The organism is Halopseudomonas phragmitis, from assembly GCF_002056295.1.
Taxonomy (GTDB): Bacteria; Pseudomonadota; Gammaproteobacteria; order Pseudomonadales; family Pseudomonadaceae; genus Halopseudomonas; species Halopseudomonas phragmitis.
The window spans coordinates 380001-437671 of record NZ_CP020100.1; the positions used below are offsets into that span (position 1 = coordinate 380001).

At 61.2% G+C, this 57671-nt stretch carries 50 protein-coding genes, 1 rRNA gene and 2 pseudogenes (2 of these 53 cut by a window edge); 27 read left to right on the plus strand and 26 right to left on the minus strand.

The window, feature by feature from the left end:
* The 5 genes from BVH74_RS01735 to BVH74_RS01755 all read right to left on the minus strand — a co-directional run.
* A 16S ribosomal RNA gene (locus tag BVH74_RS01735) occupies nt 1–439 on the minus strand (it extends 1098 nt beyond the left edge of the window).
* A gap of 647 nt (nt 440–1086) precedes the next feature.
* Complete coding sequence (gene pssA, locus BVH74_RS01740; protein ID WP_080048418.1) at nt 1087–1917, minus strand: CDP-diacylglycerol--serine O-phosphatidyltransferase; 831 nt, start codon at nt 1915–1917, stop codon at nt 1087–1089.
* A 127-nt stretch (nt 1918–2044) separates the two neighbouring features.
* Nucleotides 2045–3061, minus strand: a complete 1017-nt coding sequence (ilvC, locus tag BVH74_RS01745; protein ID WP_080048419.1) for a ketol-acid reductoisomerase — start codon at nt 3059–3061, stop codon at nt 2045–2047.
* A 52-nt stretch (nt 3062–3113) separates the two neighbouring features.
* Nucleotides 3114–3605, minus strand: coding sequence for an acetolactate synthase small subunit (ilvN, locus tag BVH74_RS01750; protein WP_080048420.1), 492 nt, complete (start codon nt 3603–3605; stop codon nt 3114–3116).
* Between the two features lies 1 nt (nt 3606).
* Nucleotides 3607–5331 carry an acetolactate synthase 3 large subunit gene (locus BVH74_RS01755; RefSeq protein WP_080048421.1) on the minus strand — a complete coding sequence of 575 codons (1725 nt, stop codon included), beginning with the start codon at nt 5329–5331 and terminating at the stop codon, nt 3607–3609.
* A gap of 425 nt (nt 5332–5756) precedes the next feature.
* Here BVH74_RS01755 and BVH74_RS01760 point away from each other — a divergent pair, with 425 nt between their 5' ends.
* Nucleotides 5757–6188 carry a DUF4124 domain-containing protein gene (locus BVH74_RS01760; RefSeq protein WP_165443831.1) on the plus strand — a complete coding sequence of 144 codons (432 nt, stop codon included), beginning with the start codon at nt 5757–5759 and terminating at the stop codon, nt 6186–6188.
* Between the two features lie 8 nt (nt 6189–6196).
* Here BVH74_RS01760 and BVH74_RS01765 read toward each other — a convergent pair whose 3' ends face one another.
* The 3 genes from BVH74_RS01765 to mrcB are packed head-to-tail and all read right to left on the minus strand — an operon-like array spanning nt 6197 to nt 9540.
* Complete coding sequence (locus BVH74_RS01765; RefSeq protein WP_080048423.1) at nt 6197–6532, minus strand: YqcC family protein; 336 nt, start codon at nt 6530–6532, stop codon at nt 6197–6199.
* Nucleotides 6529–7176 (minus strand): tetratricopeptide repeat protein, encoded by a 648-nt coding sequence (locus BVH74_RS01770; RefSeq protein WP_080051582.1) that lies wholly within the window; start codon nt 7174–7176, stop codon nt 6529–6531. Before BVH74_RS01770 ends, BVH74_RS01765 begins: the two co-directional genes overlap by 4 nt.
* A 36-nt stretch (nt 7177–7212) precedes the next feature.
* On the minus strand, nt 7213–9540 hold the full coding sequence (mrcB, locus tag BVH74_RS01775; RefSeq protein ID WP_080048424.1) for a penicillin-binding protein 1B: 2328 nt from the start codon (nt 9538–9540) through the stop codon (nt 7213–7215).
* 123 nt (nt 9541–9663) lie between these two features.
* Between mrcB and BVH74_RS01780 the strand changes: the two genes are divergently transcribed.
* The 3 genes from BVH74_RS01780 to BVH74_RS01790 all read left to right on the plus strand — a co-directional run bounded on the left by BVH74_RS01780 (nt 9664) and on the right by BVH74_RS01790 (nt 12682).
* Nucleotides 9664–11208: a bifunctional aminoglycoside phosphotransferase/ATP-binding protein gene (locus BVH74_RS01780; protein ID WP_080048425.1), complete on the plus strand. Its 1545-nt coding sequence runs from the start codon at nt 9664–9666 to the stop codon at nt 11206–11208.
* 211 nt (nt 11209–11419) lie between these two features.
* Nucleotides 11420–11683, plus strand: a complete 264-nt coding sequence (locus BVH74_RS01785) for a TfoX/Sxy family DNA transformation protein (protein ID WP_080048426.1) — start codon at nt 11420–11422, stop codon at nt 11681–11683.
* Between the two features lie 201 nt (nt 11684–11884).
* Nucleotides 11885–12682, plus strand: coding sequence for a cyclic nucleotide-binding domain-containing protein (locus tag BVH74_RS01790; RefSeq protein ID WP_080048427.1), 798 nt, complete (start codon nt 11885–11887; stop codon nt 12680–12682).
* A 226-nt stretch (nt 12683–12908) separates the two neighbouring features.
* On the opposite strand, the gene folD is transcribed toward BVH74_RS01790, so the two are convergent.
* Genes folD through glnT form a run of 5 tightly spaced genes read right to left on the minus strand, consistent with a single transcriptional unit; the run spans nt 12909 to nt 18149 of the window.
* Nucleotides 12909–13805 carry a bifunctional methylenetetrahydrofolate dehydrogenase/methenyltetrahydrofolate cyclohydrolase FolD gene (folD, locus tag BVH74_RS01795; protein ID WP_231705556.1) on the minus strand — a complete coding sequence of 299 codons (897 nt, stop codon included), beginning with the start codon at nt 13803–13805 and terminating at the stop codon, nt 12909–12911.
* Between the two features lies 1 nt (nt 13806).
* Nucleotides 13807–15129, minus strand: a complete 1323-nt coding sequence (locus BVH74_RS01800; protein ID WP_080048428.1) for an FMN-binding glutamate synthase family protein — start codon at nt 15127–15129, stop codon at nt 13807–13809.
* Between the two features lie 33 nt (nt 15130–15162).
* Nucleotides 15163–15846 carry a GltB/FmdC/FwdC-like GXGXG domain-containing protein gene (locus BVH74_RS01805; protein ID WP_080048429.1) on the minus strand — a complete coding sequence of 228 codons (684 nt, stop codon included), beginning with the start codon at nt 15844–15846 and terminating at the stop codon, nt 15163–15165.
* A gap of 11 nt (nt 15847–15857) precedes the next feature.
* On the minus strand, nt 15858–16763 hold the full coding sequence (locus BVH74_RS01810) for a class II glutamine amidotransferase (protein ID WP_080048430.1): 906 nt from the start codon (nt 16761–16763) through the stop codon (nt 15858–15860).
* Between the two features lie 51 nt (nt 16764–16814).
* The gene (gene glnT, locus BVH74_RS01815) at nt 16815–18149 is read right to left on the minus strand and encodes a type III glutamate--ammonia ligase (RefSeq protein WP_080048431.1); all 1335 of its coding nucleotides are present in this window, start codon (nt 18147–18149) and stop codon (nt 16815–16817) included.
* A 235-nt stretch (nt 18150–18384) separates the two neighbouring features.
* On the opposite strand from glnT, the gene BVH74_RS01820 reads away from it, so the two are divergent.
* The 10 genes and pseudogenes from BVH74_RS01820 to BVH74_RS01860 all read left to right on the plus strand — a co-directional run bounded on the left by BVH74_RS01820 (nt 18385) and on the right by BVH74_RS01860 (nt 28809).
* Nucleotides 18385–18984, plus strand: coding sequence for a helix-turn-helix domain-containing protein (locus BVH74_RS01820; protein ID WP_080048432.1), 600 nt, complete (start codon nt 18385–18387; stop codon nt 18982–18984).
* A 211-nt stretch (nt 18985–19195) separates the two neighbouring features.
* Nucleotides 19196–19864, plus strand: a complete 669-nt coding sequence (locus tag BVH74_RS01825) for a B3/B4 domain-containing protein (protein WP_080048433.1) — start codon at nt 19196–19198, stop codon at nt 19862–19864.
* 9 nt (nt 19865–19873) lie between these two features.
* Nucleotides 19874–21667 carry a methyl-accepting chemotaxis protein gene (locus tag BVH74_RS01830; RefSeq protein ID WP_080048434.1) on the plus strand — a complete coding sequence of 598 codons (1794 nt, stop codon included), beginning with the start codon at nt 19874–19876 and terminating at the stop codon, nt 21665–21667.
* Between the two features lie 197 nt (nt 21668–21864).
* Complete coding sequence (gene purU, locus BVH74_RS01835) at nt 21865–22731, plus strand: formyltetrahydrofolate deformylase (protein WP_080048435.1); 867 nt, start codon at nt 21865–21867, stop codon at nt 22729–22731.
* A gap of 166 nt (nt 22732–22897) precedes the next feature.
* Nucleotides 22898–24139, plus strand: a complete 1242-nt coding sequence (locus tag BVH74_RS01840) for an FAD-dependent oxidoreductase (protein WP_080048436.1) — start codon at nt 22898–22900, stop codon at nt 24137–24139.
* A gap of 10 nt (nt 24140–24149) precedes the next feature.
* Nucleotides 24150–24461, plus strand: a complete 312-nt coding sequence (locus BVH74_RS01845; RefSeq protein ID WP_080048437.1) for a sarcosine oxidase subunit delta — start codon at nt 24150–24152, stop codon at nt 24459–24461.
* Nucleotides 24458–25847 (plus strand): annotated as a pseudogene (locus BVH74_RS19120) (2Fe-2S iron-sulfur cluster-binding protein); the annotation flags it as partial. The gene BVH74_RS01845 and the pseudogene BVH74_RS19120, both read left to right, overlap by 4 nt.
* 71 nt (nt 25848–25918) lie before the next feature.
* Nucleotides 25919–27364: pseudogene (locus BVH74_RS19125) on the plus strand (glycine cleavage T C-terminal barrel domain-containing protein); the annotation flags it as partial.
* The gene (locus BVH74_RS01855; protein ID WP_373279472.1) at nt 27361–28038 is read left to right on the plus strand and encodes a sarcosine oxidase subunit gamma; all 678 of its coding nucleotides are present in this window, start codon (nt 27361–27363) and stop codon (nt 28036–28038) included. The pseudogene BVH74_RS19125 and the gene BVH74_RS01855, both read left to right, overlap by 4 nt.
* A gap of 12 nt (nt 28039–28050) precedes the next feature.
* On the plus strand, nt 28051–28809 hold the full coding sequence (locus BVH74_RS01860; RefSeq protein ID WP_080051584.1) for an IclR family transcriptional regulator: 759 nt from the start codon (nt 28051–28053) through the stop codon (nt 28807–28809).
* Here the strand turns inward: BVH74_RS01860 and BVH74_RS01865 are convergent.
* Genes BVH74_RS01865 through BVH74_RS01875 form a run of 3 tightly spaced genes read right to left on the minus strand, consistent with a single transcriptional unit; the run spans nt 28806 to nt 34522 of the window.
* A complete protein-coding gene (locus BVH74_RS01865; protein ID WP_080048440.1) occupies nt 28806–30224 on the minus strand; it encodes an efflux transporter outer membrane subunit in 1419 nt (472 codons plus the stop codon). The genes BVH74_RS01860 and BVH74_RS01865 overlap by 4 nt on opposite strands.
* Nucleotides 30221–33364, minus strand: a complete 3144-nt coding sequence (locus BVH74_RS01870) for an efflux RND transporter permease subunit (protein ID WP_080048441.1) — start codon at nt 33362–33364, stop codon at nt 30221–30223. The genes BVH74_RS01865 and BVH74_RS01870 overlap by 4 nt, the downstream gene beginning before the upstream one ends.
* Nucleotides 33365–33379: 15 nt before the next feature.
* Nucleotides 33380–34522, minus strand: coding sequence for an efflux RND transporter periplasmic adaptor subunit (locus BVH74_RS01875; protein WP_155121683.1), 1143 nt, complete (start codon nt 34520–34522; stop codon nt 33380–33382).
* 170 nt (nt 34523–34692) lie between these two features.
* Between BVH74_RS01875 and BVH74_RS01880 the strand changes: the two genes are divergently transcribed.
* Nucleotides 34693–35346, plus strand: a complete 654-nt coding sequence (locus BVH74_RS01880; RefSeq protein WP_080048442.1) for a TetR family transcriptional regulator — start codon at nt 34693–34695, stop codon at nt 35344–35346.
* On the opposite strand, the gene BVH74_RS01885 is transcribed toward BVH74_RS01880, so the two are convergent.
* Genes BVH74_RS01885 through BVH74_RS01920 form a run of 8 tightly spaced genes read right to left on the minus strand, consistent with a single transcriptional unit; the run spans nt 35325 to nt 41714 of the window.
* On the minus strand, nt 35325–36185 hold the full coding sequence (locus BVH74_RS01885) for a ChaN family lipoprotein (protein WP_080048443.1): 861 nt from the start codon (nt 36183–36185) through the stop codon (nt 35325–35327). The two genes, BVH74_RS01880 and BVH74_RS01885, sit on opposite strands and share 22 nt — an antisense overlap.
* 4 nt (nt 36186–36189) lie before the next feature.
* Nucleotides 36190–36951 (minus strand): heme ABC transporter ATP-binding protein, encoded by a 762-nt coding sequence (locus tag BVH74_RS01890; RefSeq protein WP_080048444.1) that lies wholly within the window; start codon nt 36949–36951, stop codon nt 36190–36192.
* Complete coding sequence (locus BVH74_RS01895; RefSeq protein WP_080048445.1) at nt 36951–37997, minus strand: FecCD family ABC transporter permease; 1047 nt, start codon at nt 37995–37997, stop codon at nt 36951–36953. Before BVH74_RS01895 ends, BVH74_RS01890 begins: the two co-directional genes overlap by 1 nt.
* Nucleotides 37998–38006: 9 nt before the next feature.
* Nucleotides 38007–38873: a heme/hemin ABC transporter substrate-binding protein gene (locus BVH74_RS01900; protein WP_080048446.1), complete on the minus strand. Its 867-nt coding sequence runs from the start codon at nt 38871–38873 to the stop codon at nt 38007–38009.
* On the minus strand, nt 38866–39273 hold the full coding sequence (locus BVH74_RS01905; protein ID WP_080048447.1) for an ExbD/TolR family protein: 408 nt from the start codon (nt 39271–39273) through the stop codon (nt 38866–38868). Before BVH74_RS01905 ends, BVH74_RS01900 begins: the two co-directional genes overlap by 8 nt.
* The gene (locus BVH74_RS01910; RefSeq protein WP_080048448.1) at nt 39270–39935 is read right to left on the minus strand and encodes a MotA/TolQ/ExbB proton channel family protein; all 666 of its coding nucleotides are present in this window, start codon (nt 39933–39935) and stop codon (nt 39270–39272) included. The genes BVH74_RS01905 and BVH74_RS01910 overlap by 4 nt, the downstream gene beginning before the upstream one ends.
* A complete protein-coding gene (locus BVH74_RS01915; RefSeq protein ID WP_080051586.1) occupies nt 39922–40995 on the minus strand; it encodes a hemin-degrading factor in 1074 nt (357 codons plus the stop codon). The genes BVH74_RS01910 and BVH74_RS01915 overlap by 14 nt, the downstream gene beginning before the upstream one ends.
* Nucleotides 40996–41030: 35 nt before the next feature.
* Entirely contained in the window at nt 41031–41714 is a 684-nt protein-coding gene (locus BVH74_RS01920; RefSeq protein WP_080048449.1) for an energy transducer TonB, read from the minus strand.
* 106 nt (nt 41715–41820) lie between these two features.
* Here BVH74_RS01920 and BVH74_RS01925 point away from each other — a divergent pair, with 106 nt between their 5' ends.
* Together BVH74_RS01925 and BVH74_RS01930 are read left to right on the plus strand one after the other, a co-directional pair.
* Nucleotides 41821–44031 carry a TonB-dependent hemoglobin/transferrin/lactoferrin family receptor gene (locus BVH74_RS01925; RefSeq protein ID WP_080048450.1) on the plus strand — a complete coding sequence of 737 codons (2211 nt, stop codon included), beginning with the start codon at nt 41821–41823 and terminating at the stop codon, nt 44029–44031.
* Between the two features lie 39 nt (nt 44032–44070).
* Nucleotides 44071–44424 carry a Rieske (2Fe-2S) protein gene (locus BVH74_RS01930; protein WP_080048451.1) on the plus strand — a complete coding sequence of 118 codons (354 nt, stop codon included), beginning with the start codon at nt 44071–44073 and terminating at the stop codon, nt 44422–44424.
* Nucleotides 44425–44428: 4 nt separating this feature from the next.
* On the opposite strand, the gene sfsA is transcribed toward BVH74_RS01930, so the two are convergent.
* Both sfsA and BVH74_RS01940 read right to left on the minus strand, forming a co-directional pair.
* Entirely contained in the window at nt 44429–45130 is a 702-nt protein-coding gene (sfsA, locus tag BVH74_RS01935; RefSeq protein ID WP_080051587.1) for a DNA/RNA nuclease SfsA, read from the minus strand.
* Nucleotides 45130–46308, minus strand: coding sequence for a pyridoxal phosphate-dependent aminotransferase (locus tag BVH74_RS01940; RefSeq protein ID WP_080048452.1), 1179 nt, complete (start codon nt 46306–46308; stop codon nt 45130–45132). Before BVH74_RS01940 ends, sfsA begins: the two co-directional genes overlap by 1 nt.
* Before the next feature lie 199 nt (nt 46309–46507).
* Here BVH74_RS01940 and dksA point away from each other — a divergent pair, with 199 nt between their 5' ends.
* The 10 genes from dksA to acs all read left to right on the plus strand — a co-directional run.
* Nucleotides 46508–46951 carry an RNA polymerase-binding protein DksA gene (dksA, locus tag BVH74_RS01945; RefSeq protein WP_080048453.1) on the plus strand — a complete coding sequence of 148 codons (444 nt, stop codon included), beginning with the start codon at nt 46508–46510 and terminating at the stop codon, nt 46949–46951.
* Between the two features lie 71 nt (nt 46952–47022).
* Nucleotides 47023–47913: a tRNA glutamyl-Q(34) synthetase GluQRS gene (gene gluQRS, locus BVH74_RS01950; protein ID WP_080048454.1), complete on the plus strand. Its 891-nt coding sequence runs from the start codon at nt 47023–47025 to the stop codon at nt 47911–47913.
* A 63-nt stretch (nt 47914–47976) separates the two neighbouring features.
* Entirely contained in the window at nt 47977–48153 is a 177-nt protein-coding gene (locus tag BVH74_RS18745) for a hypothetical protein (RefSeq protein ID WP_090475058.1), read from the plus strand.
* Entirely contained in the window at nt 48137–51088 is a 2952-nt protein-coding gene (locus BVH74_RS01955) for a sensor histidine kinase (protein WP_080048455.1), read from the plus strand. The genes BVH74_RS18745 and BVH74_RS01955 overlap by 17 nt, the downstream gene beginning before the upstream one ends.
* 34 nt (nt 51089–51122) lie before the next feature.
* Nucleotides 51123–52541: a sigma-54-dependent transcriptional regulator gene (locus tag BVH74_RS01960; RefSeq protein ID WP_080048456.1), complete on the plus strand. Its 1419-nt coding sequence runs from the start codon at nt 51123–51125 to the stop codon at nt 52539–52541.
* An 880-nt stretch (nt 52542–53421) separates the two neighbouring features.
* On the plus strand, nt 53422–54786 hold the full coding sequence (locus BVH74_RS01965) for a polynucleotide adenylyltransferase PcnB (protein ID WP_080048457.1): 1365 nt from the start codon (nt 53422–53424) through the stop codon (nt 54784–54786).
* Nucleotides 54783–55283, plus strand: coding sequence for a 2-amino-4-hydroxy-6-hydroxymethyldihydropteridine diphosphokinase (folK, locus tag BVH74_RS01970; protein WP_080048458.1), 501 nt, complete (start codon nt 54783–54785; stop codon nt 55281–55283). The genes BVH74_RS01965 and folK overlap by 4 nt, the downstream gene beginning before the upstream one ends.
* 208 nt (nt 55284–55491) lie before the next feature.
* Nucleotides 55492–56286 (plus strand): 3-methyl-2-oxobutanoate hydroxymethyltransferase, encoded by a 795-nt coding sequence (gene panB / locus BVH74_RS01980; protein WP_080048460.1) that lies wholly within the window; start codon nt 55492–55494, stop codon nt 56284–56286.
* A gap of 4 nt (nt 56287–56290) precedes the next feature.
* Nucleotides 56291–57142 (plus strand): pantoate--beta-alanine ligase, encoded by an 852-nt coding sequence (panC, locus tag BVH74_RS01985; protein WP_080048461.1) that lies wholly within the window; start codon nt 56291–56293, stop codon nt 57140–57142.
* Nucleotides 57143–57302: 160 nt separating this feature from the next.
* Nucleotides 57303–57671, plus strand: partial view of an acetate--CoA ligase gene (gene acs / locus BVH74_RS01990; RefSeq protein WP_080048462.1) — the start only. The gene runs 1572 nt beyond the window's last position; 369 of the gene's 1941 nt are visible here — the first part of the coding sequence; the start codon lies at nt 57303–57305; the stop codon falls past the right edge of the window.

A 57671-nucleotide genomic window follows, 5' to 3' on the forward strand; every position in this document is an offset into this window, starting at 1 on the left:
CAACTTAAAGTGCTTTACAATCCGAAGACCTTCTTCACACACGCGGCATGGCTGGATCAGGCTTGCGCCCATTGTCCAATATTCCCCACTGCTGCCTCCCGTAGGAGTCTGGACCGTGTCTCAGTTCCAGTGTGACTGATCATCCTCTCAGACCAGTTACGGATCGTCGCCTTGGTGAGCCATTACCTCACCAACAAGCTAATCCGACCTAGGCTCATCTGATAGCGCAAGGCCCGAAGGTCCCCTGCTTTCTCCCGTAGGACGTATGCGGTATTAGCGTTCCTTTCGAAACGTTGTCCCCCACTACCAGGCAGATTCCTAGGCATTACTCACCCGTCCGCCGCTGAATCCAGGAGCAAGCTCCCTTCATCCGCTCGACTTGCATGTGTTAGGCCTGCCGCCAGCGTTCAATCTGAGCCATGATCAAACTCTTCAGTTCAAATCAATTTGGGTTTTGAGAAAACCCTAAACTTGGCTCAGCCGTACAAATAAACTCATGAATTCACAGAGTTACTTGCTTAGGCTGATAATCATGCGATCATCAATCCACTCACAAGCACCCACACGAATTACTTGATTCCAATTTTTTAAAGAGCGATTCGGCTTGCGTTTCCGCTTAACCAAGGCCGCGCATTTTACGCTAACCTTCTAATCTGTCAAGCATTTTTTTGAGCTTTCGTTGCGAGCAACACCACCTCAAAAACCGCTTGAGCGACCCGGCCAGTCAGTGACTTTGCCGTGCCAGGGAGGCGCATTCTACAGCACTCAAAACCGCTGTCAACACCTTCCGTCAAACTCGATTCGAAGCACAAATCCAACCCCGAATCAGCACCCGAAAGAACCAATCACTCCGCCCTTCCGAGGCCGGCGCATTCTACGCCGTTTCGCTGACCTGTCAACCGGTTATTTCGCCTCGAGAGACCCGTAACCCATTGATCCTAAAGCACTTTAAACAAAGCACCGCGATCAGCGAGAGGCGCATTATAGGCACTTTCAAAACACCGTCAAGACTTTTTCCAAAACTTTTACTGCACAAATGCAAAGCCCCGCCAGAGGCGGGGCTTTGCATGTAATAGAACTCAGCACTCAGACACTGGCATCGGTCTTCTGGCGCTGACGCCAGCGCCACAGCGCCTGCACCGGACCCGAGGCGCTATAGGCAATAAAGATCAGCCAGAGAATCCGTGACGGGTCGGTAGAGATCACCGCAAACACCAGTACGACCAACAGAATCACGAAGAACGGCACTCGACCACGGAAGTCCAGATCCTTGAAGCTGTAATAACGGATATTGCTGACCATCAGCAGACCACCCAAGGCCGTCAGCACCCCGACCAGCAGAGCGATATCGCCGCCATCGACGCCAAAATCACTCAAGGCCCAGACCATACCGGCAACCAGGCCAGCTGCCGAAGGACTGGCCAGACCAGTAAAGTAACGCTTGTCCTGCGTACCGATATGGGTATTGAACCGCGCCAAACGCAAGGCGGCACCAGCGACGTAGATAAAGGCAAAGACCCAGCCGACCTTGCCCAGATCGTGCAGCGCCCAGCTAAAGGCAACCAGAGCCGGGGCGACGCCGAAGGCCACCATATCCGACAGAGAGTCATATTCGGCACCAAAGGCACTCTGGGTATTGGTCAGACGCGCTACCCGCCCGTCCAGCCCATCCAGCACCATGGCAACGAACACGGCAATGGCCGCATGGGCAAAATTCCCATCCATCGCACTAACGATGGCGTAGAACCCGGAGAACAAGGCCGCCGTCGTGAACAGGTTGGGCAGCAGGTAAATTCCCTTGTGCCGGACCTTTTTGCCATCCGGGCCATGCACTTCCTCGATATGCTCATCGATCGGCAACAGGGGATGGGTGTCATCACTTTCCAGCGGCTGTTCGTGTTCTTGCTTGTCAGTCATCAGCTTACCTTGTTACGGCTGTCTAGCTGCACAGTTTGGCAACTTGCGGCCAACTTAGCCAGTAGCTTGCCCTCGCGCCCACAAAAAACGCGGCCGAAGCCGCGTTTTTTAACAACCGAAGACAGGCTTAGTTCTTGGCCTTGTCGACAATCTTGTTGGCTGCAATCCAGGGCATCATGGCACGCAGCTTCTCGCCTACCACTTCGATACCATGGGCAGCGTTGTTGCGACGGGCCGCAGTCATCGACGGATAGTTGTGGGCACCCTCGGCAATGAACATCTTGGCATATTCACCGGACTGGATGCGCTTAAGCGCATTGCGCATGGCTTCACGCGACTGCTCGTTGATGACTTCCGGACCGGTCACATACTCACCGTACTCGGCATTGTTGGAGATCGAGTAGTTCATGTTGGCGATACCGCCTTCGAACATCAGGTCAACGATCAGCTTGAGTTCATGCAGACACTCGAAGTAGGCCATTTCCGGCGCATAACCGGCTTCAACCAGAGTCTCGAAACCAGCCTTGACCAACTCGACTGCGCCACCACACAGAACCGCCTGCTCACCGAACAGATCGGTTTCAGTCTCGTCCTTGAAGGTAGTTTCGATGATCCCGGTACGACCACCGCCAACACCGCAAGCGTAGGACAGCGCAACATTCTTAGCGTTGCCGGAGGCGTCCTGGAAGATCGCGATCAGGTCAGGAATACCGCCGCCACGCACGAACTCGGAACGCACGGTGTGGCCCGGCGCCTTGGGTGCGATCATGATTACGTCCAGATCCTTGCGCGGCACGATCTGGTTGTAATGAATGGCAAAACCGTGGGCGAACGCCAAGGTAGCGCCCTGCTTCAGGTTCGGCTCGATTTCACCCTTGTACAGCTGGGCCTGGAACTCGTCCGGAGTCAGAATCATGACCAGATCAGCAGCAGCAACGGCAGACGGCACGTCAGAAACTTTCAGGCCATGAGCTTCAGCCTTGGCGACCGAAGCCGAGCCCGGGCGCAGACCAACAGTTACGTCGACACCGGAGTCTTTCAGGTTGCAGGCGTGCGCATGGCCCTGAGAACCGTAACCAATAATGGCAACCTTCTTGCCCTGAACGATGCTCAGATCACAATCTTTATCGTAATAAACTTGCATGGAATTCCCCTTGTTACCTGCGCGGGCCCGCCCGGACCCGCAACCAATTGGATTAAATACTCAGAACCTTCTCGCCACGCGCAATGCCTGACACACCAGTGCGAACCACTTCCAGCACGGAGGTCGGCCCGATCGCTTCGATGAAGCTGTCCAGCTTGTCGGTAGGCCCGGTCAGCTGCACGGTGTACACACTACTGGTCACATCGACGATCTGCCCACGGAAGATGTCGGTAGTCCGCTTGACCTCGGCCCGCTGAGCACCAGTGGCCTTGATCTTGACCAGCATCAGCTCGCGCTCGATGTGGCTACCTTCGGACAGATTGACCAGCTTCACCACCTCAATCAGCTTGTTGAGGTTCTTGGTGATCTGTTCGATGACCTCGTCATGACCAATGGTGGTCAGGGTCAGGCGCGACAGCGTTGGATCCTCAGTCGGCGCCACAGTCAGGGTTTCGATGTTGTAGTTACGCTGGGAGAACAGGCCAACTACTCGGGACAGCGCACCTGGCTCGTTTTCCAGCAGTACGGAAATGATATGTCTCATGTCAGGTACGCTCCGTCTTGCTCAGCCACATGTCACGCATCGAGCCGTCCTTGATTTGCATCGGATAGACGTGCTCGGAGGTATCTACACAGATATCCATGAACACCAACCGGTCGCGCAGAGCAAAGGCCTCTTCCATCGCCGGTTTGAGGTCGGCGAGCGTTTCTACCCGCATACCAACATGCCCGTAGGCTTCGGCCAGCTTGACGAAGTCCGGCAGCGATTCCATATAGGAGTGCGAATAGCGGCTGTTGTACTGCATGTCCTGCCATTGGCGTACCATGCCCAGCGCCTGGTTGTTCAGGTTGATGATCTTGACCGGCAGATCGTACTGCAGGCAGGTCGACATCTCCTGAATGTTCATCTGGATACTGCCCTCGCCGGTTACACAGGCGACATCAGCCTCGGGGAAGTTCATCTTGACCCCCATGGCCGCCGGGAAACCAAACCCCATGGTGCCCAGACCACCGGAGTTGATCCAGCGATTGGGTTTGTCGAACCGATAGTACTGAGCAGCGAACATCTGGTGCTGACCAACGTCCGAGGTAACGAAGGCGTCGCCCTTGGTTACTTCCCACAAGGTTTCAATCACGGTCTGCGGCTTGATGATGGTGCCGTCGCCCTTGTCATAGGGGAACAGGCCGCGACTGCCACGCCATTCTTCGATCTGCTTCCACCAGCTGGCCAGCACGTCCTTGGCCGGACGCAAAGACTCGTCCTTGACGATGCTCAGCATCTCGCTCAACACGCTGTCGACCGGACCAACGATCGGCACATCGGCACGAATGGTCTTGGAAATCGAGGCCGGATCGATATCGACATGCACGACCTTGGCATTCGGGCAGAACTTTGCTGCACCGTTGATTACCCGGTCATCGAACCGCGCCCCAATGGCCACAATCACATCAGCATGATGCATGGCGACGTTGGCGGTGTAGCTGCCGTGCATGCCGAGCATGCCGAGGAACTGGCGATCAGTTCCCGGGTAAGCGCCCAACCCCATCAGGGTGTTGGTTACCGGCACACCGAGTTCCTTGGCCAGCTCGGTCAACTGTTTGGCCGCACCACCCATGATCACGCCACCACCAGCGTAGATGATCGGCCGCTTGGCAGCGGCCACCAGCTCCATGGCCTTGCGGATCTGACCAGTATGCCCACGCAGTGCCGGGTTGTAGGAACGCAGCTTGACCTTCTTCGGATAGCTGTATTCGAACTTGTCGGCCGGATTGGTCATGTCCTTGGGAATATCCACAACGACTGGCCCCGGACGCCCGGTCTGAGCCAGGTAGAAGGCCTTCTTGATAACCTCGGGAATCTCACGCGGATCCTTGATGATGAAGCTGTGCTTCACGATCGGTCGCGAAATACCGACCATGTCGGTTTCCTGGAACGCATCGGTCCCCACCAGGTTGCTCGGCACCTGGCCGGAAATGACCACCATCGGGATCGAGTCCATATAGGCGGTCGCAATCCCGGTCACGGTATTGGTCGCACCCGGACCAGACGTCACCAGCACCACGCCCGGCTTGCCGGTGGCGCGCGCGTAGCCGTCGGCCATATGCGCGGCCGCCTGCTCGTGACGCACCAGAATGTGGGTCACATCGTCCTGGCGAAAAATCGCATCGTAGATATGCAGCAGGGCACCACCCGGATACCCATAGATATATTTAACACCCTCGTCACGCAAAGAGCGGACGACCATCTCAGCGCCGGATAAAAGCTCCACTTTTGATTCACCTCTAGCTTGCCGTCCGCCAAGGGCGGGCAGCCGGATCCTGTTTACTGCTCGGCAGCGCAGTGACAACGGTAGTTGCCATGCATCAGCTTGACTACGTGCATTGGAGGCGGCATGCCATTGGGGTGCCGGTACCGCCTCACCCAGCGCGAGGTAGCGCGTGCGGGTGCCAGGCCAGGAGCTAGCGGGTCTCGCCTCCTGGATTGAGCAACAAAGCGCACCACATTAGTGCTTGTGGGCCCAGAACATGGCGCGCTTTTGAGAACCCCGAATTGTTTACACTCGCGGACGACAAGTCAAGTCAAGTGAGACAAAAGCACGAGGATCGGCACACTAACCGAGCCTTGCGCTGTGCACCGCAAACGGATTGGCTATAGTAGGGCCTTTGAACGCACAATTGAGGGATGGATACCGGCATGCGCAAATCGCTCTTCGCCATTGCCCTGAGCCTGCTCTGCAGCAGCGCCATGGCAACCCAAATGTATCGCTGGACCGACGACCGGGGACAGGTGCAGTTTGGCCAGCAACCGCCAGCCGACCGCGCCTATCAGCGGATCGACATCAAGTCCCCGCCGCCCCCGGGTGGCGAGCTGCGAACGCCAGCGCCCCCCGTCGCCACCGACCCGGAACTGGAACGCCAGCACAACGAGGACCAGCAGGCCGCACGCGCTCGCCAGGCTCAACGCGAACGCGAATGCGCCGAACTCAGAGACAACCTGCAGACCTTGCTGGATAACCCGCGACTGCGCCGCACCGACGCATCGGGAGAACTGGTCAGAGTGACCGAGGAAGAGCGTCAGGCCGCTATCGAGCGGACTCGGAGCGACCTGCGCGAATACTGCAACTGAAACAGAGCTCAGTCTGCCAGGCGGGTCGCCAGCCGGTCGATCCGCGCCAACACCGTCAGCAGCGCCTGCTGACGGCCAGCCAGGTGAATGAAAGCCTCTTCACCCATGGGGGTGACATTGCAGCCTGGCGGCAGCCCCGCCCGCTGCTCCGCGATTACCCGCATGCGCGGAATGAACACCCACTGCAACCACTCTTCGAAAGCCAGGGTATCGACAAAGAACGGCGCTCGACTGTTCATCCGCTGCGGCTGCGGAGCTTGCTCTGACCACAGCGCCAATTCCCGCATGAGCCGCTCCAACTCAGCCAGAGACTCGCTCAGCGCCTGCCAGTCGGCCTGACTCACAGCGTTACTCGGGCTCGCTGACGGGCCTCGGCCGCGCCTGCCGCATCACCCTGACGTTCACGCGCCTCGGCAACCAGCTCCCACAGCCCGGCCTGCAGCGTGGGACGACCGCCCGCATAGGACAGCCCGCGCCGAGCCAACTGCTCGGCCTGGGCGGCATCTCCCTGGGCCAGCCGGACCTGAGCCAAACGGTACAGCACTTGCGGCTCACGAGGCGCGATGCGCATAGCTCGTTCCAGGCTGGCGGAAGCACCATTGAGATCACCTCCACTTTCCTGCTGCCGAGCCGTTGTCAGCAACGCCAGCACCGGACCATCAAGCTGCTCGTCCTGCTGCAACCCACCTGGGGCCGGCTGCTGAGTACCGGTACCGGGCACACTGCCCGACCCGGTCTGCAACGGCGGCTGCACATCCAGTGGGTAGGACTCCACCGCCCGTGAGCCACCCGCATCATCGGGCACCATCACCACCACACCGCTGTCACGCGGGGTCGATGGCTGAACCTGGGGTTGGCGCCCCACACCGGAATGCCGGTCTTCACTGGAAACCTGACGGCCCGAGTCCACAACCGGGATAGACCCACCGGAGCCGGCACAACCAGCCACCAGCAGGGCACACCCCATGATTAGCCACGTTCGTTTCATACCCATGTCAGTCTCCTCCAGATGCGACCGGCAAGCCTACCGCAACCAGCCACGAATCACATCCAGCACTTTATTTCCACCATCCTTGACCACCTCGACATCCAGCAGCGGTCGGCAGCCGGGTCCCGGTAGCGGCTGATAGCCAGCCCGGAATGGAACCTGAACCGTATCCGGACAGCTCGGATCACTGCCCTGCCCGGTTTCACGATCAATCCACGCCATCACCACACCTTCCGGCGGCTGGCTAGACAGGCTGCGCGGATGTGCTTCACGCATGAAGGCACTCCACACCTGCAAGGCTCCGGTAGCCCCGGTCAGACGGGTACGACCGTTGTCGTCACGACCAATCCAGGCGACCGCCACCAGATCATCGGAGAAGCCGGCAAACCAGCTATCGCGCAGATCATTGGTGGTCCCGGTCTTGCCCGCCAGCCGAATACTGGCCGGAACCTGATTATACGCCGATCGGCCAGTGCCTTCAGTCATTACCCGAGTCATAGCCTCCTGCATCAGGTAGATAGTGGCTGAGTCGAAACGCTGTTCCACCTCGAACGGGTAACGATGCAGTGGATCACCCTCCGCGGTCAGAACGTTGCGGATACCCCGCAACGGGGTGTTGAAGCCACCGTTGGCGATGGTCTGATACATGTCAGCCACCTGCACCGGAGTCATCGCCCCCGAGCCCAGCAGCATCGACGGATACGCTGGCCAGCGGTGCGGCACGCCCATCCGCTCAACCGTCTTGAGTACCTGCGGCACCCCCAGATCCACACCCAGGCGGACAGCAGCCTGGTTATAGGAACGGCTCAAGGCATGATGCAGGGTTACCCAGCCATGACTCTGGCGATCATAGTTCTGCGGGCTCCAGGTCTTGCCTGGCTCGGCATCGAGAGTGATCGGCGAATCATCAATCAACGTCACCAGTGAATATTTCTGCGGCTGCTCCAGCGCGGTCAGATAGATTGCCGGTTTGATCAAGGAGCCAACCGGGCGCGACGCATCCAGAGCCCGGTTAAACCCTGAAAACCGCGGATTACGCCCGCCAACCAGGGCCAGCACCTCACCGGTCTGGGCTCCGGTCACGACCATCGAGCCTTCCAGTTCGATCTCACCGTCGGCCGGCCCTAGTCGCTTGAGCGTGGTTTCCACCGCCTTTTCGGCCTTGTTCTGCAACAACGGATCGAAGCTGGTGAAGATCCGCAAACCTTCGCTGGTCAAATCCTCGTCGCGGTAATCTTCGCGCAACTGGCGTCTGACCAGGTCCATGAAGGCCGGGTAGCTGGAGTCAGCCAGGCTGCCGCGGGTGGATGTGTCCAGAGGCTTGGCCCGGGCCTGCTCGGCCAGCTCCGGCGTAATCATGTTCTGCTCGGCCAGCATCTGGATGACCAGGTCGCGCCGGGCTTTGGCCCGCTCCGGCCGGCGGCGCGGGTTGTACAGCGAGGGCCCTTTGACCATCCCCACCAGCAGCGCCACCTGGTGCAACTCCAGTTCGTGCAACGGCTGGGCGAAATAGTACTGACTGGCCAGACCGAAGCCATGCACCGCGCGCCGGCCATCCTGACCGAGGAACACCTCATTGAGGTAGGCCTCGAGGATCTCCTCCTTGGGATAGTGCCGCTCCAGCAGCACCGCCATGATCGCTTCGGTCCCCTTGCGGACCAGGCTGCGATCACTGGTCAGGAAGAAGTTCTTGACCAACTGCTGGGTCAGGGTGCTGCCGCCCTGTACTACGCTACCGGCCGTCAGGTTGACGTACATCGCCCGGGCAATGCCTTTGGGTGACACGCCGAAGTGCTGGAAAAAGTCCCGATCTTCGACCGCAATCAGCGCTTCGATCAGATAGGGCGGTGCCTGGTCCAGGCGAATCAGAATCCGGTCCTCGTTGTGGGCCGGATAGATGCCACCGATCATCAGCGGCTCCAGACGAGCCATGACCACATCATTGCCACCCGACAGACTGGTCACCTGATTGCCAGAGAAACCCACACTCAGACGCTGGGCAGGCTCAATGCCTTCAAAGAACTGAAACCCCCGGGTATAGACATCCACCCGACTGCCCGATACCGCCATCTGCCCCGGCTGGCGCGCCGCACTGACGGTGCGGTAGCCCAGCGCGCCCAGCTCAGTCACGAAGTCATCGCGACTGAGCTGTTGCCCGGCATACAGTTCCAATGGCCGGGCAAACACCTGGGCAGGCACGGCCCAGCGCTTGCCGGAGAACTTCTCCTGAACCACTGCATCCAGATAAATGACCAGTCCGGCGAACAGCACCAGCCCCACCAGACCCAGTTTTATGGTCCAGCCCAGAATGCGGCGTCCCAGCCCCGGCTTGCCCTTCGACTTCGCTTTGCGCTTTTTAGCCATAATCCCCTTGAATAACCCCGTCACTGACTACCACTACGTGCCCGCTGGCACGGCAACCAAGGTTGGCCTTGGCCCGGCCAACCCGCATAATGCCCGTATCATTCGCCCACGCAAGGATCCATCGTGAGCCTGACACTACTCAATGCCCTGAAAAATCCAGCGCTGTATGACCATCCGGTTCAGGACTTTACCCTGATTGAGACCCATATTTCCTGGGTTTTACTGACCGGAGAGTACGTTTACAAGATAAAAAAACCGGTCAACTTTGGATTTCTCGACTACTCCACACTCGAGCGTCGGGCTCATTTTTGTGCCGAAGAAGTCCGTCTCAACCGACGCCTGGCACCACAACTCTATCTGGACGTCGTTGCCGTACGTGGCAGTGAAGACGACCCACGCCTGGACGGTGATGGCCCGGTTATCGAATACCTGGTCAAAACCCGCCAGTTCCGTCAACAGGATCTGCTCAGCAACCTGCAAAAAGCCGGCGACCTGCAGCCCTGGCATATCGACCAGTTGGCGCTTAGCCTGGCCAGTTTTCACGAGCGGATCGAGCACGCCCCGCTGGACAGTGCCTGGGGCGAGCCCGAGCAGGTCCATGCCCCGGTGGCGCAAAACTTCGAGCAGATCCGTCCACTGCTCAGCGCATCAGCCCAGTTGCATCAGCTCGAGCAACTTGAACAGTGGGCACATACTACCTTCCAACGCCTCCAGCCCCAACTAGCGCAACGCAAAGCTGAAGGTTTCGTGCGTGAATGCCATGGCGACATTTACCTGGACAACGTCACCCTGGTCGACGGACAAGTGACCCTGTTCGACTGCATTGAGTTCAATGACGCCTTCCGCTGGACCGACGTCATGAGCGATGTGGCCTTCATGTCCATGGATCTGGAGGACCGGGGCCTGTACGCGCTGTCACACCGTTTCGTCAACGCCTACCTGGAACAGACCGGCGACTACGCTGGCCTGGCCCTGCTCAACTACTACAAGGCCTACCGGGCCATGGTCCGAGCCAAGGTCGCACTGCTGCGCCTGACCCAACCAGTCGAAGACGCCGAACGCCAGGAAGTACTGGCCCGGTATCAGAGCTACGCCGATCTGGCCGAGTCCTACACACTGATTCCGCAACGCTTCGGCCTGCTCACCCATGGTGTCTCGGGCTCGGGCAAAAGCACCGTGGCCATGGCTGCACTCGAAGCCCTGGGCGGCATCCGCATACGCTCGGACATCGAACGCAAGCGTTTGTTCGGCAAGCAACAGACCGGGCGTCTGAATGACGGTCTGTACGCTCCCGAGCTCAGCGAACAGACCTATGCCCGACTGGCCAACCTGGCCAGTCAGATCCTGGCGGCCGGGTATTCGGTGATCGTCGACGCCACCCACCTCAAACAGCAGCAACGCGAACTGATCAGCCAAGCCATCGAACAGCAATGCGCCCCATGCCTGCTGATCCACTGTCACGCCCCGCTTGAGCAGATAGCCGACTGGCTAGAACAGCGTCAACAACAGGCTATTGACCCCTCCGACGCCGATCTGGCTGTGGTTCAGCACCAGCTTGAACAGCTCGAGCCACTCAGCGCTGATGAGCTACAGCATTGTCTGGCCGTCGACACCAGCCAACCCCAGGCTCTGGAGAAACTGCTGACGCAACTGCGCCAACGGCTCTGAGCATGCCATGGTCCTAGGGTCTCCGCGCCGGCGCCTGGCTGTACGTATCATCCAGGGCCATCTACACTGCGTGTGGGACCCAATAACAAGAAGCCCGGACACATGCAGACAAGACAGATCGAAAAGCTGGTTTTGCAGCCAGTCAGCCACGCCTTGGGGGGCATCCCAGTAGTAAGGCTTATTCATAGCCTGATGACACAGCGGGGTGACCATGAGCAATGATGAACTCCTTGGCCTACGCAATCTCGGCAAAACCTCGGTGCAATGGCTCCACGCCACGGGCATCCATAGCCTGGCGGAACTGCGCAAGCGTGGCCCGGTGGATGCGTATTGCGCGGTAAGGGCACGCGGATTCAGAGCCTCCAAGGCCCTGTTGTTCGCCCTGGCTGGCGCCCTTGAGGATGTCCACTGGAATCAACTGGACCCGGAGTACAAAGCCCGCCTGCTAAAACAGTTGGAGCGTCAGCAGCTCTGAGGGCCAACTGTCTCTTCCGGCATAAAAGCGAAATAGCTCACACTGCCGAGGGATAGCGGTTGCCAGTGCCAGTAACCGGCTTTTATGTTGGATGGACATGGGACCGCCAAGCGCGCAACCAAATGCAGTAGCCACGCCGACTTGCCTGGCAGCAGGCCCGCGGGTTTTGGTTAATCAGGACCGATAAGAAGGAATGCAGCCATGTACCTCATAGGTGACCAGCCCCCCTACGCTGAAAAGCTGATCAGCACCCTGCAGAGCATCCCTGAGCAGTTGCTGGAAGGCCTGGAACCCTGCGCCGACCCTATCGCCCTGGACGCGGTCAAGGATCTTTACCAGTCGATCGGCAACAACCGCCTGTACCTGCTCAAAAGCGGCCTGCTACATGCCCTGATCGACAACAAGCCACTGTTCTATCTGCAGGAAGGTGACTTGCTGGGCCTGCGCCAAGGGCTGAATACCGCGCCCTGCACCTACCTCAGTGAAGAGCCGCTGGTGCTGATCCCCTACGATCGCGAAGCGCTGTTCCGGCATATCCATGAAAGCAATCAGCGTCAGGAACTGTTTACCCAGTACATTCTCGGCCAGGCCGCGCTGATGTCTGACGCACTGGCGCGCAGCAAGCCACCGGAAGTACGCCCGGTCACCGGATTTCAGCACTTTGCCCCCGGCGCGGAACTGATCCGCCAGGGCGACGAGGCTGATCACGTTTTCATCATCACCGAAGGCCATGCCGAAGCTTTTGTCGAAGGCATCAAGGTCGGTGATGTGCAAAAGGATGAAATTTTCGGCGCCATGGCGCTGTTCACCCGGGAAAAGCGCTCGGCCACGGTGATCGCCAGTGTGCCAACGACCGTCATGATGATCCCTAAGGACCAGTTCCTGGCGCTGATGCAGAGCAACCCCCGGATTGCCCACAGCCTGATCGAAAGCATGGCCCGACGTATCGACCTGATGAACAAGGAATTGACCCACTACAAGCAATTGGCAGGAAAATAAGTTGCAAAAGGGGTTGACTCTCAAATGATAACGATTATTATTAACACCAAGTCATCGCGAGATGGCTTGCGAAGACTCTAAAGCGCAGTCTCCTTCAGAGTTTTCTGGATAACAGCTTGTCGCAAGACAACGGTTATCTCCTCATCAGGCTAATCACGGATTTAAGCCCGCTCTCTGAGCGGGCTCTTTTTTTGCCTGTCTTTTTTGCGACTTATCTGCACATGCCTCACGCAGATGCTTCGGCCGCCTCCAGAGTGTTTTCCAGCAGGCAGGCGATGGTCATCGGCCCTACCCCGCCGGGCACCGGCGTAATCCAGGACGCCCTGGCACTGGCTGTCTCAAACTGCACATCACCTGTCAGGCGACCATCAGCCAGACGGGTGATTCCAACATCCAGCACCACCGCTCCAGGCTTGATCCAGTCACCGCGAATCAGCCCCGGCACACCCGTGGCCACCACCAGGATATCCGCCTGGCGCACCAGTTGCGGCAAATCGCAGGTTTGCTTGTGCGCTACCAGCACCGTAGCCTCGGCCTTGAGCAATTCCAGCGCCATAGGCCGGCCAACGATGGTCGACGCACCAACCACCACCGCCAGCTTGCCGCATGGATCGACTCCGGCGCTGGCCAGCAAGCGCATGCAGCCCTTGGGCGTACAGGGTCGCAAGCCCGGTACTCCGGCGGCCAGCCGACCAAGGTTTTCCGGGTGGAAGCCATCGACGTCCTTGCCCGGAGCAATCCGACCGATCACCCGGCGCACATCAATATGCGCTGGCAGTGGCAACTGGACCAGAATCCCATGGACTGCCGGGTCAGCGTTCAACTGCTCGATCAGCATCAGCAGCTCGGTTTCGCTGACGCCGGCCGACAGCCTGTGACTGAGCGAGCGCATCCCGACCTGCTCACAGGCGGCAATCTTGTGCCGAACATAAACCTGTGAAGCCGGATCCTCACCCACCAGTACCACCGCCAGGCCCGGGACACTGGCGCCAGCCGCGCAGCGTCGGGCCACCCTGGCGGCGACCTCGCTCCGTACCTGGGTCGCCAGCGTCCGCCCATCAAGCACCTGGCAAGCTGACGGCACCGCCCGCTCGAGCGGCGCCTGATCTACAAAAGCACTCACTTCAGTAACCCTGCCCCGGAATCCAGCTGGTGCCCGCCAGCGGCACCCTGGCCATGGCGGCCGCCTCGACACTCAGGGCCACCAGATCCTCGGGATCGAGGTTGTGCAGGTGCGACTTGCCACAGGCGCGGGCCATGGTCTGAGCCTCCAGCACCAACACCCGCAGGTAGTTGGCCAGCCGCCGGCCACCCTCAACCGGGTCCAGGCGTTTGGCCAGTTCCGGGTCCTGGGTGGTGATGCCAGCCGGGTCGCGACCATTCTGCCAATCGTCGTAATAGCCGGCAGCCGAACCCAGCTTGCGCAACTCGCTGTCCAGGCGCGGATGGTTGTCACCCAGGGCAATCAATGCGGCGGTACCGATCGCCACCGCATCAGCACCCAGCGCCATGGCCTTGGCCACGTCGGCGCCGGTGCGGATTCCGCCAGAGACAATCAGTTGCACCTGCCGGTGCATGCCCATTTCCTGCAGAGCCTGAACCGCCTGGGGAATGGCGCAGAGAATCGGGATGCCGACATGCTCGATGAACACTTCCTGAGTAGCCGCCGTTCCCCCTTGCATACCGTCGAGCACAATCACATCGGCACCGGCTTTGACCGCCAGCTTGACGTCGTAATATGGGCGGCTGGCGCCGATCTTCACATAGATAGGTTTTTCCCAGTCGGTGATCTCGCGCAGTTCGGCAATCTTGATCGCCAGATCATCCGGGCCAGTCCAGTCCGGATGCCGACAGGCGCTGCGCTGATCGACGCCAACCGGCAAGGTGCGCATGCCGGCGACCCGCTCAGTCACCTTCATGCCTAGCAACATTCCGCCGCCACCAGGCTTGGCGCCCTGGCCCAATACGATTTCAATGGCGTCGGCCTTGCGCAGATCGTCCGGGTTCATGCCGTAACGCGACGGCAGATACTGATAGACCAGATGCCTGGACTGACCGCGCTCTTCCGGGGTCATGCCGCCGTCCCCGGTGGTGGTACTGGTGCCGGCGATACTCGCACCACGACCCAAAGCCTCCTTGGCCTGGGCCGACAACGCACCAAAACTCATACCCGCGATGGTTACCGGGATATCCAGGTGGATCGGCTTTTTGGCGAAGCGGGTGCCGAGCACCACATCGGTCCCACATTTTTCCCGATAGCCTTCCAGCGGATAACGGGAAATGCTCGCTCCCAGCAACAATAGGTCATCGAAATGCGGCACCTTTCGCTTGGTCCCACCACCACGAATGTCATAGATGCCGGTCTCGGCGGCTCGCTGTATTTCCTGAATGGTCAGGCGGTCGAAGGTGGCGGACTCGCGCAGTACCGGCTCATGGGTGTCGTTCATATGCATTCCTCTCAATCAGTCAGACCGAACGGCTCAGTAGGCCGCTGCGTTATCCACCTTGAAGCTGTACAGTTGCCGGGCCGAGCCATAGCGTTTGAAGCTGGCCGGGTCCTCGTCGAAGCCGGCACGGTTAAGCAATTCCGTCAGTTCCTCCAGATGCTCTGCGCGCATGGCTTTCTCAATGCAGTCAGAACCCAGCGACTTGACCGAGCCCTTGACGTAAATGCGGGTCTCGTACAGCGAGTCGCCCAACGCATCGCCTGCATCACCGCAGACCACCAGACGCCCGGCCTGGCCCATAAAACAGCTCATATGGCCAACGCTGCCGCCAACCACGATATCGGCGCCTTTCAGCGAGATCCCGCAGCGTGCCCCGGCATCGCCGTCAATGATCAGCAAGCCGCCATGGGCCGTGGCTCCGGCCGACTGCGAGGCACTGCCCTTGACGTGCACCAGCCCAGACATCATGTTTTCAGCCACGCCGACCCCGGCATTGCCATGTATGGTGATCGTGGCTTTCTGGTTCATGCCGGCGCAGTAGTAGCCGCTGTGGCCTTGAATATCGACCGAGACCGCCTCGTTCAGGCCAACCGCCAGGTTGTGCTTGCCATCGGGATGGGTCACCAGCCACTCGCGTTCGGTGACAGCGCCGGCCTGCACATGCAGCGCCTGATTGAGTTCACGCACCGGAGTGCTGGACAGATCAATGGTTTTCATCACGTTGCTCCTCAGGCGCTCTTGCGTTCCCAGATGTACATGGTGGCGGGCTCCGGTTCCCAGACCCGGGCCTGATCGATCCCCGGTAGCCCAGCCAAAGCCTGGTATTCCGAGGCCATGGCCACGTAATCCTCGGTTTCGGCCAACACCGCCGGCTTGCAGGCGATCGGATCACGAATCACCGCAAAACCTTCACGGGTGCCAATGGCGAAAGTGAAGAAGCCATCCAGATCGTTCAGGGCATGATCCAGCGCCTGTTTGAGCGAGTCGCCTTCACGCAGGCGCCAAGTCAGGTAGGCGGCGGCCACCTCGGTGTCGTTTTCGGTTTCGAACTGCAAGCCACGGCGCTTGAGCTCCTGACGCAGGCGGCTGTGATTGGACAGCGAACCGTTGTGCACCAGGCACAGGTCATTACCCGTGGAGAACGGGTGGCTGCCTTCCATGGTTACCGCGCTTTCAGTGGCCATGCGGGTATGGCCGATGATATGGCTGCCTTTCATGGCGCTGAGTGAGAAACGCTCGGCAATCGCCGCCGGCAAGCCCATGCCCTTGAGAATCTCGATGCTCTGACCGATGCTCATCACCCGCACCTCGGGCGCCAGCTCGGTCAGCGCGGCGCGCGCCTGATGCTCATCGGCATTGAGTTTGAGCACAACCGCATCAGCATTGCTGAACCAGTCCAGCGAGCAACCCAGACGCCCTTCCAGCGCGCCCATCAGGCTGCTCCAGTCATAGTCTGCCGTGGTGCTTTGCAGCGTCAGCTTGATCCAGCCATCGACCACTTCATCGCCGTAGATGGCGAAGCCAGCACTGTCCGGTCCGCGATCGGTCATCGCCAGCAGCATCGGCTCGAACAGGGCACCAAGCTGCGATTCCAGTTCAGGGTTCTTCAGATACAACCCGACAATTCCACACATAAACACATCCTCACTACGTTCGGGAGCCTGAGGCCCAGGCCTCGGGCGGCTTCAAAAGAATTCGGTATACCGCTGTACTTCCCAGTCACTGACATGGCGGCTGTATTCCACCCACTCCATGCGCTTGAGCTTGATGAACTCATCGACAATTTCCGATCCCAGCACTTCGCGGAACAGCGGATCGGCTTCCAGCGCCAGACAGGCTTCATTGAGATTCTGTGGCAGAGTCTTGATCCCGCGTGCGGTGATATCCTCCAGACTCAAGTTGTAGAGGTTCTCGTTGCAGGGCTGGCCCGGCTCCAATTGACGGTCGATACCGTCCAGACCGGCGGCGATGATCGCGGCGGTGACCAGATAGGGATTGCAGCCAGCATCAGGCAGGCGGAACTCGATCCGGCCATAGGGAATGCGCACCATCGCCGAGCGGTTATTCTCGCCATAGGCGATAAAAGCTGGCGCCCAGGTCGCCCCTGACAACGAGCGCCCCACCACCAGGCGCTTGTAGGAATTGACCGTCGGCGCGGCAAAGGCACACAACGCCGGTCCATGGGCCAACAGCCCGGCGGCGAAGTGATAGGCCATCTTCGATAACCCCATACCAGAGGGGTCTGCCGGGTCGTGGAACAGGTTGGAGCAGTCCTTGCTGGCCAGCGAAATATGAAAGTGCATGCCGTTGCCCGAGCGGCGCGGGTCCGGCTTGGGCATGAACGAGCAGATCATGCCCAGTTCATTGGCAATCTCGCCGGCAGCCATGCGAAAGAAGGTGAAGCGATCGGCCGAGGTCATGGCGTCGCTGTAGGTATAGTTGATCTCGAACTGGCCGTTGGCATCCTCATGATCGATCTGGTAGATGTCGAAATCGACCTGCTGCAGCGCTTCGGTCAGGCGCTCGAGAAACTCCCGAGAACGTGACAAGCCCTTGTAGTCGTAGCAGGGCTTATCCAGAGTGTCGCTGGCATCAACCAGTTGCAACTGTCCTCGTTCATCACGGCGGAACAGGCTGAACTCCGGCTCCAGGCCGGTATTCATGGTCCAGCCCCGGTCTGTCAGTCGTTCGATCTGGCGCTGCAACACATAGCGGGTGTCATAGGGGTGCGGCTGGCCGTTGACATGACCGATACACAGCAGCCGGCCGTAGCCCGGCTGCCAAGGCACCGGGGTCAGAGTCGACAGATCGCCCCTGGCCATGAAGTCCGGCCCATGAGGCTCCATGCCCATGCCACAAATGGCGAAGCCGGCAAACCCGGCACCTTCCTCGGCTACAGCCTGGAGGCCACTGACCGGTACCGACTTGGTTTTGGCAGCACCATGAATATCGACAAACTGCGCCAGCACGTACTTGATACCGTACTGTTCAATGATTTGCTGTGTCTCGCTGGGCAACATGGGATAGCTCCTTTCGGCAAATTATTCCACACAGGAATTTTAATTTCACCATAAGAAATGCAATCCGCTTGCCAAGTCCTCCAGATGCGAGAAAAGCCTGTCAAAATGCCGCGTAATGGGTATATCTATGGAAAAATGCCCCTGCCCCGGATGCGCTGGTTGTTGTCATGACGATGCGTTTGCGCACATTCTTGGTGCTAAATTTAATTTACCGATCTGAAAGCGTGCATACTCAATGGCCAAATCAAGCGACACCCAACCACGCCTCAAGCTGGAGCAATATCTGGGCATGCAGATTCGCCGTCAACGTCAGGCCCAAGGGCTGAAGATCACCGACGTGGCGCGCATTGCCGGCATCAGTCAGGGCATGCTGAGCAAAATAGAAAACGCCCAGGTGTCTACCAGTCTGGATACCCTGACACGCCTGTGCGATGTGCTGGGCCTGCCAATGTCGAAACTGTTCAGTCAGTATGATCAGCAAGGTGGAGGCGCATTGCTGGTCCACAGTGGTGAGGGGCTGGAAGTGGTGCGCCGCGGCACCGAGAAAGGCCACACCTATCAGTTGCTCAACCACACCCGTGGGCCGAAAAAGAGCTTCGAGGCCTACATGATCAGCATGGATGATGCTGCCGAAGAGTTTCCAACCTTCTCCCACCCCGGCACTGAGTTCATTCACCTGCTCGAAGGCCGGCTGGTTTATCGGCATGGCAACCAGCTTTACCCCATGGGTCCTGGTGACAGCCTGACCTTCGACGCCGAAGTGCCCCACGGCCCGGAAACCCTGGTTGAGGTGCCCATCCGCCTGCTGTCGGTAATGAATTACGACCAGAACTGAGCACTCGGCGGCCGCAGCCTGCTGCGGCCGACATCCCGCCCCCAATATGCGCTGATCCCCACCCCTGCGGCCTGCTGCCAATTCTGCCATTGGCACAGCCCTTGCTTTTGCCCCTGATAACCAGATTACAAAAACATCAGCATCCCGCTTGCCGGTCTGCCACCGGCTGATCAGCCAGGAGGCGGCACTTGCCGCCCGAACAGGTGCCGTTATGCTCAGTCCGATTTTTCAGCTCTACACCCCTTCATCGCTAGGCCTCAAGGCCAGCGCGTTTACCGTTCATGGCCTGCGCAACCACAGTTGGACGCCAATCCTGCTGGCTCGCCTGCACGAATTGCGTCAGAGCGTCGACGTCCAGGCCAGCATGCGCTGGGTCGATAGTTTCAACCGCCTGCGCCAACGCCAGGGCCGCTCAGCCAAACGCTTTCCTGCCTCACCCTGCGCACTGCTGGATCAACTGTTGCGTCTGGGCGAATTGCGCCGCATCTCACCGGTGGTCGATCTGTACAACCACTGGTCGCTGAGTACCGGTCTGTCGATCGGGGCTCATGATCTACGTCATATCGCCCTGCCGGTTCGGTTGGATATCAGCCGGGGGCACGAACACTTTCACCCGCTGGGGGCCGAACAGAACATGACGCTAGCCGAAGGCGAATACGCCTATTTCGACGCCAATCAGCAGGTGATCTGCCGGATGGACTATCGCCAGTGCGCGGTCAGCGCCCTGCAGGCCGAAAGCCAGGAAGCCCTGTTCATCGTCCAGGGCCATCCGGATACCAGTACCGCCGAGCTGCAACAGTGCGTGCACGGCCTGAAAGCCGATCTGACCCGGCTGTGCAGCAACCTCAACCCCACCCAGACTGCCTGTTCACAGGATTAAGGAGTCATCATGCGCTGGCTGAAACCGGACTCACCGCACCACCTGCCACTGCACGACTGGCAACAGTCCCTGCTCGCGGGCGACTGGGAGCGAGCCCTGGTGCTTGAGTCCGGGCGCATGCCGACCGCGCTGCGCGAACAACTGCAGCGGCTGCCGGCGGTCGACAACCAGCCTGGCATGCACGCCCTGCTCGAGCGTCTTGAGGCGCTCAACCGGCATACCCTGCAGGCGATCGATCAGGTCGAGGGCAGCCTGGCCGAGATTTCCGCACGCAGTGGCGAGCAACTGACATTCCTGAATCAGACCCGTGGCTTTCTTGGTGACAGCAGTCACAGCGCCGAGCAGCTGCGTACCGAAATGGATCTGGAACTGCAGGCTACCCAAGGCTTTTTCAGCCAGCAGTTCGCCGAACTGGTCGAGGCCATTGAGGCGCGCAGCCAGGGTTCACACGGAGTCATCGACGCCATCGACAATATTGGTCGCACGGTACAGTTGCTATCGATCAATGCCGCCATCGAAGCCGCTCACGCCGGTGAGTCCGGTCGGGGCTTCGCCGTGGTCGCCCAGGAAATCCGTGAACTGGCACTGCGCACCCAGGACAATGTCCAGAAAGCCTATGAACAGATCGACCTCAGCCCACTGGCCGGACAACTGGAAGAGATGCTTAAAACGGCCGAAACCCAACTGGCCATGCTCGGTCAGCGCGTCAGCGAATCGCTGCAAACCCTGCACGGCCTGCTCGACCGCATGGCCGAACATCTGGGCCAGATCGAAACCAACAACCGGGTAATCGCCGCAGGCGTGACCATTGGCGAGGCCGGCGATCAGCATCTGCGCAGCCGGACCAACTGGAGCCTGGACCTGCTGCACGATCTGCAGGATATCCAGCGCAGCGATGGCGCGCAGAACATGCAGCGCCTGCTCAACGAGGAAAAGCTGCAACTGCAGCACGACTACGACCGTCTGGCCGACATCCGCCAGCGCGGCGAAGTACGCATCGCCATCGAGCCACATTTCAAAGGGCTGTCATTTCGCACCGCCCCCGGTGCCGCTCTGGTCGGTCTGGACGCCGACCTGGCCCGCGCCTTCGCTAACTGGCTGGGGGTCAAGTGCCAGTTCGTCGAATACCCCTGGGACCGCTGCCTGCAGTTGCTTGAGGCCGGCCCCCAGCGCCGCGAACGCGAGGCCGACCTGGTCTGGAGCGCTTTGCCACCAATGCCCGAATACCAGCAGGTAGCCTTTTCCAATCCCTATGTGTTCCTGCCCTATATCCTCGCCAAGCGGGCCGGTGACATACGGATACGCGGGATTGATGACCTGCAGGACAAGGTACTGGGGTGTATCAACGACCCAGCCGCGCTCGAAACCCTGGCCGCGCGCGGATTACGCTGGCAAGCCAACCGGCAACAAGCCGGTGGCCGCATTGCGCTGGCCAATCTGCTGGCCTACAACGACCAGAGCCAGATTCATGACTGCCTGGCCGATGGCGTGGTCGATGCCTTTGCCGTCGACCTGCCGATTTATCACTGGGCCTGTCACGGCCCGGACAGCCCCTGGCGCGGCAAGCTGGAAATCCTGCCGGGCAATCTCAGCCCCCAATTGTGGTTCTACAGCGCGGCTGTGGCCAACCAGCCTGGCAGTACCAGCCTGCTCAAAGCCATCAACCAGTTCATTGACGAGTTCCGACCCAGCGCCAGCTACCGTGAATTGATCACTCGTTGGCTGGGTCATGGGTACGACGATCCCAACTGGCACTTCAGCCCCGGCGTTCAGAGCCTGAGCACCCTGGAAGACAGTCTGTAGGCTGGCCAATACCTCACCATAAAAATTCCTCTCAGGATTTTTATTTTCCTAACAGTATTGACTGAAAAACCGCGCTTCGCTTATAAAAAACACATAGTGAATATTTTATTCCTGGCAGTTAAATTTCTTCACAAGTGAATTGAATGTTTACCCATGAAGACGCCAGGCAGGTTTCAAATACTGAGAGGGGGCTTGCCATGCCCAGCGCGTCACAGCACTACACCATCAAGATCAGTTGCCCGGCCACCTCCGGCATCGTCGCCGCGGTTACCAGCTACTTGGCCGGCCAGGGTTGCTACATCAGTGAAATGTCGCAGTTCGACGACGAGTTCCAGGACATGTTTTTCATGCGCGCGGTGTTTCGCTTCAACACCGGAGTGAATGCCGATCTCGCCAACCTGCGTGCAGGCTTCGATGATGTCGCCCAGCGTTTCGACATGCGCTGGGAACTGTTCGACAACAGCCGGCCGATGCCGGTCTTGCTGATGGTCAGCAAGTACGACCACTGCCTGACCGACCTGTTGTACCGCCACCACAAGGGCGAGCTGGACATGCGGATCACCGCGATCGTCTCCAACCACCTTGATCTGCGGCCAATGGCCGAGCGCGAAGGCATCCGCTTCATCTATTTGCCGGTGAACAAGGACAACAAGGCCCAGCAGGAAGCCGAGTTGCTGAAGATCGTCGAGGAAACCGGCACCGAACTGGTGGTGCTGGCCCGCTACATGCAGATTCTCTCTGATGAGTTGTGCGACAAGCTGGCCGGCCGGGCGATCAACATCCATCACTCGTTCCTGCCCGGTTTCAAGGGCGCCAAACCCTATCACCAGGCCTGGGAGCGCGGCGTCAAGCTGATTGGCGCCACTGCCCACTATGTCACCGCCGACCTCGACGAAGGCCCGATCATCGAACAGCAGGTCCAGCGGGTCGATCACACCTATCTGCCCGAAGATCTGGTTGCCATCGGCCGCGATACCGAAACCGTGGCCCTGTCCAAGGCGGTCAAGTACCACCTCGAACACCGGGTGTTTCTCAACAATGAGCGCACAGTGATTTTTCGTTAAACACGCACGGACTAAATAGCTCGGTTGGTGCTGAGCTGTTCTGGACCGTTAGATGCCAGGGATGGCATCTACGAGCGTACAGGGATGTATTTACAGCGTGTCCAGAACAGCTCAGCACCAACCGGGCTGACATCGAAATTACCCGGCAGCATGCCCAGGAGGCCCCATGCCGTTCAGTCTGTTGAAATACGGCCTGTCGTCCGACTACCCGGTCGAGGTCGATTTGCCCGCACCAACCGAGCTCAAGCCGAGCTATGACGTGGTGATCATCGGCGGCGGAGGCCACGGTCTGGCAATCGCCTACTACCTGGCCAAATACCACGGCATCACCAATGTCGCGGTGCTGGAAAAATCCTACCTGGGTAGCGGCAACACTGCGCGCAACACAGCGGTGATCCGTTCCAACTACCTGACCAGCGAGGGCGTGCGGTTCTATACCGAGTCGGTGCGCCTGTTCAAGGAACTGTCGAACGAATTTGACTTCAACATCATGTACTCAGAGCGCGGCCAATTGACTCTGGCGCACACCGACGCCACGGTGCGCGCCTTTCGCCAACGCGCCGAAGTCAACAAGCACTTCGGTGGCCGCACCGAGATGATCGACCGCCAGCAGATCCGCGAACTGGTGCCGAGCCTGAACCTGGACCCCGGGCATCTACCGGTACTGGCCGGGCTCTGGCATATCGACGGCGCCACTGCCCGCCACGATGCGGTGGCCTGGGGCTACGCCAAGCAGGCGGCCAAACGCGGCGTGGAAATTCATCAGTTGACCGAAGCCCAGGACTTTGTGCTCGACGGCGACCGGGTCAGCGCCATCAAGACCAACCGTGGCACCGTGCGCTGCGGCTGCGTGGTGCAGGCCATTGCCGGGCACAGCTCGCTGCTGCTGAACAAGCTGGGCATCCGCGCACCGATTCACAGCTACCCGCTACAAGCCATGGTCACCCAACCATTCAAGCCCTTCCTTGACCCCTTGGTCAGCTCTTCGGCCCTGCACTGCTACGTCCAGCAGACCAGCCGCGGCGAGGTGGTGTTTGGTGGTGGCTCGGATCCCTACCCGCTGTACAACACACGCTCGACCCTGGAACTGAAAGAAAGCCTGCTGGCCCATGCCATCGAGATGTTCCCGTTTCTGGCCCAGGCCAAGCTGATGCGCCAGTGGGCCGGCATCACCGACATGACCCCGGACTACAGCCCGATCATGGGCCTGTCGCCGCTGGACAACTACTACCTGGACGCCGGCTGGGGTACCTGGGGCTTCAAGGCCACCCCGATCTGCGGCAAGACCATGGCCGAACTGGTAGCCAGCGGCGGACAGGTACCGGAGCTGATCCAGCCCTTTGCCCTGGAGCGTTTCTCACGCTTCGAGCAGGTCAACGAAATGGGCGCCACCGCCGCCAGCCATTGAGGATGCAATCATGAAAATCATGCCCTGCCCGCTCAACGGGCCGCGCAACATCAGCGAATTCACCTATGGCGGCGAATTCAAACTCATGCCCGACCCCAACACCTGCTCGGATGCCGAATGGGCCGACTATGTGTTCAACAGCAACAACCTCGCCGGAGTAGTCACCGAGTGGTGGATGCACACGGCCAGCAGCTACTGGTTTCTGGCCGAGCGTCACACCGTTACTGACCAGATTATTCGTACCTACGACCCCAGCGAGCGCTTCAGCCAACGGGTCGAATTCAACCTGCCGGCCAGCCGTGAAGAGGAAGTCAGCGCATGAACAGCCCTGAGCGCCTGCCCGCCCCGATGGGCCTGCTGATCGATCGCAGCAAGCCTATGCCGTTTCGTTTTGATGGCCGCGACTACCAGGGTCTGGCCGGTGACAGCATCGCCAGCGCACTGCTCGCCAACGGCCAGTGGCTGCTGTCACGCTCGTTCAAGTACCACCGCCCCCGCGGGCCGCTGACCCTGGCTGGCGAAGATGCCAATACACTGGTGCAACTGGCCCAGCAACCCAATGCGCTGGCCGACCGCCAGAGTCTTAGCGAAGGCCTGGAGGTCTGGGCCCAGAACGTCAGCGGCTCACTGACGCGTGACCGCGACGCCTACCTGGGCAAATTCTCACGCTTCATGCCGGTCGGCTTCTATTACCGCAGTTTCTACAAGCCCAAGGGCGTGTGGAAATACTGGGAGCCCTTGATCCGCAAGAAAGCCGGGCTCGGTGTGCTGGATCTCGACGCCCGTGGCGGTTATCACGACAAGGCCTTTGTGTTTACCGACGTCGCGGTGATTGGCGCAGGCCCTGCCGGCTTGCAGGCAGCCCTGAGTGCCGCCGACGCCGGCGCCCAGGTATTGCTGGTCGAGCAGCAAGCCTACCTGGGCGGAGCTCTGGCCTGGAGCCGCTTCGCTGCCGACGCTGGCGCGGCGGATCGGCTGCGGCGCAACCTGATCGACAGGGTCGAGCAGCACCCCAATATCCGGGTCATGACCGACGCGACCTGCAACGCCTGGTTCAGCGACAACTTCCTGCCGGTGATCCAGCGGCAACGGCTGTACAAGGTCCGGGCCAAACAGTGCATTCTCGCCAGCGGCGCTTTTGATCAGCCGGTGGTGTTTCACAACAACGACCTGCCCGGCATCCTGCTGACCAGCGCCGTCCAGCGGCTGATGAAGCTCTATGCAGTCAAACCCGGGAAACGGGCCGTGGTATTGACCGGCAATGATCACGGCTACCTGGCCGCCCTCGACCTGCATCAGCAAGGCGTTGAGGTCGCCGCACTGGTTGATCTGCGTGCACAGCCGCACGACCCGCTGCTGTTGACCCAGGTGCAAACCTGCGGCATTGCCTGCCACCTGGGCAGTACCGTGTACGCGGCCCGCACCGGGCGCAGCGGCCTGCACCTGGGCGGCGTCGAAATCCGCCGGATCAGCGGGCGGGGTAAGGTCCAGAACGGTGGTACAGAACTGGACTGTGACCTGCTATGCATGTCCTCAGGCTACATGCCGGTCTATCAACTGGCCTGTCAGGCCGGCGCCAGGCTCAGCTACGATGACGCCAGTGCCAGCTTCCGTCTCAGCGGGCTGCCGGACAACCTGCTGCTGGCCGGCTCGGTCAACGGCTGGCAGCAACTCGACAACGTGCTTGCCGACGCCCGCCGCGCCGCGCACCAGGCGCTGCACGGCCTGGCCCTGGAGCCGCAGGATCAGGCGGGCATGCTGCAGCCGGAACCCAGCGCTAATGCCGACTGGCCGCTGTTCGCCCACCCCAAGGGCAAGGAGTTCGTCGACTTCGACGAAGACCTGCAGATCGCCGATATCGTCAACGCCACCCGTCACGGCTACCGCGACGTGCAACTGGTCAAACGTTTCTCCACCGTAGGGATGGGACCCTCTCAGGGGCGCCACTCGGCCCTGCCGACCGCCCGCCTGGTCGCTGCCGCAACCCAGCGCACGGTCAGCGAAACCGGTGTGACCACCGCCCGCCCGCCGTTCGTCGCGGAAAGCCTGGCGCATATCGCCGGACGCGGCTTCGACCCGTATCGCCAGACGCCGATGCATCAGCGCCACCTGCAGGCCGGAGCACAACTGATGCCGGCCGGCAACTGGCAGCGACCGGCCTATTACGGCCCGGCTGATCAACGTGATGCCTGTATCCAGGCCGAAGCCCTGAACGTGCGCAACAACGTTGGGCTGATCGATGTGTCGACTCTTGGCGGGCTGGATCTGCGCGGTCCGGATGCGGCCGAATTACTCAACCGGCTGTATACCTTCGCCTTCGTCAAACAGCCGATAGGTCGCTCGCGCTACGCGCTGATGACCAACGAACAGGGCGTGGTGATCGACGATGGTGTCTGCGCCCGGTTTGCCGAACAGCACTTCTACGTCACCGCCACCACCAGCGGTGTCGAGCGCATCTACCAACAGATGCTCAAGTGGAACGCCCAGTGGCGGCTGAACGTCGATATCACCAACCTGACCACCGCACTGGCCGCAGTCAATCTGGCCGGACCACTGGCGCGTCAGGTACTGGCCAAGCTGTGTACTGACGTTGATCTGTCCGCCGAAGGCTTTCCCTATCTGGGCGTGCGTACCGGTACTGTAGCCGGGGTACCGGCGCGTCTGCTGCGGGTCGGTTTTGTCGGTGAACTGGGTTATGAAATCCATGTTCCGGCGCGCTATGGCGAGTACCTGTGGGATGCCTTGATGCAGGCCGGGGCCGAGTTTGGCATCCGGGCGTTCGGGGTCGAGGCCCAGCGCCTGCTGCGCCTGGAAAAAGGCCATGTGATCATCGGCCAGGACACCGATGGCATGACCCGTATCGACGAGATCGACATGACCTGGGCGATTGCCCGCAAGAAGCCGTTCTTCGTCGGCAAACGCTCAGTGGAAATTCTCGAAGCCCAGCCGCTCAAGCGCAAACTGGTTGGATTCCGCCTGCCGGCAGACTCACCCAGACCGCTGGAAGGTCATCTGGTATTAAACGGCGCACAGATCAGCGGCAACATCACGTCCTGTGAGTACTCGCCCACGCTGAACGCAATCATCGGCATGGCCTATGCCGGTGCCGATCAGGGCAGCCCTGGCCAACACCTGCCGATCCGTGTCGAAGGCGGCCAGATGGTCCATGCCGAGGTAGTCGAGCTGCCGTTCTACGATCCCGAAACCCGTCGCCAGGAGCTGTGATCATGATCAGTCCCACCCAATACCCCACCCGCAGCCCGCTGTATCACTTGCAGGCCAATGCCCAACTGAGCAGGCTGGGCGATAGCCTGACGGTCGCCCGCTACAGCAGCGGTGAAACAGAAGCAGCCAGGCGCTGCGCGCTGGTCGATCTGTGCAATCTGGCCCGGGTCGGCTTTCGGGGCGCAGGCAGCGCCCACTACCTTCAGGCCCAGGGTTTCGAGCTACCCCCGGCCCCCAACCTGGCCCTGCGCCAGACCGACGGTAGTCTGGTGGCGCGTCTGTCGCGCACCGAGTACTTGCTGTTGGGCAGTCTGGGCGACCAGGGTCAACGCCTGCAGCGCCTGGAAAATGGCTGGCAGCAGGACGCCACGGCCAACTACCTGCTGCCCCGTATCGACAGCCATGCCTGGCTGAGGCTGTGCGGGCAGCATTGTGCCGAGGTCATGGCCAAGCTCTGTGCGGTCGACCTGCGCCCTCAGAGCTTCCCGCCACTGGCGGTAGCGCAGACCTCGGCGGCGAGGATCAATGTCATCGTGATCAACGCCGGCACGCCGCTCCAGCCTTGCCTTGAGTTGCTGTGCGACCGCGCCGCTGCCGAATACTTCTGGGGCGCGCTGCTGGATGCCATGGGCGAGTTCGACGGTTGCGCCGTGGGGATAGAAGCCCTGATTTGAGCTGCCGAGATGATGGAGAAAAACGACTATCGGGTACCTTCGTTGCAGCGCGGACTTGAGATTCTGCAACTGTTCCATGCCGGGCAACGCAGTCTGAGCATGAACGCGATGGCCGAAGCGCTGGAGGTTAGCGTGTCGGCGCTGTACCGCATCGTCCAGACCCTTAGCGACATGGGCTATCTGCACAAGATCGGCACCAACAGCTACGAACTGGGGCCGGCGGTGGTCAGTGACGGTTTCCGCTACCTGGCCAGTCGCGATATCGTCGAGGTGGCCATGCCCCACCTCAACCACCTGCGTGATCGCACCTCGCTGTCCTGCCACCTGAGCATCCGCGAACAGACCGACAGCCTGTACCTGTATCGGGCGTTTGCCGGCCAACGCCTGTCGGTCAACATTCCGATCGGCAGTCGCATCGCCTGTCACCGCAGCGCCATGGGCCGGGTCCTGCTGTGTGATTTGACCGATAGCGAACTGGAACAGCTCTACCGCTACTGTCGCCTGGACGACCATCCGCCACCCGGCCCGCGCAGCCTGCCGGAGCTGCGGCATCAGGTAGAGAGCGATCGAGAACGCGGCTGGGTACTGAGCCGCTCCGATTATTCAACGGCAATCGCCTGCGCGATCCGTGACCACCGCCAGCGAATCATTGCCGCAATCAACCTGTCGGGGCCCGAAGCCTTGCTGGAGGACGAGCAGACCCAGGCCAGCTACCGCCAGGAACTGCTGGCCGTGGCCGCACGGATTTCCCGCCAGATGGGTGCGGTTTAACCCGCACCCTCTTGCGCGTTAGTGGTTTCAAGCCAGCCACCACCGAGCGCCCGGAACAGATCGACCTCGCTGCTGAGCAGCGCCAGTTGCTCGCTCAACCACTGCTGGCGGGCATTGAACAGTTCGCGCTGGGCATCGAGCAGAGTCAGATGGCTCTCGACTCCGCCACGATAACGTTGCTCGGCCAGCCGGTAATACTGCTCGTTGGCCTCAACCAGCGCCTGACGGGCCTGCAGTTGGGCGCCGTAACCCTCACGTGCCGCCAGTGCATCGGCTACCTCACGGAACGCCTCCTGCAAGGTAGCTTCATACTCGGCCACCCGAGTGTCACGACTGAGCTCGGCATAGTCGAGGTTGGCCTGCAGCCGTCCAGCATTGAAGATCGGCAGCGCGATCGACGGCGCGAAGTTCCAGTAACCCGAGCCACCATCGAACAGCCCGGATAGCTCGTTGCTGGCGGTACCCGCGGCCCCGGTCAAGCGAATGCTCGGAAAGAATGCCGCCCGCGCCGCACCGATACTGGCATTAGCCGCCAGCAGCCGGTGTTCGGCCTGACGCACATCCGGGCGCTGCAGCAATACCTCGGAAGACAGGTCGGCCGGCAACGCCGGCAGCGCCACCGCCTCCAGAGTGCGCGATTCCAATGGTGCCAGCGCCTGCTCCTGGCCAACCAGGCGCGCCAGGGCATTGCGATCCTGGGCCACCAGCCGCTGATACTGGGCCACCGCAGCCCGGGCAGATTCCAGCGCTGCTCGTGACTGCGCCAGTTCCAGTGTCGAAGCAATCCCTTCACGCTGACTCAAGGTGATCAGGTCATAACTCTGCTGATAATTGGCCATGGTTTCCTCGGCCAGTTGCAACAGGTTCTGATCCGCCTGCCAGGTCAGGTAGGCCCTCGCTACACTGGCCACCAGGGCCGTATGCACTCCGCGCCGGGCCTGTTCAGTAGCCAGATACTCTTCCAACGCCTGCTCCGACAGGCTGGCGATCCGGCCGAACAGATCCAGCTCCCAGGCCACATCCAGGGTGGCGCTGTATTGACTGCTGATCATGGCCTGGTCGCCGGCGCTGAGACTGGCCGGCAGCCGGGTCCGGGCACCGCTGCCGGAGGCCGACAGCTCCGGCAAGCGCTCAGCCCGCTGGACCCGGTACAGAGCCCGATAGGCCTCGACATTCAGCGCCGCCACCCGCAAGTCACGATTGTGTTCCAGCGCACTGGCGATCAGGGTCTGCAACTGCGGATCCTGGAAGTAGTCACGCCAGCCAGCCAGGCTCAACTGCGCCTCACCAGGCAAGTCGTTGGCCGCCTGCCAATCCATCGGTACCGGCGCCGGCGGGCGCTGGTACTCGGGTATCAGTGAACAGCCGGTCAGTCCCAGCATCGCCACCATCATCAACGAAGCCTTGAAGTTCATGGGCGCACCTCCGCAGCCGGTGCATCCGCTTCAGGTTCAGGCTTGCGCGAGAACAGCGAAGAGATCAGCACGAAGAACAGCGGCACCCAGAAGATCACCAGCACCGTAGCCGCAGCCATGCCACCCAGCAGACCGGTACCGATCGAATGTGCACTACCGGCCCCGGCACCGCTGGAAATGGCCAGCGGCAACACCCCCATGCTGAATGCCAGCGAGGTCATGATGATCGGCCGCAAGCGCATCCGGCAGGCCTCGACCGCCGCATCGATCAACGACAGTCCCTGCAAGTGCAAGCTCTTGGCAAACTCGACGATCAGAATCGCGTTACGGGCCGTCAGACCAATGGTGGTCAGCAGACCGACCTGGAAGAACACATCGTTGGACAGTCCGCGACCCATGGTCGCCAGCACCGCGCCGATGATCCCCAGCGGCACCACCAGCATCACGGCCAGCGGAATCGACCAGCTTTCATACAGCGCCGCCAGACACAGGAACACGATGATCAGTGACAGGGCATAAAGTGCCGGCGCCTGGTTGCCGGACAGCCGCTCTTCATAGGACAGCCCGGTCCAGGAGTAACCCACCCCCGGTGGCAACTGGGCGGCAATCTCCTCGACTGCCCGCATAGCATCCCCCGAGCTGTAGCCCGGCGCCGCTTCACCCAGGATCTCGACCGCCGACACACCGTTGTAACGCGCCAGCTTCGGCGGTCCATAGGTCCATTCGCCCGAGCTGAAGGCGCTGAACGGCACCATATCGCCGGCGGCATTGCGCACATACCACTGATTGAAGTCTTCCGGGTTCATCCGCGAGCTGGCTTCGCCTTGCAAGTAGACCCGCTTGACCCGGCCACGGTCGATAAAGTCGTTGACATACCCCGAGCCCCAGGCAATCGACAGCGTACTGTTGATATCTGTCAGCGACACGCCGAGCACCCGGGCCTTTTCATCATCGATCGTCAGTTGATATTGCGGCTCGTCATCCAGGCCGTTGGGGCGCACCGCCATCAGCATCGGATGTTCATTGGCCATACCGAGGAACTGGTTGCGGGCCTGCATCAGTACTTCATGTCCAACTCCGGCGTTATCCTGCAGGAACAGGTTGAAGCCAGTAGCGTTACCCAGTTCCATCACCGCCGGCGGGGCGAAGGCGAACACCTGGGCATCCAGCAATTCGCCAAATTTCTCCTGGGCCCGGCCCGCCAGGGCGAACACGCTTTGCTCCGGCCGAGTACGCTCTTCCCAGGGCTTGAGCATGATGAAGGCGATACCCGAGTTCTGGCCGCGGCCGGCAAAGTTGAAGCCGCTAACGGTGAACACCGAACTGACGATGTCGCTCTCGTCTTCCAGCAGGTAACGGCGCACTTCGTCGATACTGGCCTGGGTCCGCTCGGTGGTCGAACCCACCGGGGCAGTGATCTGGGCAAACAGCACGCCCTGATCCTCATCCGGCAGGAAGGCGGTGGGCAGACGCAGGAACAGGAACACCATGATCACCCCGATCAGCAGATACAGCGCCAGGTAGGGCGTCTTGTTGCGCAGAATACCGGCTACGCTGCGCTGATAGCTGTCCACACCGCGATTGAAGGTCCGGTTGAACCAGCCGAAGAACCCACGCTTTTCATGGTGATGCCCGGCCTTGACCGGCTTGAGCAGGGTGGCACACAGCGCCGGGGTAAAGATCAACGCCACCAGTACCGACAGCACCATGGCCGAGACGATAGTGATCGAGAACTGCCGGTAGATGACCCCGGTCGAACCGCCAAAGAACGCCATCGGAATAAACACCGCCGACAGCACCATGCCGATACCGACCAACGCGCCCTGGATCTGGCCCATCGACTTGCGGGTTGCCTCACGCGGCGGCAGGCCTTCTTCGCTCATCACCCGTTCGACGTTCTCCACCACCACGATCGCATCGTCCACCAGCAAACCAATAGCCAGCACCATGGCGAACATGGTCAGCACGTTGATGCTGAAACCGAAGGCCGACATGACACCGAAGGTGCCCAGAATAACCACCGGGATTGCCAGGGTTGGAATCAGGGTGGCGCGCCAGTTCTGCAAGAACAGGAACATCACCAGGAAAACCAGCACTACGGCCTCAATCAGGGTATGCACCACGTTGGTGATCGACGCCGAAACCACCGGCGCAGTCTCGTACGGATAGACCACATCGACCCCGTCGGGAAAGAACGGCCTGAGCCGTTCAACGGTATCCTTGACCGCCTTGGTGGTATCCAGCGCATTGGCGCCGGTGGCCAGATTGATGGCGATCCCCGTGGCTGGCTGACCATTGTACTGAGCATTGGTACTGGCGTTCTGGGCGCCCAGCTCAACCCGGGCGACATCACCCAGGCGTACCTGGGAACCATCGCGGTTGACCTTGAGCAGAATGTCGCGGAACTGCTCGGGGGTCTGCAGACGAGTTTTGCCGATGATGGTCGCGGTCAGTTGCTGTTCTTCGACCGAGGGCATGCCGCCCAATTGACCGGAAGCAATCTGAACGTTCTGCTCCTGAATCGCGCTGCGTACATCACTGGGGGTCAGACTGAAATTGTTCAGCCGTGCCGGGTCCAGCCAGATCCGCATGGCATAGGGCGCGCCAAAGACCTGAAAGTCGCCAACCCCGGGGGTACGCGACAGCGGGTCCTGCAGGTTGGACGTGATGTAGTCGGCCAGGTCCGGACCAGTCAGGCTGCCGTCGGTGGACACCAGGCCAATCACCATCAGGAAGTTGACCGTGGACTTGGTGACCCTGATCCCCTGCTGCTGTACTTCCTGGGGCAGCATTGGAGTCGCCAGTTGCAGCTTGTTCTGCACCTGAACCTGGGCGATATCCGGGTCGATCCCTTGCTCGAAGGTCAGGGTGATGCTCATGCTGCCGTCGGCATTGGTCGACGAGGACATGTAACGCAAGCCATCGATACCGTTCATCTGCTGTTCGATGACCTGAACCACTGTGTCCTGCACGGTCTGGGCTGAGGCCCCAGGATAGCTTACGGAAATCCCTACGGCCGGAGCGGCGATGCTGGGGTACTGGTTGACCGGCAGACTAAGTACTGACAACCCGCCAGCCAGCATGATCACCAAGGCGATCACCCAGGCGAAAATAGGTCGATCAATAAAAAATTTCGACATGCGTCAGATTCCTTTTCAGCCTTCTACCGGCTCGGCGCCGGGAAGGCTGGCGGTTTTGACATTGCTGGCCGGCACCACTTCAACCTCGTCACCGGCACGGATAAACTGCAGTCCTTCGGTGATCAACTGGTCTCCGGCTTGCAGGCCGGCGCTGACCAGCCAGCGGTCGCCCACAGTGCGCTCGGCGCTCAGTACCCGCTGCTCGACCTGGCCCTGACCGTTGACCACCATGGCCACCGGCTCACCACGCGGGTTACGGGTCACACCTTGCTGCGGCGCCAGGATCGCTTCAGCCTTCTGCCCAGACACCAGTTGCGCCCGCACGAACATACCCGGCAACAACAGCCGCTCCGGGTTGGGGAACACCGCCCGCAGCGTCACCGAACCGGTACTGGCATCCACCGACACTTCGGAGAATTCGAGCTGCCCTGCATGCTCGTACTGACTGCCATCTTCCAGAGTCAGAGTGACCCGCGCGGCATCGTCACCAGCCATCTGCAATTGCCCGGCGTCCATCTCACGGCGCAGATTCAGCATTTCCCGGGCAGAACGCACCACATCGACATAGATCGGATCAATCTGCTGGATGGTCGCCAGCTCATTGGCCTGGCCACTGGTGACCAGAGCACCTTCACTGGCCGCCGAACGGCCGATACGTCCAGAGATTGGCGCCAGCACCCTGGTGTAGCGCAGGTCGATCTCGGCCTGCTTCAACACAGCATCGGCCTGCAGGCTGGCGGCCCGGGCTTCGTCATACTGCTGGCGACTGACCGCCTCCTGCTTGACCAGAGTGGCATAGCGCTCGGCCAGTGAACGGCTCGACAATACCCCGGCGCGAGCGCTCTGCAGGTTGGCTTCGTAGACTGACGGATCGATCTGGTAGAGCTGATCGCCCTCCTTGACCTCGCTGCCCTCAGCAAACAGACGCTTCTGGATAATGCCGCTGACCTGCGGACGTACCTCGGCGACCCGATAGGCCGCGGTACGGCCCGGCAATTCACTGATCAGTTCAAAGGGCTCTGTCTGCAACACCACGACACCGACTTTCGGCTTGGCTTGAGCGGGCACGGCAGTATCTGCGGAGGGCTGGCAGGCGCTGAGCAACAGCGCAGAAACCAGTAAGGGAGCAACTAGAATGCGGCCTGGCATGGCGGGCATGGGGAACCTCTCGTGGGTCGAAGCAGGGAGTGCAAACAGAATAGCTTGGTTTGAATGGCAGCGAGTATACTTACATTCATGAATGTTTGTAAACGGAAATTGCATTGGTTAATATAGCGGCCAGCCCACCCTTGGGTGGCTGTTGATACCCGACTTCCAGAGAGCAGGCCATGGTCCGTAGAACAAAAGAAGAGGCCATGGAAACCCGGTTCAGTATCCTTGATGCGGCTGAGCAGTGTTTCCATGAGAAAGGCATATCCAGCACCACACTGAGCGATGTAGCGAAAGCCGCCGGGGTAACCCGTGGCGCCATCTATTGGCACTTTCAGGACAAGTCGGACCTGCTCGATGCACTGCTCGAACGCATGATCACACCGCTCGACCCACTTGGTGAAACAACCCGCAGCGCTGACGAGCCCGACCCCCTGGGTCGCATGCAGGAGCTGATCAGCCAGATATTCCAGCGCGTGGAAAAGGACCCGTCCAACCGGCGCGTTCATGAAATTCTGTTTCTGCGTTGCGAGCAAAGCCAGCAGAACAATGAACTCTATCGGCGCCTGCAAACCATGTACGAAACCCATCTCGAGCACTGCAGCCTGGCGCTGCTCAATGCGGTAAGCAAAGGCCAGTTACCCAAGACACTGGATATTCCAAGCGCCAGTCTTACCCTCAGCGGATTCATAAGTGGCATCATCTATCACTGGCTGATGACCCCCAACCAGTTGAGTCTGGCCGCACGCGCCGACGCGCTGGCCTGCGCCTGCATCGACATGCTCAGACTCAGCCCGGCACTGCTCACAACTCAGGAAATCCCGGCGCAGTAGTCCTGCTCTTCGGTCGCCGGGGTCAGCCACACATAGTCGGCCTGAGCTTCGTCCGGCAGAGCGCTCCCGGCCTCCACCAGCATCAGCACCCGCGGCGCGGTAGCCCCAGCCCAGTGCAGCGGCACCCCCAGATCTTTGCGTACGTGATAGCCACCAGCCAGGAGCAGAGCCGGGGTCGGTGCCGCCTGCAACACCTCGGCCATACGTTGGTCACGGCCCTGCTGGATCGCCAGCATGGCCGGTACCTGAGTTTCCGGCAGCTTGTGGCAATGCGACTCGCGCATGATCTGCGCCAGCGTCTCACGAGTCTCGCCCCGGTAAACCTCGGACAACGGCTGTGGCTGACGATACAGAGCACTCATCTCATCACGGCCGAGGTTAGCCGCCAACAGACGCTGCGGCACAGCCAACCCCCAGCGCACCAACGGGCCATAGTGCTGCCAGTCCCAGCCAGGGTTCCAGTCCAACGCCTGCACCAGTGCCGCATCCTCCGGCAACATCCGTCCTTGCTGCTCATCAACCGCTGCCTGTTGCTGCGGGCCAAGCATCTCCATTACCAGTGCCCCCTGCGGCCGGCGGGCCTGCAACTGCTCCAGCAGCCAGAGCTGCACGGCATGATGATCTGGATTGTCATGTTTCTCGCCGACCAGCACATACGGAGCCTCCAGTAGCCGCTCCAGCAACTGCCCGGGCGCCAGCCACTCACCCGTCGCGGTATCCAGCACCTGGCCCAGATGCGGATCCTCCAGCCCACGCGGTGCCTGCCAGTCCGGCAGTGCGGCCTGCACCGTGACCGTCAGCAACCACAGGGCAAACACAGTAAACAATGCTTTCATCATCACCTCAGATAATCAGCAACGGGCAGTTCTGCTGCGGATGCGGCTGCACCAGTACCTCGACCCCGAACACCGTGCGAATCCGCTCGGCCTCCAGCACCTCCCAGGGACTGCCCAGCGCCAGCATGCGACCACGATCCAGCAACAGGATACGGTCGGCAAAGCGGGCCGCCAGATTCAGGTCGTGCAAAATCACCAGCACGGCGCCGCCACGCTCGGCAACGCCACGCGCCTGAGCCAGGGTCAGTTGCTGATGGGCCAGATCCAGAGAAGCGGTCGGCTCGTCCAGCAGCAGACAGGCGCCTTCGGTCTCCCAAATCTGGGCCAGCACCCGGGCCAGATGCACGCGCTGGCGCTCGCCGCCAGACAGGGTCAGGTAATTGCGCCCACGCAGATGGGCGACATCAGCCGCCTGCATGGCCTGCTCGATGATCTGCCGATCGCGCTCCAGGCCACTGTGGTGCGGCAGCCGGCCCATGGCGACTACTTCCTCGGCGCTGAATGGAAACGCCAGGGTCGAGGATTGCGGCAACACCGCCAGGGCCTGGGCCCGTTTGCTCGCCGGCCAGTCAGCCAGGGGCCGACCAGCCAGCTCGACCCGGCCAGCAGCGATCGGCAGCTCACCGGTCAAGGTTGCCATCAAGGTGCTTTTGCCCGCCCCGTTGGTACCCAGTACTGCTACTACTTCGCCGGCAGCCAGGGTGAAGTCGATCCCCTCGAGAATCCGACAGCCTCCCCGGGCACAGGCCAGTTGCGAAGCCTTCAACATCACAGCCCTCCCCGGCGCTGAGCGCGCATCAACAGCATCAGGAAGAACGGCGCGCCCAATAGCGCAGTCAGGATCCCAATCGGCAGCTCGGCCGGCGCTACCACCAGCCGGGCCACCACATCGGCCAGCAACAGCAAGCCTCCACCCAGCAACATCGAGGCCGGAATGACCCGCCGATGATCAGCCCCCAGCATCAATCGCACCAGGTGTGGCACCACCAGGCCAACGAAACCGATCAGCCCGGCGGCGGCGACACAGGCCCCGACCCCCAGCGCCGTCAACAGGATCAGTTCACGCTTGACCCGCTCGACATCGACACCCAGATGTCGGGCTTCCGACTCACCCAGCAGCAGCGCATTGAGCGCCTTGGCCTGACGCGGCAAGCGCCACCAGACCAGCGCGCAGCACAGTGCCAGCACCCCTACCCGCTCAAAGTTGGCGCCGCCCAGACTGCCCATGTTCCAGAAAGTCAGAGTCCGCAGCATGGTGTCGTCGGCGATGTAGCTGAGCAACCCAATGAAGGCGCCGCTGATCGCGGCAATCGCGATACCGGCCAGCAGCATGCTGGCCACCGATGTGCCCTGAGCGGTCTGCCCCAGGCGATAGACCAGCAAGGTGGTAATCACCCCGCCAATGAAGGCGCCGCCGACCGTGGCATAGGGCATCCAACTGGCCGGCAGGCTGGCCAGCAGCCAACTGCCAAGCACGATGACCAGTGCCGCACCGAGCGCCGCACCACTGGAAACCCCAATCAATCCCGGATCAGCCAGTGGGTTGCGGAACAACCCCTGCATCACCGCACCGGTCAGGGCCAGGGTCGCGCCCACCAGCAATCCCATCAGAGTCCGTGGCAGGCGAATGTGCTCGATGATCAGCGCGGTCTCCGGCGCAACCTGACTGAGGCCAAGCATACGGCCCAGCGCGCGCACGGTGTCGAGTGGGTGAATCGCCACCGCACCGAGTGCCAGGGACAACAAAAACGCCAACAGCAGCAAAGCTGTCAGCAACAGCATAATGACCGGCCGCAGCCGGTGGGCGGAATCCATGAAACGTCCTTAGTCGACCCGGGCCTGACGACGCGGCTCGACGCTCAGCGCCGCTTGCCGCAATTGCAACAAGGTATCAGCAATGGCCGGACTGAAACCACCCACCATCTGCGCTCCATCCACTCCCAACACCTGACCCAGGCGGCCGGCCGGAGTGGCTCGCAGGGTTGGCTGCAAGGCCAGCAGCCCATCGACACCGCCCGCCATCTCGAGACTCTGCGAGGTAGTCAGCAGCCAGACCGGCGCCAAGCCGATAAAGGCCTCGGCCGACAGCGCCCGATACTGGGAGAACTGGCTGGCCATCGGGTTGTGCATGCCGCCCAGCCGTACCAGGCTGTCACCAGCCGTGCGTGAACCAGCCACCAGCAGGCTGCCGGCCGAGTGGCTGAGCAGAAACAGTGCCTGCGGTTGCGGCTCAGGCACCTGCGGCAAGGATGCCAGTTGCGACTCCAGATCTCGCCGCAAACGCGCGGCCTGAGCTTCGCGATCGAAACGCTGCCCCAGCGCGGTGATATTGGCCAACAGCGTTTCCAGGCTGGGCTCGGCCGACAGCACCAGCACTTCAACCCCGGCCGAGCGCAACTGAGCCAATACTGCCGGCGGGCCCATTTCCTCGCTGCCAATCAGCACATCAGGATTGAGCGAAAGCAGCCCTTCGGCGCTAATCTGCCGTGGATAGCCGATATTCGCCGGCGCCTGATCGCCCAGCAATGGCAGGCTGGTGCTGTCGACCCCGACCAATTGCGGCATCAGCTCCAGCGCCTGAAAAATCGCGGTAATACTGGCGCCGGCACTGATCAGCCGCGGACTCCGGGATTCAGCCAGCAACGGCCAGGCCAACAGCCAGAGGCAGGCCCCCACTAAAATTTTATTCATCGGCAGATTCCATCAACAAACGGGTATCGGTGATGCCCTGGGCACTCAGCCAGGCCAGCAGACGCAACAGGTCATCGGCCATGGCGCTACGCTCGACGGCGATATCCAGCGCCTCAAGCGTTTGCAGCGCTGGCGCCTCACGCAGGCTTGGCCAATCGGGATAACGCTGCTCGGCCAATTGCCAGGCGCCATCGGCAAACAGAGCCAGTTGCTGACGCTGGGCGCTGTCAGCGGCAGCGGGACTAGCGTCCTGGCTGTCCGGTAGTTGCAGCGGCACCTGCAGCAGCGGCGCCTGCGCCGTCAGCAGAAAGAACACCAGAACAATGAAAATCACATCCAGCAAAGGTGTCAGGTCAGCCAACAGGCTGCTCTGGGCTGGTGGCTCGGGCAAGCGGATCATGCGTTCACCAGCTGCGACCCGGACAGCGGACTGGCACCAACCACCGCATCCGGCTCCAGTCCATCCATGGCCAGCATGCAGCGATTGAGCAACTGTTGCAGTCGTTCAACATAGCTGCTGCTCCACAACCCCAAAGCCTGGCCGCCGCCCAGTGCCGGCAACGCAATCAGCAACCCCCAGGCAGTGCTGTACAGCGCTTGGAACAGGCCATCAGCCAACACCCCCGGCGTGACCGGACCGCCATCACCGGCAATCGCCTGAAACATGCCGAGCATGCCCAGCACGGTACCCAATAGCCCAAGCATCGGACTGAGTACCCCGATCAACTGCAGCAAGCGCAAGCGCCGCTGCAGCCGCTGCTGCACATGTACCAGCCAGACGCCCAGCAACTCTTCACGTTGCCCCCTGGGCAGGTGGGAATGTACGCGCAGCAGGCAGACGCCATGCCGCCAACCCAACCGCGCAGCGTCCGGCTCGTTACTGCTGCAATCCCGGCATTGACGCGCCGCCTCACGGCAGTCGCGCTCGCCCAGGCCCGGCATGCCGGCCAGGGTGACCACCCGCTCCAGCAGCAGGGCCAGGGTCAGGATTGAGCACATCAGCAACGGCCAGGCCACTGCGCCCTGGGCCAGGAACCAGCTCGGCAATTCAAGCGGCCACATGGCTTTCCACCAGTTCGCGCCAGGCTGACAGTTCCGGTTTGCCCGGCTTGCGCGCACCAAACAGCTGCACGATCAACTCACCCTGGCTGTCGTAGGCCTCCAGCGAACTCACTATGCCGTCCGCCGTCGGCTTGCGAACCCGCCACAACTCGCTGATGGCACCATCGCGCAGGTGCAGGTTGAAGGCCGGATCCAGCACGTTGAACCACTCGCCGGTGCGCACCAGACGCTTGACCGGGCCGGTATGGATCTGGATACAGCCCGGGTTGCCGACGAACACCATGATTTCCAGACCGGTTTCGGCCGCCCGTTCCAGACTCTCGACCAGTGCGCCTGGCGCCAGCCGTTCAGCCCACTCGCTGCCAGCCAGGCGCAGAGCTTGAGTCCGGGTAAGCTGGTGCTTGCGCAGCATGGCGAAGAAATGATGGGTGTCCTTGAGCGCAGCCCAGTCACTGGCCAGCGCTGGCTGGTCGACCTCAGCGTCGGCGCGCGGCAACTGCGGCAGCGGCCGCTGTTCAATAGCCAGCGCCTCGGTACTGTCATCACGCAACTGCTCGGTCAGACGCACCCAGCCCAGCAGGTCGGAGGCATCGGTCAGGTAGATCTTGTGCACAGCCTGACCGTACCTGTCGAACACCTGCAGGCTGCGCCGCCACTTGCCGTCGGCCAGCGGCTCACTGACCGCGAACAGGCTGCTCCAATCGGTCATGAACAGACGCAGATCGATGTCCGGATTGACCACCAGGCCCATCTGGCCGTTGCGGCTGAGATTAATGTTGTCGTAGCGCCCGTGGCGCTCATGTACGCAGTAATCATTACGAGTCAGGGCCATCAACTCGCCCATACCCGGCAAGGCCTCCATCAGCGCCGTCCAATCGGGCTTGAGGCGTACCACCCGCTCGCCTTGCGAGGCATACAGCAGCTCAGCCTCACTGACATTCAGATGGACCGCCGCCTCACGAATGCGCAGGCGCGGCTGGCTTTCGCGCAGTTGCTGCCAGGCATCAAGCAGGTCTTGTCCGGCGAAGGCCGGTGTTGCCTGTTGCGTCATCATGTTCATTTTCTTCCCCTTGAAACGTGCGCCAGCCGACATGGCTAGCGCAATGCAAACTGCACTGGAATCCGCACCCGGGTGGCTACCGGCCGCCCATTGCGCTGCTCCGGAACGAAGCGCCACTGGCGGGCTACCTCAAGTGCAGCCTTGTCCAACAATTCAAATCCAGATGAGCGCAACAGCACCGGCTCGGCACTACGCCCCTCAGGTCCGACCTCGATCTCCAGCCAGACCTCACCCTGCCAGCCCCGGCGCCGGGCCAGTGCCGGGTAGGTCGGGCGGGCCGGAGGCTCGGCATAGCGCGGCGACTGGGTAATCACCGGCTCGCTCTGCGCGGGCTCGACTCGCGCCGGCGGATTTGCCGCGGCCGGCGCAGGCGCCGATGGCGCACTGGCGACTGCCGATGCCTGCGGTGGCGCTGCTGGCTCGGCCCGAGCCACCGGCGACGTGGCCACCGGGTCTGGTGGCTTGGTTGCTGGCTTGGGCGGGCTCGGCGGCGTGGCCACTCGCGCCGGCTCAACTGGTGCAGGCTCAAGCCTGGTCTCAGGTTCAGGAGCCGGTCGGGGTTGCTGAGCAAGCCCCAGACTCAGCACTGTGGGCGCCGGAGCCGGCAGCGCCGACAACCCCGACTCTCGACTGCCGAGCAACCACAGGCCATGCACCAACAGCGACACCAGCACCCAGACGCCCCAGTGCCTCAGTACCCGGCCATACGTTAGGCTCATCTCTCTACCAAATAATAATCATTTGCATTTAGATAAAGATTATTATTCAATTCTGACCGTTTTGCCAACCCCCATAACATCTGCAAGCGACAACAAGGAGTACGCCATGCCCCCCTATCCGCACAAACCGCTGGCTCGCCAACTTTGGGCCCTGCTGGCTTTGCCCCTGTGCCTGCCAGCTCTGGCTGACACCCCGACCCCAAGCGCGGCACGCCAGTTCGACACCATGACCGTCACCGCCACCCGCCAGGAAGAGCGCCTGGGCGACGTAGCCGGCAGCGTCAGCGTGGTCGACCAGCAACAGATCGATCGGGAGAACATCAAGGACATTCAGGGCTTGGTGCGCTTTGAACCAGGCGTCTCGGTCAGCGGTACCGGTAGTCGCTTCGGCCTGTCCGGCTTCAGCATTCGCGGGATCGGCGGCAACCGGGTCCTGACCCAGGTCGATGGCATTGGGGTGCCGGACGCCTTCGACTTCGGCGGCTTCCTCAGTGCCCGACGCAACTATGTGGATCTGGATACGGTCAAGCGGGTGGAAATCATTCGCGGCCCGGCTTCCTCGCTCTATGGCAGCGATGCCATTGGTGGTGCCGTCAGCTTCCTGACCAAGGACGCCGGCGACTACCTGAGCGCAGGGGATGACAGCTATGGCCGGCTCAAGACGGGCTACGACAGCTCCGACAGCAGTTGGCTGCGCAGCGCCACCCTGGCTGGACGCCGTGGACAGTGGGACGCCTTGCTGCATCTGGGCCGACGCACCGGCGATGAGACAGCTACCTACGGCGGCCGCGGCGGCATTGGCAGCGAACGGGAAAAGGCCAACCCGGTCGACTACACCACCGACAACCTGCTGAGCAAACTGGGCTGGGATTACGGCGAGAACGGTCGCTTGCAACTAACCTACGAAAAATTCCGCGACACCACCGACACCCGGGTACTCAGCGAGTACAGCGACACCGCCACCATTCGCAGCTCGGACGCCAGGGACCGGGTTGATCGTGAACGCTTCAGCCTGCAGCACAACCTGGATCTGGGCCTGGGCTTTGCCGACCGCCTGAGCTGGCAGCTCAGTCATCAGGACAGCCAGACCCGCCAACAGACCTTCCAGGACCGGGTGGTCGGCGGCCAGCCCACCTTCCGCAGCCGCGACTCCTATTACGAAGAAAAGCTCTGGGCCTTCAACACCCAGCTTGAACGAGACTTCACCTGGGCCGATAGCAACCACCGGCTGATCTACGGCGCCGATCTCAAACGTCTGAAGAGCGCCGATCTGCGCAAGGGCCAGGAAACCGTGCTGGCGACCGGCATCAGCACCCCGATCGCACCGACCAGCGACTTCCCCGATCCAACCGTCTGGGAATACGCCCTGTTCGCCCAGGACACCATCAGCCTCGGTCGCTGGACCCTGACCCCTGGGGTGCGTTACGACCGCTACGAGATGAAGCCGCACGTCACCCAGCAGTATCTCAACAGCGCCGCCACTGACCCCAACCCGCCGCGCTACAAGGACTCGGCACTGTCACCCAAGTTAGGCATCATCTACGCCGTGGATGACGCCCACAGCGTCTATGCCCAGTACGCCGCCGGGTTCCGCGCCCCGCAACCGGTGAACATCTTCGGCGAGTTCGAAAACCCGGGCATGTACCGCACTATCGCCAACCCCAAGCTCAAGGCCGAAACCAGCGACAGCTATGAACTGGGGCTGCGCGGGGAGTACGCCCAGGGCAGCTTCGGCCTGGCACTGTTCTACAACCGTTACGACGACTTCATCGAACAGGTACGCCGCGACTCCAGTGTCCCCGGCTTCCCGTTCGGCGAATTCCAGTACGTCAACCTCGACAAGGTCACCATCTACGGCGCCGAGGCACGCGGCGAGCTGTACCTGGACCATCTTGGCCTGCCGCTTGGCAGCCGCACACGCGCCAGCATGGCCTGGGCCCGTGGCAAGGATGATTCCAGTGGTCAGCCGCTCAACAGCATCGATCCACTCAAGGCGGTGGTCGGGCTCGGTTACGATGAACCCAATGGCCGTTACGGCGCCGAGCTGATCCTCACTGCCGTCGCCGCCAAGTCGCGGATCGACGAAACCCAAACCAACGGCAATCCGTTCAAAACCCAGGGCTACGGCCTGCTGGATCTGATCGGCTATTGGCAGGTAACCGACGCCGTCGCCGTCAACGCCGGGGTCTACAACCTGACCGACAAGCAATACTGGCACTGGAGCGATGTGCGCAGTCTGTCTGACAGCACACCCGGCCTGGCTCGCTACACCCAGCCGGGTCGGCATGCCGCAGTCAACCTGATCTGGGAGTTCTAAGGGCTAGCCAGGTGCTGGGGTGGCAGGGATAATTGGCGCATGACCAATAATGCCCACGCCCCTGCCACCCCGCTGTGCCACCTGGACCAGTTACCCGACCCGGGTAGCAAGGGCCTGATGCATGAGGGTCAGGCCCTGTTCGCAGTGCGCCAGGGCCAGCAGGTGTTCGTTTACGAAAACCGCTGCCCACACCGCGGCATCCCACTGGAATGGACTCCGGACAGTTTTCTCGACCACTCCGGCCGACTGATCCAGTGCGCCACCCATGGCGCGCTGTTTCTGCCGGAAACCGGCGAATGTGTCGCTGGCCCCTGCAGCGGCCAGTTTCTGCGCCAGTTGCCGTGCCGTATCAACGGTGGGCAGGTATGGCTGATCGAAGCAAACACCGATTAGTAGCTTAAAGCTCAACCGGCAGAGCTCCCGCCACGCGCAGGCCTTCCGGACCTGGGATCACTGACCAGGCCACAACTTCGACACCCGCCTGCACCGCCTCACGCAGCAACTGCCCATAAACCGGATCGATCTCATCGGCCGGCCGCACCCGCTCAATGCCTGAGTGCATGACGCAGAACAGCAGACAGGCCCGGCGACCACTGGCCAGCACCTCAACCAGCTCACTCAGGTGTTTCTGCCCACGCAGACTGACGGCATCGGGAAAGGCACCCACGCCCTCGCCGACTGCCAGGGTCACGCTTTTGACCTCAACCACGCACTCACCCGCCCCGCTCAACAGAAAGTCGAAACGACTGTTGCTGCCGGGCAAGCGCACCTCCCGGCGCCACTGCGGATAATCGGCCAGCGGTGTGATCAGCCCGGCCTGCAAGCCAGCTTCGATCACTTTGTTAGCCCGGGCACTGTGAATGCAGGCCAGTACTCCTGGCGCGGTTTCCACCAGTTCCCAGGTGCCCGGTAACTTGCGCCCTGGACGCGGCTGCACGCTGCCCCAGATTCGGCTGCCCGGCTCACCACAATTGAGCATGGAGCCGGTATTGGGGCAGTGCAGGGTCAGCTCACGCCCGTCGTCAAGGCGCACATCAGCAAAAAACCGCTTGTACCGGCGCAACAGCACCCCGCCCAGCAGCGGCGGATCGAACGCAATCAGCATCCCGGCCAGTTCCCGAGCCCGCGCGCCAGCCGCTCCACCGCCTGCTCCAGCCGCGCCACCGAGGTGGTATAGGCAAAGCGCACATGCTCACTGGCACGATACTGACCAAAATCCAGACCTGGGGTGATCGCCAGATGCTCGGTTTCGATCAGATGCCGGCACAGGGCATCACTGTCGCCACCCAGCCGGCGCATATCGGCATACAGATAGAAGGCCCCGTCCGGGGTCAGTGGAATATCAAAGCCCAACTCACGCAGGGCCGGCAGCAGGAAGTCGCGGCGCTGGCGAAAAGCTTCACGGCGCTGCTCGCAGATGGTCAGACTGTCTTCGCCAAAGGCCGCCAAGGCGGCTTGCTGGGCCATGTGCGGCGCACAGATATAGAGGTTCTGCGCCAGCTTTTCCAACTCCGGCACCGCGGCCTCCGGCGCCACCAGCCAGCCCAGCCGCCAACCGGTCATGCCGAAATATTTGGAGAAACTGTTGAGCACAAAGGCGTCATCGGCTACTTCAAGCACCGAACTGGCCTCGCAGCCATAGGTCAGACCGTGATAGATCTCATCGACAATCAGGGTCCCACCCAGCCGTCTGGTGGTCTGCGCCAACGCCGCCAACTGCGCGCGGCTGAGCAGGGTGCCAGTCGGGTTGGCTGGAGATGCAGCCAGAACCGCCCGACAATCAGCATCCCAATGTTGCTCAACCAGTTCCGGAGTCAGTTGGTAAGCGGTTTGCGGGCCGGTCGGAATCAACCGCGCACGGCCCTCGACCAGACGCAGGAAATGCCGGTTGCAAGGATAGGCCGGATCGGCCATCAGCACCTGCTGACCCGGTTCGACCAGCAGCGCACTGACCAACAGCAAAGCAGCCGAGCCACCTGGAGTAATGATCACCCGGCGCGGGTCCAGATCGATACCGTGACGCCGGGCATACAGCCCAGCCACGGCTTCACGCAGCGCCGGCAAGCCCAGCGCCGGGGTGTAGCCGGTATGCCCAGCGGCCAGCGCATTCTGGCCGGCACGGATAATCGGCTCCGGGGTAGTAAAGTCCGGCTCGCCGATTTCCATGTGGATCACGTCGCAGCCCTGAGCCTCCAAATACTTGGCCCGGGCCAGCACCGCCATCACATGAAATGGCTGAATATCCTGGACCCGCCGCGCCCAGTTATGCTGCTGCATGTTGTTCTCCGCCATCAGACAGGGTAAAACCCGAATGATACCCGCCACGCACCAGTCAAACCATCTGGCGGCAAACAGTAGCGCGGGGGCACAGGTTCTGGTAGCTTTGCCCGCTTGCAGCCAGTGGCCGCAACCCCCGCAGGCGCCCAGAACAAGGCGCCTGGCACAGGACGATCGAGCAAAAAGTGAGGCGGTTCTCATGCCCAGTAATGCCAAACAGAAGAACTCTATGTTGATCCGTGGTTTCGTACCCTACAAGGAAGAAAAGGGTGAGGAATACATGAACGAGCGGCAGCTTGCGCATTTCGCTGACATTCTCAACAACTGGAAACAGGAGTTGATGGAAGAAGTTGACCGCACCGTGCATCACATGCAGGACGAAGCCGCCAACTTCCCCGACCCGGCCGACCGCGCCAGCCAGGAAGAAGAGTTCAGCCTGGAACTGCGTGCCCGTGACCGTGAGCGCAAGCTGATCAAGAAAATCGATCAGACCCTGCAGCGCATTGAGGAAGACGACTACGGCTACTGCGATTCCTGCGGTGTTGAAATCGGTATTCGTCGCCTGGAAGCACGTCCCACCGCGACGCTGTGCATCGATTGCAAGACCCTGGCAGAAATCAAGGAAAAGCAGATCGGCGGCTAAGCCAGCCCACCGCGCCACACCGATGAGCCCACTTGCCGGCTCATCGGTAAACTTTTTCTCGCGGCTCAGTAATGCCGAACACCCCCGCTTATATCGGTCGTTTCGCCCCCACCCCCAGCGGCCAACTGCACTTTGGCTCGCTGCTGGCGGCCTTGGCCAGTTATCTGGATGCCCGCCAGGCCGGCGGCCAGTGGCTGGTGCGCATCGAGGATCTCGACCTGCCCCGCAACCTGCCCGGGGCGGCCGATCAGATTCTGCAGACCTTGGACACCTACGGCCTGCACTGGGATGCCACGGTACTCTGGCAAAGCCAGCGCACGGACTACTACCAGCAACTAATCGACCAACTGCTCGCTGCCGGCCAGGCGTTCTACTGCGACTGTTCACGGCGTGAACTGCAGGTTCATGCGGGCATCTATCCAGGCACCTGTCGCCAGCGGCAGCTATCCGCTGCTGCCGACCGGGCCATTCGTGTTCAGGTCGATGACCACCCGCTCAGTTTCATCGATCGCCTGCAGGGCCTCTTTACCCAGCGCCTGCAAACCGAGGTCGGCGACTTCATCATTCGCCGCCGCGACGGCATCATCGCCTACCAACTGGCCGTGGTCGCCGACGATATCGCCCAGCAGGTCAGCGATGTTGTGCGCGGTGCCGACCTGCTCGACTCGACCCCTCGCCAGCTCTGGCTGTACCAGTTACTAGGCGCCCGCCCGCCACGCCACCTGCATATTCCGCTAGCAATGCGCCGGGACGGTGAAAAACTCAGCAAGCGCCTTACCTCGACGCCGCTGGCCGCCGAACAGGCGCCGGCCACCCTGTTCCGTGCGCTCCAGGTGCTGGCCCAGGAGCCGCCAGCCGAACTGGCCAGGGCCGATATCAACGAACTGCTCGGCTGGGCTACCGTCCACTGGCAGCCTGAACGTCTCCCGGCCCTCCAGCAATTGCCCGACCTCAGCGAGTAATGCCCTTGGCAAGCCGGTGCCGGCTGATTACCATCATCACCTCACCCATGGCGCGCTGACCCTATGTATATTTATCGGCTGGTACTGCTGCTGGTCATTGGCATCTACCTGTTCTCACCGGCCATCATGGACTGGTGGATAGAACCCCAGGGCGCCTGGTACCGCCCCTATGTGCTGTGGCTGATCCTGATCATTGCCGGCATGTTGCTGCAGAGCCCCAAAGATGCCGACGAGCTTTGATCTCAGCCTGCTGATTCTGATCAGCGTTGTTTACCTGCTAGCCCTGTTTGGCGTCGCCTGGATTACCGAACGCGGGTTGCTGCCGCGCGGGCTGATGCGTCATCCCGCGATCTACACCCTGTCACTGGGGGTCTATGCCAGCGCCTGGGCCTTCTACGGCACAGTCGGGCTGGCCTATCAGTACGGTTACGGCTTTCTGACCTATTACCTGGGCATTTGTGGCGCCTTTCTGCTGGCACCGGTGCTGCTTAATCCGATCCTGCGCATCACCCGCACCTATCAGTTGTCATCGCTGGCTGACCTGTTCGCCTTCCGCTTTCGCAGCACCTGGGCCGGTACTCTGACGACCCTGCTGATGCTGATTGGCGTACTGCCGCTGCTGGCCCTGCAGATCCAGGCGGTGGCCGACTCTGTGCTGATACTGACCCACGATCCGGGCCAGGACTCGGTGGCCTTTGGCTTCTGCCTGTTGATTACCCTGTTCGCCATTCTGTTCGGCGCCCGCCACATCTCGGCGCGGGAAAAACATGAAGGACTGGTCTTCGCCATCGCCTTCGAGTCGCTGGTTAAGTTGATCGCCCTCGGCACGGTCGGCCTGTTCGCCCTGTATGCGGTGTTCGGTGGCCCGAGTGGGCTGGAGGAGTGGCTCAGCCATAACCAGCAGGCCCTGCGTACCCTCCATTCGCCGTTGCAGGAAGGCCCCTGGCGCACCCTGCTGCTGGTGTTCTTCGCCGCCGCCATCGTCATGCCGCACATGTACCACATGGCCTTTACCGAAAACCTCAACCCCCGCGCTCTGGGCACGGCCAGTTGGGGTCTGCCACTGTTTCTGCTGCTGATGAGCCTGGCGGTGCCGCCGATCCTGTGGGCCGGCCTGCATCTGGACGTGCCAACCAACCCGGAATACTTCACCCTGGGCCTGGGCGTGGCCGCCGGCGCCGACTGGCTGAGTCTGCTGGCATTCGTCGGTGGCCTGTCAGCCGCCAGCGGGCTGATCATCGTGGTGACCCTGGCACTGTCCGGCATGGTCCTCAACCATCTGGTGCTACCGGTCTATCAACCCAGCGCCGACAACAACATCTACCGCTGGCTACTGTGGACCCGACGCAGCCTGATCGCCGCCATCATTATGGGTAGCTACGGGTTCTACCGCCTGCTGGGCGCTGAACAGGACCTGGCCAACCTCGGCATAGCCTCGTTCGTTGCCACTGTGCAGTTTCTGCCCGGCGCCCTGTCGGTCCTGTACTGGCCACAGGCCAACCGCCGCGGCTTCATCGGAGGGCTGGTCGCCGGCATGCTGGTCTGGTCGGTCACCCTGCTACTGCCGTTGATCAGCGAGCTGTCCGGGATCCGGCTACTGGGCCTGAACCTGAGCTTCAACCCTGACACATGGCACATTGCGGCCATTACCTCACTGACCGTCAACATCGTGGTGTTCACCCTGGTCTCGCTGTTCACCCAACGTTCGGCTGAAGAGCAGAGCGCCGCCGAGGCCTGTTCGGTGGACAACGTCAGCCGCCCGCAACGTATGGAGCTGGTCGCCAGCTCACCACAGGAATTCGCTCAGCAACTGGCCAAGCCACTGGGCAACAAGACCGCCCAGCAGGAAGTAGAACAGGCTCTGCGCGACCTCAAGCTACCGTTCGATGAGCGCCGTCCCTATGCCCTGCGGCGCTTGCGCGACCGGCTCGAAGCCAACCTCTCGGGCCTGATGGGCCCGGCCGTGGCGCAGGACATCATCGAGACCTTCCTGCCATTCAAGATGGCCCGGGGCGGTTACGTGACCGAGGATATCCACTTCATCGAAAGCCGGCTGGAGGACTATCACACCCGCCTGACCGGCCTGGCCGCCGAACTCGACGCCCTGCGCCGTTACCACCGCCAGACCCTGCAGGACCTGCCGATGGGAGTCTGCTCGCTGGCCAAGGACAATGAGGTACTGATGTGGAACCGGGCCATGCAGACCCTGACCGGGATCAGCGCCGACAGCGTGGTCGGCTCCCGGCTGGAAAGCCTGCCAGCGCCTTGGAATCAGGTACTGCAGCGCTTTGTCGAGGACCAATCGGCGCATGTCCACAAACAGAAACTGGTACTCAATGGTCAGACCCAGTGGCTCAACCTGCACAAGGCTGCCATCGACGAACCGGGTAATATCGGCAACAGCGGGCTGGTGCTGCTGATCGAGGACCAGACCGAAACCCAGATGCTCGAAGACGAGCTGATGCATTCTGAACGCCTGGCTTCTATCGGTCGCCTGGCCGCCGGGGTGGCCCACGAGATCGGCAACCCGATCACCGGGATCGCCTGCCTGGCGCAGAACCTGCGTGAAGAACCGGATCTGGAGGAGGCTCGGGTCGCCGCCGAGCAGATCATCGAGCAGACCCGCCGGGTCTCGCGGATCGTCCAGTCGCTGGTCAACTTCGCCCACGTCGGCAGCCGCCACAACAACGCCAACGAAGAAGTCGATCTGGCGGCCTGTTGTAACGAGGCCATCCACCTCCTGTCACTCAACCGTAAGGGTCCCGAGGTCATTTATGTTAACCTGTGCAATCCGGAGCACAGGGTCGTCGGCGATAGCCAGCACCTGGTTCAGGTTCTGATCAATCTGCTGGGCAATGCCCGCGACGCCAGCCGGGATGGTGATCGCATCACCATTCAGACCCAACACAATGAACATCAAGTGCTGCTCATGGTGGAAGACCAGGGCAGCGGAATCGACAAGGCGATCATGGATCGCATGTTCGAGCCCTTCTTCACCACCAAGGACCCAGGGACAGGAACCGGGCTCGGATTGGCACTGGTCTACTCGATTGTCGAAGAGCATTATGGTCAGATCACGGTCGAAAGCCCGGCTGACTCGGTAACACAGCGCGGCACCCGATTCATCATCACCCTGCCGCGTTACAGTGTTTTAAGTAACGGTGTCATCACCTGAGGGGGGTTGGGTGAGCACCGCGCATGAGGTAGCTATGTCACATATTCTGGTTGTTGAAGACGAAACCATCATCCGCTCCGCCCTGCGACGGCTGCTGGAACGCCACCACTACCAGGTCAGCGAAGCCGGCTCGGTCCACGAGGCCGTGGAACGTTTTTCCCTAGACAGCTTCGATCTAATTGTCAGTGACCTGCGCCTGCCCGGCGAGCCAGGCACCGAACTGATTCGCAAAGCCCCCAATACGCCGGTGCTGATCATGACCAGTTACGCCAGCCTGCGCTCGGCGGTCGACTCCATGAAACTCGGTGCGGTCGACTATATTGCCAAGCCCTTCGACCATGACGAAATGCTCCAGGCCGTCGCCCGGATCATCGAGGACGCCAGCCAGCGCCGCAATCAGCCTGCTGCCGAGCCCGCCAGCAACGAGCCAACCAGCGAGGGCTCGGTCAAGAGTGGCAAGGAGCTGGGCATCATCGGCTCCTGTGCCGCCATGCAGACACTGTTCAAGCGCATCAGCAAGGTCGCGCCAACCGATTCCACGGTACTGATCCAGGGGGAGTCCGGAACCGGCAAGGAACTGGTGGCACGCGCCCTGCACGAAAACTCCAAGCGAGCCAAGGCGCCACTGATTTCGGTCAACTGTGCAGCGATCCCGGAAACCCTGATTGAGTCGGAGCTGTTCGGCCATGAGAAGGGTGCCTTCACCGGCGCTACCGCTGGCCGCACCGGTCTGGTCGAGGCCGCCGATGGCGGCACCCTGTTCCTCGATGAAATCGGCGAGCTGCCGCTGGAAGCTCAGGCTCGACTGCTGCGGGTGCTGCAGGAAGGCGAAATCCGCCGGGTCGGCTCGGTACAATCCAACAAGGTTGATGTGCGCCTGGTCGCCGCGACCCACCGCGACCTCAAGACCCTGGCCCGTCAGGGGCTGTTCCGCGAAGACCTGTATTACCGGCTGAATGTGATCGAGCTGCGCCTGCCGCCACTGCGTGAACGCGGCGATGACGTGATGCTGATTGCCGAAGCGCTGCTGGCCCGGGCCGCCCGTAACATGAACATGGAAGGCTTGCATTTCGGCAAAGAGGCCGCTGATGCAATCCGCCGCTATTCCTGGCCGGGTAACGTGCGCGAGCTGGAGAATGCTATCGAGCGCGCCGCCATCCTCTGCGATGATGCGGAAATTTCCACTGACCTGCTCGGCATCGAGCTGGATCTGGAGCATGAGCGTGCTTCGCAGGCGGCCAACGCACTGGAAACCATGCGCCACCCGGACAGCCCCAGTCAGGAGCCAACCGAGGACCTGTCATTGGAAGACTACTTCCAACACTTTGTCCTGGAGCACCAGGAACACATGACCGAAACCGAGCTGGCCAACAAGCTCGGCATCAGCCGCAAATGCCTGTGGGAGCGACGCCAGCGCCTGGGCATCCCACGCAAGAAAACCGCCAGCTCCTGATACTAAGGCGTTGTTCAGAGTCTCCTTAAATATCCGGTTCGCGGCCTGACTGGTCGCGAACCGACAGCACCTGCCCCACCACATCGCCCCCGAGTAACCCGACAAGTGTTACCTGTTACCCCGTTCTCCTCCCATCGAACTGTTACCCCCTACTAAAGTCCCGTAACACTTCTCCGGGGTGTTCGGTAACGAATCCCGCGCACGCCCGGTCACGCGCTCAGGCGAAAAAATACTAAATAATTGATTTATATGGAAATTCAAAAGTTGGCACGGCTTCTGCTTTATATCTGGCACAACAACAATAAAAACCAGATAACTCATAACAAAAATAATATTCGGCTCCACACACAATAAAAATAAAACGTGCGCGGCCAAGCAAACTGATTTTTTTGGAGAATGGGTACTCACCCTGCGGACAGGATGTCCGGCTGGAACCAGAGAAGAATAAAAGTTGCTCAAGCAACCCGCCAGTCCAGAGCCGAAGATAGGCCTTGAGTATTGACCTAAGCTTCCAAAGCAATCCGTTTGTTTTGAAACCCGGGATGGGTTGGCTGAATAGGCGACACTGTCGCCTCTGCCTACAAAAACAAGAATAGCTCAGAAGAAGAAGAACAAGAATCCATTAAGGGGAGCCATGGCTCCCCTTGAGCTTTCCTCTCTCAATACCGCTCATCTCATTCAAATCCCCCGTTATTCAAGCTAGAATGCCCGACTGTTGATACAGGCAGTCTGCCCGTTCGCCCAGCACAAGCGCCACGACCAACCCGTCATCATGCCTTTGGTCCGGCTGAAAGCGGCATTCCAGACCCTGCCATACTTAATTGAAACGATTCAGCCCCAGGCATGAGGGTCAGGATACGCTGGTGGACTACCCGCACCCATGATACGAAAGCTGTTGCAGAAACTACCCAACCCCTTCGGCCACCCGGTCCGGCATCGCACTACGCCCGCCGTTATCCCCGCCAGCCAGCACAACCTGCGCCGCGAGCGCATCAGCCGGCATGCGGTCAATGTGGTTGAGCGGCTGCAACAGGCTGGCTACCAGGCCTTCGTAGTCGGCGGCTGCGTGCGCGATCTGCTGCTGGATCTCGACCCCAAGGATTTCGACGTCGCTACCAGCGCCACCCCCGAGCAGGTCCGGGCCACTTTCCGCAACGCTCGCCTGATCGGCCGCCGCTTCAAGCTGGTGCATGTGCATTTCGGTCGCGAGATCATCGAAGTGGCGACCTTCCGCGCCGGCCATGATGAAGACAATGGCGACGAGCAGTCCCGCCAGAGCGACTCCGGCCGCCTTCTGCGAGACAATGTCTATGGCACCCTGGAGCAGGACGCCCAGCGGCGCGATTTCACCATCAACGCGCTGTACTACAACGTCAGCACCGGCCATATTCATGACTACGCCAATGGCCTGCATGACATTCGCAACCGCCAAGTGCGCCTGATTGGTAACCCGGTACAACGCTACCAGGAAGACCCGGTACGAATGCTGCGGGCAGTACGCTTTGCCGCCAAACTGAACTTCGACATCGAGCCGCACAGCGCCGCGCCGATTATCGAGCTGGCCGATCTGCTGCACGACATTCCCGCGGCCCGGCTGTTCGATGAGGTTCTCAAGCTGTTGATGAGCGGCCAGGGGGAAAAGACCTTTGCCTTGCTGCTCAAGTACGACCTGTTCGCCCCGCTGTTTCCAGACACCGATGAGGCTATCCAGGCCAACCCTGACTACACCCTCAAGCTGGTCCACCAGGCCCTGCGCAACACCGATCAGCGCATCGCTCAGGACCGCCCGGTAACCCCGGCCTTCCTCTACGCCGCCTTGCTCTGGCCGGCCCTGCCGCCACGGATCAAAGCCTTGGAGGCACGCGGCATCCCCAGCATTCCGGCCCACCAGCAGGCCGCTCAGGAATTGCTGGCAGAACAGTGCCGGCATACCACGGTACCGAAGCGCTTCACTATTCCGCTGCGCGAGATCTGGGACCTGCAGCCGCGCCTGGAACGACGCAGCGGCCGCCGCGCCGACCAAATGCTCGAACATCCACGCTTTCGCGCCGCCTACGACTTTCTGCTGCTGCGTGAAAGCGCTGGCGAGCAGACTGACGGCCTGGGTGACTGGTGGACTCGCTATCAGGATGCCAGCGAAGACAAGCGCCGGCAGATGGTCCGCGAGCTGGCCGACAAACCCGCAGCCAAGCGCCAGCGCAGCCGGCGCAAACGCAAGCCACGCAGTCCGCAGGCCAACCCATGAGCAGCATCTGCTACATTGGCCTGGGCAGCAATCAGGCCGACCCCATCGGCCAAGTGCTGAAAGCCTGCGAGGCATTGGGGCAGGTGCCGCGAACTCGCCTGGCTCGTCGCTCGTCGCTGTATCGCAGCGCCCCGCTCGGGCCCCAGGATCAACCCTCCTATATCAACGCCGTGGCCGAGCTCGACACCGAACTGACCCCACTGGAGCTGCTCGACCAACTGCAGCGTATCGAGCTCGATCAGGGACGTGAGCGCAAGGCTGAACGCTGGGGACCCCGGACTCTGGATCTGGATATGCTGCTGTTCGGTGAACAGGTCATCGACAGCCCTCGACTGCAAGTACCGCACTACCACATGCAGACCCGCGCCTTCGTTCTTTACCCTCTGGCCGAGCTGGCCGCCGATCTGATCCTGCCAGATGGTACCCGGCTCAGCCAGTTGCTGGACACCTGTCCAGCCGATGGACTTGAGCGTCTCGACGCCCCGGCCCAAGGATGAGCCATGCACCCGACTGCCTCGCCGTGCCTGTCATCACCCCGTCTGCAGCCCCTGAGCCGCAGCAGGGCGGCGATTGACCGGCGGACAGAGCAAGACCACTATAGTCATCAGGTTGATACCATCCTGAGCATCCAGAACACCGTTCCCCATGATGGGGCCCGGCGTCTCATGATCCTGCCCCTGCGGGGCTGAACCACTGGAATCTGCCATGCCTGAAGTAACCCTGACTACGCTCAACAAGCTCAAGCAATCTGGCGAGAAAATTGTCAGTCTGACCGCCTATGACGCCCTGTTCGCTCACCTCGAAAGCACTGCCGGGGTTGAAGTGATTCTGATCGGCGATTCGCTCGGCATGGTATTGCAAGGCCATGACAGCACTCTGCCGGTCACTGTCCAAGACATGGCCTACCACACCCGTGCGGTAAAGCGCGGTAATCAGGGCGCGCTAATCATGGCTGACCTGCCGTTCATGGCCTATGCTACGGTGGAGCAGGCACTGAACAACAGCGCCGTGCTGATGCAGGCCGGGGCCCATGTGGTCAAGCTTGAGGGCGCCGGCTGGCTGGCCGAGACCATCACCGCGCTGGTCCAGCGTGGCGTGCCGGTCTGTGCCCACATGGGCCTGACCCCGCAAACCGTCAATGTGCTTGGCGGCTACAAGGTCCAGGGCAAGGAGGAAGCCCAGGCCAAGGCTATGTTGGCTGACGCCCTGGCCCTCGAAGCCGCAGGCGCCAGCATGCTGTTGCTCGAATGTGTACCCAGTGCCCTGGCCGCGGAAATTTCACGCAGCGTGCAAATTCCGGTCATCGGTATCGGTGCCGGCTCAGGCACCGACGGCCAGGTTCTGGTGGTTCATGATATGCTCGGGCTGTCGATCAGCGGCCGGCTGCCACGCTTCGTAAAGAACTTTATGAACGGCCAGCCCGACGTGCCAGCGGCGATCCGCGCCTATGTCGAGGCGGTCAAACGCGTTGAATTCCCGGCAGCCGAGCACGAGTTCTGACACCATGAATACGCTACACAGCATCGCCCAAGTCCGCGCCGCCATCAGCCATGCCCGCAAGGATGGCAAACGTATCGGTCTGGTGCCGACCATGGGCAACCTGCATGCCGGACACATCGCCCTGGTGGAAAAAGCTCGGCAACGCACCGATTACGTGGTGGTCAGCATCTTCGTCAACCCGTTGCAGTTCGGCCCCAGCGAAGACCTGGATAGTTATCCGCGGACCCTGGCCGATGATCAGGCCAAGCTGCTGGATGCCGGTGCCCATATGGTGTTCGCCCCCAGCGTCAATGACATGTACCCCGAAGGTATGGACGGCCACACCATCGTCAATGTTCCGGTCGTCTCCGAAGGACTGTGCGGCGCCAGTCGTCCAGGCCACTTCAACGGCGTCGCTACTGTGGTCAGCAAGCTGTTCAATATTGTCCAACCTGATCTGGCGGTGTTCGGCGAGAAGGACTATCAGCAACTGGCGGTCATTCGCAAGATGACCCAGGACCTGTGCCTGCCGACCCAGATCATGGGCGAGCCGACCGTTCGCGCCGAGGACGGTCTGGCGCTGTCCTCGCGCAACGGCTACCTGAGCCCGAGCGAACGGGAGGTTGCTCCGCTACTGTTTGCCACCCTCAAACAAGTAGCGGCCAACCTGCAAAGCGGGCGCCGCGACTTTGCCCAGGTAATTGAGGAGGCGCGGATGGTACTCGAATCCAGCGGCCTGCATCCCGACTACCTAGACCTGCGTGACGCCCTGACCCTGAACCCGATCAGCGACACCACCGAAGAAGCCGTCGCTCTGGCCGCCGCCTTTCTCGGCAAGACCCGACTGATCGACAACCTGCGCTTCAAGCTGAACTGAGCCAGCCCGCCCCGCCATTCGGCGGGGCTCATCTTTGCCGTTCAATACCCCTAACCTCCCCGGACTAGACCAAAGAAGGGTTGAATTAACCGCTTCGATGGCTGAGGCTGTATAGCCTATACGGCAGTATCACGCCGATAAAAACAAGAGGGAGCCGTTCATGTACAAGATCGAGAATCACCTGGTATCCGATGCCACCCGGGCCTATGCCCATCTGGATGAAGCCGGTTACCAGGCCATGTACCGTCAGTCGCTTGAGCAGCCCGAACAGTTCTGGGCTGAGCAGGCCAAGCGCTTTCTGACCTGGGAGCAACCCTGGAGCAAAGTCCATGAAAGTGACCTCAGTCAGGGCCAGGCCGCCTGGTTCATCGACGGCAAGCTGAACGTCAGCGTCAACTGCATTGACCGCCATCTGCCCAGCCGTGGCGAGCAGACCGCGATTATCTGGGAAGGCGACGAGCCGACCGATGATGCCCGGATCAGCTACCGCGAACTGCATGAAAAGGTCTGCCGGCTGGCCAACGTGCTC

Coding starts and splice junctions, on each gene's coding strand:
- gluQRS (WP_080048454.1), top strand. CDS start 47,023: ATGCCGAACACCCCCGCTTATATCGGTCGTTTCGCCCCCACCCCCAGC.
- glnT (WP_080048431.1), bottom strand. CDS start 18,149: ATGTTGCCCAGCGAGACACAGCAAATCATTGAACAGTACGGTATCAAG.
- dksA (WP_080048453.1), top strand. CDS start 46,508: ATGCCCAGTAATGCCAAACAGAAGAACTCTATGTTGATCCGTGGTTTC.
- folK (WP_080048458.1), top strand. CDS start 54,783: ATGAGCAGCATCTGCTACATTGGCCTGGGCAGCAATCAGGCCGACCCC.
- BVH74_RS01940 (WP_080048452.1), bottom strand. CDS start 46,308: ATGCAGCAGCATAACTGGGCGCGGCGGGTCCAGGATATTCAGCCATTT.
- BVH74_RS01760 (WP_165443831.1), top strand. CDS start 5,757: ATGCGCAAATCGCTCTTCGCCATTGCCCTGAGCCTGCTCTGCAGCAGC.
- BVH74_RS01805 (WP_080048429.1), bottom strand. CDS start 15,846: ATGAAAACCATTGATCTGTCCAGCACTCCGGTGCGTGAACTCAATCAG.
- BVH74_RS01955 (WP_080048455.1), top strand. CDS start 48,137: ATGCCGACGAGCTTTGATCTCAGCCTGCTGATTCTGATCAGCGTTGTT.
- BVH74_RS01840 (WP_080048436.1), top strand. CDS start 22,898: ATGCCGTTCAGTCTGTTGAAATACGGCCTGTCGTCCGACTACCCGGTC.
- BVH74_RS01895 (WP_080048445.1), bottom strand. CDS start 37,997: ATGGATTCCGCCCACCGGCTGCGGCCGGTCATTATGCTGTTGCTGACA.
- BVH74_RS01830 (WP_080048434.1), top strand. CDS start 19,874: ATGCGCTGGCTGAAACCGGACTCACCGCACCACCTGCCACTGCACGAC.
- BVH74_RS01960 (WP_080048456.1), top strand. CDS start 51,123: ATGTCACATATTCTGGTTGTTGAAGACGAAACCATCATCCGCTCCGCC.
- BVH74_RS01930 (WP_080048451.1), top strand. CDS start 44,071: ATGACCAATAATGCCCACGCCCCTGCCACCCCGCTGTGCCACCTGGAC.
- BVH74_RS01810 (WP_080048430.1), bottom strand. CDS start 16,763: ATGTGTGGAATTGTCGGGTTGTATCTGAAGAACCCTGAACTGGAATCG.
- BVH74_RS01920 (WP_080048449.1), bottom strand. CDS start 41,714: ATGAGCCTAACGTATGGCCGGGTACTGAGGCACTGGGGCGTCTGGGTG.
- BVH74_RS01905 (WP_080048447.1), bottom strand. CDS start 39,273: ATGATCCGCTTGCCCGAGCCACCAGCCCAGAGCAGCCTGTTGGCTGAC.
- BVH74_RS01800 (WP_080048428.1), bottom strand. CDS start 15,129: ATGAACGACACCCATGAGCCGGTACTGCGCGAGTCCGCCACCTTCGAC.
- BVH74_RS18745 (WP_090475058.1), top strand. CDS start 47,977: ATGTATATTTATCGGCTGGTACTGCTGCTGGTCATTGGCATCTACCTG.
- BVH74_RS01885 (WP_080048443.1), bottom strand. CDS start 36,185: ATGATGAAAGCATTGTTTACTGTGTTTGCCCTGTGGTTGCTGACGGTC.
- BVH74_RS01820 (WP_080048432.1), top strand. CDS start 18,385: ATGGCCAAATCAAGCGACACCCAACCACGCCTCAAGCTGGAGCAATAT.
- BVH74_RS01825 (WP_080048433.1), top strand. CDS start 19,196: ATGCTCAGTCCGATTTTTCAGCTCTACACCCCTTCATCGCTAGGCCTC.
- ilvC (WP_080048419.1), bottom strand. CDS start 3,061: ATGCAAGTTTATTACGATAAAGATTGTGATCTGAGCATCGTTCAGGGC.
- BVH74_RS01790 (WP_080048427.1), top strand. CDS start 11,885: ATGTACCTCATAGGTGACCAGCCCCCCTACGCTGAAAAGCTGATCAGC.
- BVH74_RS01860 (WP_080051584.1), top strand. CDS start 28,051: ATGGAGAAAAACGACTATCGGGTACCTTCGTTGCAGCGCGGACTTGAG.
- BVH74_RS01915 (WP_080051586.1), bottom strand. CDS start 40,995: ATGAACATGATGACGCAACAGGCAACACCGGCCTTCGCCGGACAAGAC.
- BVH74_RS01925 (WP_080048450.1), top strand. CDS start 41,821: ATGCCCCCCTATCCGCACAAACCGCTGGCTCGCCAACTTTGGGCCCTG.
- BVH74_RS01875 (WP_155121683.1), bottom strand. CDS start 34,522: ATGCCCGCCATGCCAGGCCGCATTCTAGTTGCTCCCTTACTGGTTTCT.
- BVH74_RS01890 (WP_080048444.1), bottom strand. CDS start 36,951: ATGTTGAAGGCTTCGCAACTGGCCTGTGCCCGGGGAGGCTGTCGGATT.
- BVH74_RS01900 (WP_080048446.1), bottom strand. CDS start 38,873: ATGAATAAAATTTTAGTGGGGGCCTGCCTCTGGCTGTTGGCCTGGCCG.
- mrcB (WP_080048424.1), bottom strand. CDS start 9,540: ATGGCTAAAAAGCGCAAAGCGAAGTCGAAGGGCAAGCCGGGGCTGGGA.
- BVH74_RS01845 (WP_080048437.1), top strand. CDS start 24,150: ATGAAAATCATGCCCTGCCCGCTCAACGGGCCGCGCAACATCAGCGAA.
- BVH74_RS01865 (WP_080048440.1), bottom strand. CDS start 30,224: ATGAACTTCAAGGCTTCGTTGATGATGGTGGCGATGCTGGGACTGACC.
- panC (WP_080048461.1), top strand. CDS start 56,291: ATGAATACGCTACACAGCATCGCCCAAGTCCGCGCCGCCATCAGCCAT.
- BVH74_RS01965 (WP_080048457.1), top strand. CDS start 53,422: ATGATACGAAAGCTGTTGCAGAAACTACCCAACCCCTTCGGCCACCCG.
- ilvN (WP_080048420.1), bottom strand. CDS start 3,605: ATGAGACATATCATTTCCGTACTGCTGGAAAACGAGCCAGGTGCGCTG.
- BVH74_RS01870 (WP_080048441.1), bottom strand. CDS start 33,364: ATGTCGAAATTTTTTATTGATCGACCTATTTTCGCCTGGGTGATCGCC.
- pssA (WP_080048418.1), bottom strand. CDS start 1,917: ATGACTGACAAGCAAGAACACGAACAGCCGCTGGAAAGTGATGACACC.
- BVH74_RS01910 (WP_080048448.1), bottom strand. CDS start 39,935: ATGTGGCCGCTTGAATTGCCGAGCTGGTTCCTGGCCCAGGGCGCAGTG.
- BVH74_RS01770 (WP_080051582.1), bottom strand. CDS start 7,176: ATGAAACGAACGTGGCTAATCATGGGGTGTGCCCTGCTGGTGGCTGGT.
- panB (WP_080048460.1), top strand. CDS start 55,492: ATGCCTGAAGTAACCCTGACTACGCTCAACAAGCTCAAGCAATCTGGC.
- purU (WP_080048435.1), top strand. CDS start 21,865: ATGCCCAGCGCGTCACAGCACTACACCATCAAGATCAGTTGCCCGGCC.
- BVH74_RS01880 (WP_080048442.1), top strand. CDS start 34,693: ATGGTCCGTAGAACAAAAGAAGAGGCCATGGAAACCCGGTTCAGTATC.
- BVH74_RS01785 (WP_080048426.1), top strand. CDS start 11,420: ATGAGCAATGATGAACTCCTTGGCCTACGCAATCTCGGCAAAACCTCG.